The organism is Larkinella bovis, from assembly GCF_042655385.1.
GTDB lineage: Bacteria > Bacteroidota > Bacteroidia > Cytophagales > Spirosomataceae > Larkinella > Larkinella bovis.
Genome location: NZ_JBHSMA010000006.1, coordinates 230,687 through 288,357, shown reverse-complemented (window position 1 = coordinate 288,357; position 57,671 = coordinate 230,687). Strand labels below are relative to the sequence as shown.

49 protein-coding genes and 2 pseudogenes (2 of these 51 running past the window's edge) are annotated in these 57,671 nt (G+C 52.9%); 14 read left to right on the top strand and 37 right to left on the bottom strand.

Annotation, left to right across the window (positions count from 1 at the left end; all coding sequences use genetic code 11):
* The 3 genes and pseudogenes from ACFPMF_RS19390 to ACFPMF_RS19380 all read left to right on the top strand — a co-directional run.
* Positions 1-23 carry the end of a transposase gene (locus tag ACFPMF_RS19390; protein ID WP_379848389.1) on the top strand. Its footprint begins 292 nt before the window's first position, so 23 of the gene's 315 nt are visible here — the last part of the coding sequence; its start codon lies off the left edge, out of view; it ends in the stop codon at positions 21-23.
* Positions 11-727 (top strand): annotated as a pseudogene (locus ACFPMF_RS19385) (IS3 family transposase); the annotation flags it as partial. The gene ACFPMF_RS19390 and the pseudogene ACFPMF_RS19385, both read left to right, overlap by 13 nt.
* 12 nt (positions 728-739) lie before the next feature.
* Positions 740-997 (top strand): annotated as a pseudogene (locus ACFPMF_RS19380) (IS3 family transposase); the annotation flags it as partial.
* 103 nt (positions 998-1,100) lie between these two features.
* Here ACFPMF_RS19380 and ACFPMF_RS19375 read toward each other — a convergent pair.
* The gene (locus tag ACFPMF_RS19375) at positions 1,101-1,940 is read right to left on the bottom strand and encodes an AraC family transcriptional regulator (RefSeq protein ID WP_379848388.1); all 840 of its coding nucleotides are present in this window, start codon (positions 1,938-1,940) and stop codon (positions 1,101-1,103) included.
* Positions 1,941-2,070: 130 nt separating this feature from the next.
* On the opposite strand from ACFPMF_RS19375, the gene ACFPMF_RS19370 reads away from it, so the two are divergent.
* Positions 2,071-4,533 carry a TonB-dependent receptor gene (locus ACFPMF_RS19370; RefSeq protein WP_379848387.1) on the top strand — a complete coding sequence of 821 codons (2,463 nt, stop codon included), beginning with the start codon at positions 2,071-2,073 and terminating at the stop codon, positions 4,531-4,533.
* A gap of 104 nt (positions 4,534-4,637) precedes the next feature.
* On the opposite strand, the gene ACFPMF_RS19365 is transcribed toward ACFPMF_RS19370, so the two are convergent.
* The 17 genes from ACFPMF_RS19365 to ACFPMF_RS19285 form a co-directional block, all read right to left on the bottom strand.
* Complete coding sequence (locus ACFPMF_RS19365; RefSeq protein WP_379848386.1) at positions 4,638-5,903, bottom strand: MFS transporter; 1,266 nt, start codon at positions 5,901-5,903, stop codon at positions 4,638-4,640.
* 27 nt (positions 5,904-5,930) lie between these two features.
* Positions 5,931-6,716: an HpcH/HpaI aldolase family protein gene (locus ACFPMF_RS19360; protein ID WP_379848385.1), complete on the bottom strand. Its 786-nt coding sequence runs from the start codon at positions 6,714-6,716 to the stop codon at positions 5,931-5,933.
* Between the two features lie 134 nt (positions 6,717-6,850).
* A complete protein-coding gene (locus ACFPMF_RS19355) occupies positions 6,851-7,642 on the bottom strand; it encodes an SDR family NAD(P)-dependent oxidoreductase (protein WP_379848384.1) in 792 nt (263 codons plus the stop codon).
* Between the two features lie 39 nt (positions 7,643-7,681).
* Positions 7,682-8,620, bottom strand: a complete 939-nt coding sequence (locus ACFPMF_RS19350) for an aldo/keto reductase (protein WP_379848383.1) — start codon at positions 8,618-8,620, stop codon at positions 7,682-7,684.
* Between the two features lie 10 nt (positions 8,621-8,630).
* Positions 8,631-9,704 carry a hypothetical protein gene (locus ACFPMF_RS19345; protein WP_379848382.1) on the bottom strand — a complete coding sequence of 358 codons (1,074 nt, stop codon included), beginning with the start codon at positions 9,702-9,704 and terminating at the stop codon, positions 8,631-8,633.
* A 25-nt stretch (positions 9,705-9,729) separates the two neighbouring features.
* Entirely contained in the window at positions 9,730-10,560 is an 831-nt protein-coding gene (locus tag ACFPMF_RS19340) for an SMP-30/gluconolactonase/LRE family protein (RefSeq protein WP_379848381.1), read from the bottom strand.
* Positions 10,557-12,038, bottom strand: a complete 1,482-nt coding sequence (locus ACFPMF_RS19335; RefSeq protein ID WP_379848380.1) for a M81 family metallopeptidase — start codon at positions 12,036-12,038, stop codon at positions 10,557-10,559. Before ACFPMF_RS19335 ends, ACFPMF_RS19340 begins: the two co-directional genes overlap by 4 nt.
* 41 nt (positions 12,039-12,079) lie before the next feature.
* Complete coding sequence (locus ACFPMF_RS19330) at positions 12,080-12,463, bottom strand: RidA family protein (RefSeq protein ID WP_379848379.1); 384 nt, start codon at positions 12,461-12,463, stop codon at positions 12,080-12,082.
* On the bottom strand, positions 12,460-13,104 hold the full coding sequence (locus ACFPMF_RS19325) for an RraA family protein (protein WP_379848378.1): 645 nt from the start codon (positions 13,102-13,104) through the stop codon (positions 12,460-12,462). The genes ACFPMF_RS19330 and ACFPMF_RS19325 overlap by 4 nt, the downstream gene beginning before the upstream one ends.
* An 18-nt stretch (positions 13,105-13,122) precedes the next feature.
* Positions 13,123-14,025 (bottom strand): dihydrodipicolinate synthase family protein, encoded by a 903-nt coding sequence (locus ACFPMF_RS19320; protein WP_379848377.1) that lies wholly within the window; start codon positions 14,023-14,025, stop codon positions 13,123-13,125.
* A 32-nt stretch (positions 14,026-14,057) separates the two neighbouring features.
* A complete protein-coding gene (locus ACFPMF_RS19315; protein WP_379848376.1) occupies positions 14,058-15,134 on the bottom strand; it encodes a PLP-dependent lyase/thiolase in 1,077 nt (358 codons plus the stop codon).
* Positions 15,131-15,937 (bottom strand): SDR family NAD(P)-dependent oxidoreductase, encoded by an 807-nt coding sequence (locus tag ACFPMF_RS19310; RefSeq protein ID WP_379848375.1) that lies wholly within the window; start codon positions 15,935-15,937, stop codon positions 15,131-15,133. Before ACFPMF_RS19310 ends, ACFPMF_RS19315 begins: the two co-directional genes overlap by 4 nt.
* 13 nt (positions 15,938-15,950) lie before the next feature.
* Positions 15,951-16,940, bottom strand: coding sequence for a succinylglutamate desuccinylase/aspartoacylase family protein (locus ACFPMF_RS19305; RefSeq protein WP_379848374.1), 990 nt, complete (start codon positions 16,938-16,940; stop codon positions 15,951-15,953).
* Between the two features lie 23 nt (positions 16,941-16,963).
* The gene (locus ACFPMF_RS19300; RefSeq protein WP_379848373.1) at positions 16,964-18,550 is read right to left on the bottom strand and encodes a glycoside hydrolase family 32 protein; all 1,587 of its coding nucleotides are present in this window, start codon (positions 18,548-18,550) and stop codon (positions 16,964-16,966) included.
* 49 nt (positions 18,551-18,599) lie between these two features.
* On the bottom strand, positions 18,600-20,162 hold the full coding sequence (locus ACFPMF_RS19295; protein ID WP_379848372.1) for a hypothetical protein: 1,563 nt from the start codon (positions 20,160-20,162) through the stop codon (positions 18,600-18,602).
* Positions 20,163-20,222: 60 nt separating this feature from the next.
* A complete protein-coding gene (locus tag ACFPMF_RS19290) occupies positions 20,223-22,025 on the bottom strand; it encodes a RagB/SusD family nutrient uptake outer membrane protein (RefSeq protein ID WP_379848371.1) in 1,803 nt (600 codons plus the stop codon).
* A gap of 41 nt (positions 22,026-22,066) precedes the next feature.
* Complete coding sequence (locus ACFPMF_RS19285) at positions 22,067-25,279, bottom strand: SusC/RagA family TonB-linked outer membrane protein (RefSeq protein ID WP_379848370.1); 3,213 nt, start codon at positions 25,277-25,279, stop codon at positions 22,067-22,069.
* Positions 25,280-25,471: 192 nt separating this feature from the next.
* Here ACFPMF_RS19285 and ACFPMF_RS19280 point away from each other — a divergent pair, with 192 nt between their 5' ends.
* The 3 genes from ACFPMF_RS19280 (at position 25,472) to ACFPMF_RS19270 (ending at position 27,595) form a co-directional block, all read left to right on the top strand.
* Positions 25,472-26,197, top strand: coding sequence for a FadR/GntR family transcriptional regulator (locus ACFPMF_RS19280; protein WP_379848369.1), 726 nt, complete (start codon positions 25,472-25,474; stop codon positions 26,195-26,197).
* Positions 26,198-26,507: 310 nt separating this feature from the next.
* A complete protein-coding gene (locus ACFPMF_RS19275) occupies positions 26,508-27,077 on the top strand; it encodes a DJ-1/PfpI family protein (RefSeq protein WP_379848368.1) in 570 nt (189 codons plus the stop codon).
* A 131-nt stretch (positions 27,078-27,208) separates the two neighbouring features.
* Complete coding sequence (locus ACFPMF_RS19270; protein ID WP_379848367.1) at positions 27,209-27,595, top strand: hypothetical protein; 387 nt, start codon at positions 27,209-27,211, stop codon at positions 27,593-27,595.
* Between the two features lie 184 nt (positions 27,596-27,779).
* On the opposite strand, the gene ACFPMF_RS19265 is transcribed toward ACFPMF_RS19270, so the two are convergent.
* Together ACFPMF_RS19265 and ACFPMF_RS19260 are read right to left on the bottom strand one after the other, a co-directional pair.
* A complete protein-coding gene (locus ACFPMF_RS19265; protein WP_379848366.1) occupies positions 27,780-29,726 on the bottom strand; it encodes a hypothetical protein in 1,947 nt (648 codons plus the stop codon).
* A gap of 103 nt (positions 29,727-29,829) precedes the next feature.
* Entirely contained in the window at positions 29,830-31,143 is a 1,314-nt protein-coding gene (locus ACFPMF_RS19260; protein WP_379848365.1) for a WD40/YVTN/BNR-like repeat-containing protein, read from the bottom strand.
* A gap of 401 nt (positions 31,144-31,544) precedes the next feature.
* Here ACFPMF_RS19260 and ACFPMF_RS19255 point away from each other — a divergent pair, with 401 nt between their 5' ends.
* Positions 31,545-31,733: a hypothetical protein gene (locus tag ACFPMF_RS19255; RefSeq protein WP_379848364.1), complete on the top strand. Its 189-nt coding sequence runs from the start codon at positions 31,545-31,547 to the stop codon at positions 31,731-31,733.
* 148 nt (positions 31,734-31,881) lie between these two features.
* Positions 31,882-32,067, top strand: a complete 186-nt coding sequence (locus ACFPMF_RS19250; protein ID WP_379848363.1) for a LuxR C-terminal-related transcriptional regulator — start codon at positions 31,882-31,884, stop codon at positions 32,065-32,067.
* Positions 32,068-32,355: 288 nt separating this feature from the next.
* Here the strand turns inward: ACFPMF_RS19250 and ACFPMF_RS19245 are convergent, their stop codons facing one another.
* The 7 genes from ACFPMF_RS19245 to ACFPMF_RS19215 form a co-directional block, all read right to left on the bottom strand.
* Positions 32,356-32,601: a hypothetical protein gene (locus ACFPMF_RS19245; protein WP_379848362.1), complete on the bottom strand. Its 246-nt coding sequence runs from the start codon at positions 32,599-32,601 to the stop codon at positions 32,356-32,358.
* 38 nt (positions 32,602-32,639) lie between these two features.
* Positions 32,640-32,825, bottom strand: a complete 186-nt coding sequence (locus ACFPMF_RS19240) for a hypothetical protein (protein ID WP_379848361.1) — start codon at positions 32,823-32,825, stop codon at positions 32,640-32,642.
* 110 nt (positions 32,826-32,935) lie between these two features.
* On the bottom strand, positions 32,936-34,918 hold the full coding sequence (locus ACFPMF_RS19235; RefSeq protein WP_379848360.1) for a heavy metal translocating P-type ATPase: 1,983 nt from the start codon (positions 34,916-34,918) through the stop codon (positions 32,936-32,938).
* Positions 34,919-34,922: 4 nt separating this feature from the next.
* On the bottom strand, positions 34,923-35,543 hold the full coding sequence (locus ACFPMF_RS19230; protein WP_379848359.1) for a hypothetical protein: 621 nt from the start codon (positions 35,541-35,543) through the stop codon (positions 34,923-34,925).
* An 11-nt stretch (positions 35,544-35,554) separates the two neighbouring features.
* On the bottom strand, positions 35,555-36,793 hold the full coding sequence (locus ACFPMF_RS19225; RefSeq protein WP_379848358.1) for an efflux RND transporter periplasmic adaptor subunit: 1,239 nt from the start codon (positions 36,791-36,793) through the stop codon (positions 35,555-35,557).
* Positions 36,790-41,289 (bottom strand): CusA/CzcA family heavy metal efflux RND transporter, encoded by a 4,500-nt coding sequence (locus tag ACFPMF_RS19220; protein ID WP_379848357.1) that lies wholly within the window; start codon positions 41,287-41,289, stop codon positions 36,790-36,792. The genes ACFPMF_RS19225 and ACFPMF_RS19220 overlap by 4 nt, the downstream gene beginning before the upstream one ends.
* A gap of 96 nt (positions 41,290-41,385) precedes the next feature.
* Entirely contained in the window at positions 41,386-41,715 is a 330-nt protein-coding gene (locus tag ACFPMF_RS19215; RefSeq protein ID WP_379848356.1) for a DUF6660 family protein, read from the bottom strand.
* 250 nt (positions 41,716-41,965) lie between these two features.
* Here ACFPMF_RS19215 and ACFPMF_RS19210 point away from each other — a divergent pair, with 250 nt between their 5' ends.
* Positions 41,966-43,135 carry an MFS transporter gene (locus ACFPMF_RS19210; protein ID WP_379848355.1) on the top strand — a complete coding sequence of 390 codons (1,170 nt, stop codon included), beginning with the start codon at positions 41,966-41,968 and terminating at the stop codon, positions 43,133-43,135.
* Between the two features lie 75 nt (positions 43,136-43,210).
* Here ACFPMF_RS19210 and ACFPMF_RS19205 read toward each other — a convergent pair whose 3' ends face one another.
* Positions 43,211-43,981 (bottom strand): glycerophosphodiester phosphodiesterase, encoded by a 771-nt coding sequence (locus ACFPMF_RS19205; RefSeq protein ID WP_379848354.1) that lies wholly within the window; start codon positions 43,979-43,981, stop codon positions 43,211-43,213.
* A gap of 153 nt (positions 43,982-44,134) precedes the next feature.
* Here ACFPMF_RS19205 and ACFPMF_RS19200 point away from each other — a divergent pair, with 153 nt between their 5' ends.
* Positions 44,135-44,431 (top strand): antibiotic biosynthesis monooxygenase family protein, encoded by a 297-nt coding sequence (locus tag ACFPMF_RS19200; protein ID WP_379848353.1) that lies wholly within the window; start codon positions 44,135-44,137, stop codon positions 44,429-44,431.
* Between the two features lie 53 nt (positions 44,432-44,484).
* On the opposite strand, the gene ACFPMF_RS19195 is transcribed toward ACFPMF_RS19200, so the two are convergent.
* Positions 44,485-45,642, bottom strand: coding sequence for a glycoside hydrolase family 18 protein (locus ACFPMF_RS19195; protein WP_379848352.1), 1,158 nt, complete (start codon positions 45,640-45,642; stop codon positions 44,485-44,487).
* Positions 45,643-45,724: 82 nt separating this feature from the next.
* A complete protein-coding gene (locus ACFPMF_RS19190; RefSeq protein ID WP_379848351.1) occupies positions 45,725-46,240 on the bottom strand; it encodes a cupin domain-containing protein in 516 nt (171 codons plus the stop codon).
* A gap of 158 nt (positions 46,241-46,398) precedes the next feature.
* On the opposite strand from ACFPMF_RS19190, the gene ACFPMF_RS19185 reads away from it, so the two are divergent.
* Positions 46,399-46,809, top strand: a complete 411-nt coding sequence (locus ACFPMF_RS19185; RefSeq protein ID WP_379848350.1) for a hypothetical protein — start codon at positions 46,399-46,401, stop codon at positions 46,807-46,809.
* A gap of 356 nt (positions 46,810-47,165) precedes the next feature.
* On the opposite strand, the gene ACFPMF_RS19180 is transcribed toward ACFPMF_RS19185, so the two are convergent.
* From ACFPMF_RS19180 to ACFPMF_RS19160, 5 genes are all read right to left on the bottom strand, one after another.
* On the bottom strand, positions 47,166-48,488 hold the full coding sequence (locus tag ACFPMF_RS19180) for an MFS transporter (RefSeq protein WP_379848349.1): 1,323 nt from the start codon (positions 48,486-48,488) through the stop codon (positions 47,166-47,168).
* A gap of 90 nt (positions 48,489-48,578) precedes the next feature.
* Positions 48,579-48,998, bottom strand: coding sequence for a DoxX family protein (locus ACFPMF_RS19175; RefSeq protein ID WP_379848348.1), 420 nt, complete (start codon positions 48,996-48,998; stop codon positions 48,579-48,581).
* Positions 48,999-49,171: 173 nt separating this feature from the next.
* Positions 49,172-49,696, bottom strand: coding sequence for a class I SAM-dependent methyltransferase (locus tag ACFPMF_RS19170; RefSeq protein ID WP_379848347.1), 525 nt, complete (start codon positions 49,694-49,696; stop codon positions 49,172-49,174).
* A gap of 283 nt (positions 49,697-49,979) precedes the next feature.
* The gene (locus tag ACFPMF_RS19165; protein WP_379848346.1) at positions 49,980-51,104 is read right to left on the bottom strand and encodes a lactonase family protein; all 1,125 of its coding nucleotides are present in this window, start codon (positions 51,102-51,104) and stop codon (positions 49,980-49,982) included.
* An 88-nt stretch (positions 51,105-51,192) separates the two neighbouring features.
* Positions 51,193-51,762, bottom strand: a complete 570-nt coding sequence (locus tag ACFPMF_RS19160; RefSeq protein ID WP_379848345.1) for a YceI family protein — start codon at positions 51,760-51,762, stop codon at positions 51,193-51,195.
* Positions 51,763-52,019: 257 nt separating this feature from the next.
* On the opposite strand from ACFPMF_RS19160, the gene ACFPMF_RS19155 reads away from it, so the two are divergent.
* Positions 52,020-54,077 (top strand): S9 family peptidase, encoded by a 2,058-nt coding sequence (locus tag ACFPMF_RS19155; protein ID WP_379848344.1) that lies wholly within the window; start codon positions 52,020-52,022, stop codon positions 54,075-54,077.
* Positions 54,078-54,139: 62 nt separating this feature from the next.
* Here the strand turns inward: ACFPMF_RS19155 and ACFPMF_RS19150 are convergent, their stop codons facing one another.
* Positions 54,140-55,618 (bottom strand): xylulokinase, encoded by a 1,479-nt coding sequence (locus ACFPMF_RS19150; RefSeq protein ID WP_379848343.1) that lies wholly within the window; start codon positions 55,616-55,618, stop codon positions 54,140-54,142.
* Between the two features lie 471 nt (positions 55,619-56,089).
* On the opposite strand from ACFPMF_RS19150, the gene ACFPMF_RS19145 reads away from it, so the two are divergent.
* Positions 56,090-56,905 (top strand): class I SAM-dependent methyltransferase, encoded by an 816-nt coding sequence (locus tag ACFPMF_RS19145; RefSeq protein ID WP_379848342.1) that lies wholly within the window; start codon positions 56,090-56,092, stop codon positions 56,903-56,905.
* A gap of 97 nt (positions 56,906-57,002) precedes the next feature.
* Here the strand turns inward: ACFPMF_RS19145 and ACFPMF_RS19140 are convergent, their stop codons facing one another.
* Positions 57,003-57,671, bottom strand: partial view of an alpha/beta hydrolase family protein gene (locus ACFPMF_RS19140; RefSeq protein ID WP_379848341.1) — the 3' portion only. The gene runs 324 nt beyond the window's last position; only the last 669 of its 993 coding nucleotides appear in the window; its start codon lies off the right edge, out of view; the stop codon is at positions 57,003-57,005.

Below are 57,671 nucleotides of genomic sequence, written 5' to 3'. Positions count from 1 at the left end.
GTGGGAAACCTTTCAGTTTATAAAACTGCATGCTCACCAGTTTCCCGTTGAGAATCGGACCGCCGCGCGGATGTGTAAAGTGTTGAATGTTAGTACAAGTGGGTACTATTACTGGCTTAAACATCCGGTTAGTGTCAGACACAAAAAAGCAACCGAGCTCTTGAGTCATATTCGGCAAATTTACAAAACCAGTGAATGTCGGTATGGCAGCCCAAGAATTGCTGATAAATTGAAAGACCGGGGTGTTCAGGCTTCCCGTAATCGAGTCGCACGCCTAATGAATAAAGCCAAAATTAAGAGCATCATTTCCAAAAAGTATCGCGTTCAAACTACCGATTCAAAGCATAGTTATGCCGTGGCTGATAATTTATTGAACCGAGACTTTTCCGCTAAGCGGTTAGGCCAGAAATGGGTTTCGGACATCACTTACATCCGGACTGATGAAGGATGGCTGTACTTAACCGTTATCCTAGATTTGGCCGACCGAAAAGTAGTGGGATGGTCCCTGTCGGATACGCTAAAGGCCAGCCAAACAAGTGTACCCGCCTGGCAAATGGCGCTGAAAAATAGGCCGATACATGGGCAACTGCTTTTTCACTCAGACCGGGGTATCCAGTACGCCTGCCCTGAGTTTAAAAACCAATTGAAGGGCCTACCGGTAATGCAAAGTATGACGGGGCCGCCCGGCGGCCGCCAGGGGAATTGCTGGGATAATGCAGTGGCTTAGAGCTTTTTCAAGACGCTCAAAACGGAGTTAATTTATCACACTCGATTTGAAACTCGACAACAAGCCAAGGTGGCTGTATTTGAGTACATCGAGGGGTGGTATAACCGAAGAAGAAAGCATTCGGTTCTAGGTTATTTAACTCCTCGTCAATATGAAACCTATTTCAACGAAAGGCAATGGCTGCTTAATCTTCCTCCAGTAAACTATTGCAAGTCCAGTGTAGGGTTTCGAGCCATCACAGAAGTCAACGCAAAGCTTGTCACTGGGTAAGCCTGACGGAGCTGCCCGTGCCATCATTCACCTGCTTATCAGTAAAGAACGGCGTGATCCACACTACAGAAGCCGATGAACCGGGGTTATGCGTCATGACTTTTCAAAGCCTTATGAGCTTTCGGAAGGTGGCCGGTGTCTGTCCAACTCGTCTTTTGAAAAATTTTACAAAATGGGATGGGTCAGTGAAACCAAGCCGCTCGGCTACTTCCGTCACGTTCCGATCCGTATGCAAGAGAAATCGCTTGCCTTCCAGGATAAGGTGCTCGCTGATGAGGTCACTGGCGGATTTCCCGTGAACCCGCCGACAAATCGTGTTTAAATGCTGGGGCGTGACGCCCAGTAGGCTCGCATAGTGAAATACCCGGTGTTCCAGCGGACCTGGTTGTCGAAGGAGCTCCATAAACCGCCGAAAAATCAGGTCTCCGGTTTTGGGGACGCTTACCTCCTGATCATTAAACTCCAGTAGACGGGCCAACAGTAGCTGCAGCAAGGCCCGCAGAACGACCAGTTGATTCTGGGAACCATTTTGATACGCTTTTTCCAGCGCCAGTAGCTGATCGGAGACAGTGGCGGGATCGGGAATGAGAATCTCCCGTTTCTGTTCAAGTTGTTGCACGAGCAGATAGAGTTCCGTACTGTGTCTGGGATCAACAAAATCGGCCCGAAACATGATCACAAACCCTTTGGGAATGGCCGTGAGCTGCCAGCAGTGCACTTGCCCGGGCGACAGAAAAAAGGCCAGGGGCGGTGAAATTGGTAGCAACTTGGTATCGACCCAGTGAAATCCCGCGCCTTCCAGCAGGATAATCAATTCAAAATAACCATCGTGCTTGTGGGGCTGGGTTCGTTTGATGACTTCCTTGAAACGGGACAGTTTAAATACCTGCTCGCTTTCCAGCTTATTCTTTAATCCGAAGCCGGTGGTTTCTGCTTTGGTCATAACTGTATAAAAATGATTGTATAGCCTGTCTTGTTTCAAAAGTACCAAAATAGATAAAATCCGACCATAACGGTCTGAATCGGATAAAATACTTTTGCGGCCTACCCACTTGTGTGGCTAACCCTTTCTAATGACGCTTCGACTCGTTTTTTTGCTCTTACTCTCCTGGCTTTTTCAGACTGCTTTTGCCCAAACAGAACTCCGGGGATTTCTGGTCGACGAATCAACGACCCAACCCATTCCTTTTGCCAGTGTGGCGCTCTACCGCCCGGCGGATTCCCTCGCCGTCACGGGTAGTATGACGGATTCGCTGGGCGTCTTTCGCCTTACGCAGGTACCGGCGGGATCCTACCAGCTCAAAACATTTTTTATCGGCTATAAACCGTATACCGCAACGGTCACCCTGCGCCGGGGCCAGATGCTGGACCTGGGAACACTGCTGCTGGAGCCCACGAAGAACCTGTTAAACGAATTAAACGAAGTGATCGTCACGGGGCAACGAGCCGACATGGCGGTTAAAGCCGACCGGCAGACCTACCGGGCAGCCCAGTTCGGTTCGGCGGTCGGGGGAACCGCGAACGATCTGCTGCGTAACCTGCCCGGCATCAGCGTCAACGCCGAAGGAGAGGTAACCCAGCGCGGTGCGAACGGTTTTCTGGTGCTGTTGAACGGCAAGCCCGTTCAGGCTAATCTGGGTACTTTACTGAGCCAACTGCCCGCCAATACGGTCGAGTCGATTGACGTCATTACCACGCCCTCGGCCCGCTACGACCCCGACGGCAAGGCTGGCATCATCGCCATTACCACCAAATCCGGGGCCGATCTGGGTTGGTCGGTGCTGGTCAATGCCCAGGGGGGCCTGCCCAGTCTATATGATTTTGACAACGCCCGTTCTCCGATTCGCTACAGTGCGGACGCTTCGCTCGGATACCGCACCGCCCGCTGGGACTGGAACTTCAGCACGGCCTACCTGCGCAGCGACCTGGCCGGTCGGCGGGAAGGCGACGTCTATACGATCCGGGGGGACCGTATGACCCGTTTTCCCAGCGTCGGCGAACGCAGCTTCGACCGCTATACCTTGACCAACCGGCTGGCGGTAAGCTTTACGCCCGACAAAGCCAACATCTGGTCGGCTGGCCTGTACTACGGGCGTCGCACGGAATACCGGATTGCGGATCTGGTGTACAATAACCGGACGACCGACCGGCAAACCGGGTCCCTGATCGGTCAGATTGATTACTTCAACGCCAACCTGGTCCGCAAGCGGGGGCAGTTCTTTACGGCCAACCTGGATCATACGCATACCTTCGCCAACAAAGCGACCCTGAGCACGGGCGTGCTTTATGAGTACGATTATCTGGACGGTTTTACCCGTAACCTGAATGTGGGACTAACCGATAGCCGAGACACCCTGCAATACACCTTCACCACCACGGATCGACCGATTGCTAACCTGCGGGCGATGGTCGATGCTTCCTGGCCTCTGGCCGGTGGTCGACTTGAAGCCGGTTATCAATACCGCCTGCAAGACGATCAGGGCGACTATCGGTACATCAATCAGGATGGCCGGGGCGCTCCGCGACTGGTCGTTGCTGACTTTACCGGTCAGGCCCTGATTAATAATCAGATCCACAGTCTATATAGTCAGTTTAGCCGTAAGGCCAATACCTGGGAATACACGGCAGGCCTACGGTTCGAATCGGCCCGTCGAGAGGTTGATATCCTCCCCCAGGGACGACGCTATCCGTTGACGTTAAACAACTTGTTTCCCTCCCTGAACCTGGTTTACCGGCCTCAGGATGCCTGGCAATTTCGGTTGAGCTACAGTCGCCGTGTGCAACGGACGAGCAATCTGGCGCTCAATCCTCTGCCGGAACGCGAACACTCGGAAACGCTCGAACAAGGCGACCCGGCTTTGCGGCCCGAGTTTGTCGATCTGAGCGAGCTGAGTGCCACGCGAACACGTGGCGGTACTACCTGGCAGGCCACGCTCTATCACCAAAATGTTCAGAACATCGTCAACCGGGTCAATAACGTGTATGCCGATACGATCCTGAATCGGATCTATACCAATGCGGGCCGGGCTCAACGGCTGGGGCTGGAACTAAGCTCGAACCTGACCATCACAAAAAGCTGGAAACTGTACGTGGGAGGAACCGTGTATCGATCCACGATCAATGGGCAGTTGTTTCAGCAATCCGTGGTGTTCCGCAACCAGGCCTGGACGTATTCCATCAACGCCAATACCAGTCTGCAACCCTGGCCAAGCTGGGTCTTTCAGGCTAATTTAAATTACCTCTCCCAACGAATTACCGCACAGGGGGAGGACTCCCGCTTTTTTGTGCCTAATCTCTCCGTCAAGAAAAGTTTTGCTCAAAACCGGCTCTCGGTTATGGTGCAATGGCAGCAGATCGGTCTGGGCTGGTTGCCGAGCAATGAGCAACGGATTACCACCCGGGGCAGAGATTTTTACACGACTACCAACTATATCCAGGAGCGGGATGTGGTACTGCTGACGGTGAGTTATTCGCTCCGCCAACGTAGCAAGACCCCGAAACTGCCGGCGAGCGAATTCGGGGAGAAAGAATTTTAAACGGAACGCTCCACGGGAATAGGGGTTAAAAGATCAGTACGGCCGACAATTCAACAATACCGCCCAGCAACCGATCCCGCTTAAACAAAAGACCAGGCTTGGTTTCAGCCAAGCCTTTCTTCACGGCTTTCCGTTGTCGGTTTCAAGCGCCACAACAAAAACAGAGCCATAATCATAATTCCTGAAGAAATCTTGAAAAGAATGCTAATATCGATGTTCATGTCGCGAATGACACCCCCTGCGTAGAGACTAAGCCCCCCAATGAGACAGGAGATAAAATTCAGAATTCCATAACCGGTCGCCAGGTATTTCTTATCGATGATAAGCGTCAGAATGGGCATCATGTTCGCATCGAGAAACACCCTGAAAAAAGCAAACAGGATAAATCCGGCCAAAGCGGGATACAAGATCGAACTGCTGCTTGCAAAGAAAATCGCCGGGCTGGCAATCAGATAGCCGAGTATCGGGACGTAAATCCGCCTTTTGGAATCTCGTTTGCCCCATCGGTCGGCCAGAAAACCGCCGGTAATCACGCCAATGAGGGAAGCTGTGTAAAGGTATCCCGTGGAATAAAGCCCGGCCATACTTTGCGAAAGGCTAAACTGTTCTTTAAAGTAGGTAGGAAGCCAGCCCCCAACCAGCCAAACGACAATACCGGCGATCCCCCAGATCGTCAGTGCTTTGAAATATTCCTTATTTTTCAACAAGTAACGAACGGCTTCAGAAAAAGAGACGTTGGGTTCGGAAGGTTGGGCTTCCGTGGCGACACGGAGATCCTGTTTGGGCGCTTCCCTTAGAATTCCCCAAAGGACAAAGGCATATACCACCCCGATTACCCCAAAGGTGTTGAAAGCAAAATTCCAGCTATAGCTTTCGGCGAGCCACCCGCCTACAAAGCCCAAACTGCTTCCAATCATGATGCCGGCCAAATGGATACTATTCGCCAGGGAGCGACTTGCCCCCGGATGATAATCCATAATCATAGCCAGTCCAGCCGGAATATAACAGGCTTCACTAATGCCCATGAGTGCACGGGTTACCAATAATCCTTCGTAGGTCGTCACGTACGAAGTTGCCCAGGTCACGGCCGACCAGACCAGAAGGCTCCCGATAATCACCCAGGTTCTTTTGAATCGATCGGCCAGAAAACCGCCCAGCGGGCTTAAAAAACCGTAAATCCAGAGGAATAGCGAGGAGAGCAGGCCAAACTGGGCGTCTGTCATCGGAATAGATTCGACAATGGTAAAACGCATTGTCGTGATCATCATCCTGTCGAGGTAATTGAGACAGCCGACGATGCTGAGTAATCCTACCACAAGCCAGGCATAAGATTTGGAAGTTGTCCGTACCGCATTATTTAAAAAAATCATTTGGGGAGGTTAAGGGGTTAGCAATAATCAGGGAAGTTGATCGATACCGGTGCGGATTCGGGCCATATCGGCCTCTAATTTTTGTTTGAAAAACGTCAGATCATTGCTGTGGATCACCATATTAAGCCCCTCCTTCGCCCATTTGATTTGGACGGAAGGGTCTTGCCAGAACTGGGCACCGACATGCTTTCCAACCGCTCTCGTTTTACGGATAATGGTTCTGACAGCCGCTTCGAAGTCGGGATGATCGTATTGCTCGGGTAGTCCTAAACTGACGGAAAGGTCATGAGGTCCGATGAAGACGCCATCGAGTCCGGGCGTTGCCAGCAGCGCATCGAGATTCGCTATGGCGGGCGTACTTTCGATATTGGCGATCAGCATAGTGCCATGATTATACGACCGCAGGTAGGCATCCAGCTGGGCCGATAGCGGTTCGCTTCCCGATAGGATAGCCTCAAGCTTTTTTCCTTTCAGAGGGCGGTATTTGACCGCTCCGGCCAACATTCTCAGTTGTTCGGCGGTTTCGATGTAGGGGGCCACAATCGCTTTCGCACCTGCATCCAGGGCCTGGACGGCCAGAAATGGATCGGGGTGGGAAATGCGGACCACCGGTGTAATCCCCATCGCGTTGAGCTGCTGACAGGTGTGTGCCAGCGAAGACCGATCGGCGGGAATGTGTTCGGTATCCAGAAAGATAAAATCAAGCTTCGCTCCGGACAGGGCGTTTAGCCAGAGCGGTGAATTGGCAATGAGGCAAGTGCCGTAGACCACCTGTCCTTGCTCGAGTTTTTGGATAAGCGTATCAGCTGCCATGTCTACCCTGGTTTTTCGTTTTACACGTCGAAAAGCTAATTGGTACTGGTGTCCTCACCAAGCGGTTTTTTCAAGCTTGACAGCCTGAATCGGGCTATCTTTTTGGGTTAGCCAGCCGGTGAGGGATTGATAGATTACCAGGAAGTCCAGCCGCCATCGACGGGAAGATTGTGTCCGGTAATATAGGATGACGCGTTTGACGCCAGAAAAACGATCGGGCCCCAAATATCCTTGTCGTCCGCGAATCGGCCCAGGGGGGTCAGGCGTTTATAATTGACAATAAACTCCTCTTTTCCAGTCATTTGCTCCACCCCCGGCCCATACCCGCCGGGACTGATGCAGTTGGCCCGGATATTGTCTTTACCATAATAGTTGGCGAGCCATTTGGTAAACCCTACCATACCCCATTTGTCGTAGGTATAGTTGACAGGGCTGGTCATTCCGGTGTTCCCGTATACCGGAAAATTGGGGCCTACCGTGCCTTGAATGGAGCCGATATTGATGATATTACCCTGCTGACGGGCTTTCATGTGAGCCACTACTGCCTTCGTGATCAGCATGAGCCCGGTCGAGTTGATCTTCTGGGCGGCCTCCCAGCCCGCAACCTCCATTTGATCGAGATTTTTGAAACCCTCCCTCGAAACCGCATTGTTTACCAGGACATCAATTTTCCCAAAACGTTCGATTACGGCCGACACAAATTGGTGTATCTGATCTTCATTGGCGAGGTCCAATTCCCAGCCACTGGCGGCCAGGCCGTTACCGACCAGTTCCCCGGCGAATTCTTCACAGCGTTTTACATTTCGGGAGGCAATTACGACATGAGCGCCTGCTTCGGCCAATGCTCTGGAAATCGGAGCGCCGAAAAAACCGGTTCCCCCTGTGACGATGATTATGTTGCCTGATAAATCGAATAATTCGTTCATTTTTAACTTTTTAGATCTTGCCTGTCCATCGGGTTTACACTACCGATTCCATAGTCCAGGCGTAATTACTTCTTTCGGTACATCCTTGCAGAGCTCCCGGAGCTCGTTTTTCAGGGAGTCGGGCAGCGTCGGCCCGTGTAGGAGTTCAAGATTTGACAGGATCTGTTTTTGATTTTCCGCGCCTATCACCAGACTATGAACTTCCGGAAGATCCCGTATAAAACCGAAAGCGAGTTCGGAAACCGAAAACTCATAGCGCCGGGCAAGGCCCTCAAGCTGGGTTAGAAAAGGAATGGCCTGCGTTAACACACCCGAAAGCTCCGATGGGTTGCGAAAAAACAACCCCTGTAGAAATACACTTCTGACAAAAATGAGCTTTCCTTTGGTGCTCAAATCGGCCAGGGTGCCGTCCTGAATAATCCCCTGATCGAACACATTAAGCGGGAGTTGAACGGCTTCGAAAACCGGGTCGTCTATCAACGAATGAGCCTCCGCTGAATAATAAAGCGAAATTCCACCGTGTTGAATGTAGCCTTTCTCCTTTAGTCGGTTGATTAAAACGGGCACAATCCGGAAGACCTCTTCCATCGGTTCAGCAGCTCCCTTGTGGTAGAGCACAAGCCCGATCTGAGTACGCTTTAAATCCGTTAAAGACGCTTTGATACTTGCTTCGGTTAGCTCCCAGGCTTTTTCCAGCGATTGTCGGGGGCTCCAGTCGTACTTAAACTTTGAAATGATCAGGTCGTCGCAAGCGGGTAATTTATTGAAATAGGCCCCCAGAATTTGCTCTGCTTTTCCATAGGTACGGGCGCTGTCAAAGGTATTGATACCGGCCGTTCTGGCCAGGTCCAGTAACGAAAACGATTCCATTTCGCTTGGAGCGCCACCAGTATTGGCAATGCCATAGTTCATGCCCAACTGAATCGTGCCCAACGCTAATTTGGAAACCTGGTATTGGTGAAAAGGGGTGTACTGCATGAGAATCGGGTCAGGAATTTAGTTTAATGATGGAGGGCGTCCGAATACCCGGTTTAACTTCTCCGCTGACATAGAGCCAGCCATTTTGATAGGGGATCACCGGTAATGTGACCCGCGAAGGGTAGGTATGCTGTTCTCCCCAATATTCCCACGAATCGCTGTCCGGGTAATAAAACAGAACACTCCTGGTGAGGCCGGGATGGTTTTGGGGAGTTCGGAACTGGGCCGTAACGGCGTCTACTCCACCCCAAATCACGAATCGGCTGTTGCTTACTAAAGGCAGCGTACCCGCTGCGGAGACTCCGCGTGGTATCGGGACCAGCGTTTTCCAACTGGCGCTCCAACCCCGTCGGGTCTTCGTTAGGGTGAGTGAATAATTGTCCAACAGCGTGTGCTGGTATTTTTGGCCCGCCGAAGTGACGCAACTGGTAGTTCCGCCCATCAGAAACAGCTGGTCATTCCATACACCGCAGACGGGTAATGTACGCTCCGGACCTGGCCACGGTTTAAGGGGTTGCCACCCTTTTTCCGCAGCTTGCAGATCGAGTAAAAGTGCGGTTTTGGTGGGGGCTCCTGCCAAATTCCGGGCTCCCCCTAAAATGAGTAGCGCATTTCCCAGAACCGCCCCCGTCATATAAGCCAGGGGATGCGGTAAGCTGGGTAAGGGGTCTTTTTTCAGACGGCCATTACTCCATTCATAGCAGCCTACGGATGACAGCAACTCCTTCTCAGAGCAGCCGCCGACTGCGATAAGTTTATTCTGATAACTCACCGAAACGCCATAGCCGGAGGCATCCGCTAATTTTTCGTCCAGATGAATCCAGTTTCCATCCGGAGGAAGAACGTAAATGCTGTCATACCATTTTTTCTGCCCACCTTCCCAGGGGTATTTGTCGGGGAAATTTGCGCCACCCATGGCCACAACGGCTCCGTTTGATACGCCAGCATACATACCGGCAAAACCGAGTTGGTCGGGCAGCGGAGAAAGCGCAGACCAGTTGATGGGTTCAGCGTGGGTCATCGTTCGTGTTTTGATCAGAATGGGTAATAAAAGCGCCAACCCGGTTTTCCAGGGAGCGCACATGATGAGGTAGGTGAAAAATCGGCCATCACCCCTTCCATTGTACGGTAGCAAGGAGAACCGCCCCCGGGCCAGGTTCCCCGTAGCCGCCGGTGATCAGTAATTCCTTCCTGTCAGGGCCCTCGGTTACAAAAGTGAGGTTACTCGTTAGCGGCAGCCCGGTATCGAACGTATCGACCACAAGTCCCTCCGGTGACAGAATATGAATAGCCTGCATGCCGTAATGGGCCACCCAGATTCGTCCTTCAGAATCAACCGCAAGCCCGTCGGGCAGATTTTTGCCGGGATCGCCGGACTGGTGAGCAGGAAGCGGAATGGCTTTGATGAGTTCCGCCTGGCCCGGTTTTGCCAGATCGAAAACCAGAATCCGGTTGCCATAGCTTTCCGCTACGAACAACCTATCTTCCGCAGCATTCAGAGCCAGGCCGTTGGCATAGTCGATGCCATCCGCGATCAGCTTTTCTTCTCCCCCCGCACCGACGAAAAACACTTTCCCGTCATACCGGACAGAATCGGTAAAGAACAGATTCCCTTTCGAATCCAACAGTAAGTCGTTGGGGGTTGAAAAAGCGATTCCGTCGCATTTCTGACTGACAACCACCCCTTTGAAGCTTCCGTCAGCATGATAAGCGGTGATCTGCCCCCGGGTGCTTTCGCAAATCCAATGTTCTCCATTTTTTGCGATAACCTGTCCGTTCGGGCACGTGCAGTTGGCCCAGACCGTACTGCCCTGTCCGGACTGCCACCGAATCACTTGCCGGCCAGCCAGGGTCGTGAAAAAGAAATTGCCTGCTGCGTCGACGGCCGGGCCTTCGGAATAGAAGTCCAGATCGAGTAGTTTATGAATCGAAACGTTCATACGACCCGAAAGGCTTCGTTGGTGGGTTCTTCAAAAGGGAACAGGGGTGTCCTTCTGGCGTTGAACTTAAACCGGGTCATGTCAGCGCTCGTGTCACCCGGGGTATCGACTTTCACCAGCTGTTTGCAGGCGTCCCTGTAAGCCGCGATCGGGGCATTAACGCCTTTCGCCACAATGAAATCAAACGTCTCGGGTTGCAGGTCATAGGCTAGAAGTTGCTGCATGCTGAAAGGCACCGTCCGGAGACTGGTGAGCATGACGGTTTGTCCATTCACGGTTTTGACAATAGCCGATTCGCCCATGTCATAGTTTACAAAACCGCCATGCCGGGGTGATAACTCTTTAAATTTCCCCTCAATCATCCGGTAACTTTTGGGGCGGATAGGGTAGCTGTTTTCTCCGACCCGTAAACTCAAAGGAACTTCCGAAGACTTCTGTAACGTCTGTACGGCGGCAGGATCATAAAGGCAGATAAATGTTTTTGACAGACCGGCGGCATCTAACGCTTCCAGCAGGTACGTACTGCTTCCGGTACTGCCCCCGCCCACGTTGTCACCCATATCCAGCAGCAGGATCGGTTTTTCCATTTCAGCGAAGTCGGGGATCAGTTCCTGAATGTGTACCTTTTTGCCATTGAAATGCGACAGATGCTCGGACACATACGCCAGCAACTGACGTTCAGCCTGATGGACATCCGCATCGGATTCGGCGATCAGGATGAAAGCGGAGCCCATTTCCCTGACGTCGGCGTAGGGAAACCCCAGCAAAAGGCTGATGGAATAAAGCCGGGAAGCTGACCGGATCGAATCCGCTGCCTGAAGAAGATCCAGGCAGGGTGATTCCGACGTATGCTGTTGTTCGATGCTGATAGCCAGGGGCAGTTGCAGCAGTCGATGGCTGAACTTTTTATGGTTAGCCAGGATGTCGATCATCATCCGGCCGGCTGCGCGACCGGCCCGGGCCTGGTCAATGTGCGGGTTTGTCTGATAAGGAAACAGGCCATTCGTCACGCTTACCATCAGCGGGCTTACGTTGGCATGCGGGTCAAGCGTTCCGGTAATGGGAACATCGATCCCTACTTTTTGCCTCAGCAGGTGTAACCAGTGGCCATCCATATCCGGGTGGCTTTCGGCCACACCGGCTCCATGCGGAACAACCACGACCCCGTCAAATGGGCCGGTTTCATCCAAAAGTTCAAATAACCGGTCCAAAATAGCCTGGAATGCCCCGGCCGTGATCAGCCCACCCGGAATGGCCGCCGTGTAGAATACCGGCACAAGTTCGAAATCGCCAGTCCCTTCGAACACCTCAATAATTCCGCTGATTTCGTGGTGTGCCCCCCGGTATTCGCTGGTGATGGCGTCTTTTTCCAGCCAAAAGCTCGATTTAAAGTGTTCCAGTGTGGTTGGCTGCCTGGAGAAGGTATTGGTTTCATGGTAAATTCCCAGCAGCGCAATTCGCTTTTTCGTACGTGGCATGTCAGGCAAGCGTTTTCAGAATGAGTCCTGCGGTGGATCTTTTAGTTACCGATGTAAACAATGGCGTCTACTTCAAACTTCAACGCATCACCGAGGCATCCGATAATTGTCGTTCTGGCGGGATAGGGCTCGTTAAAATAGTCGCGATAGATGGCATTGAACTCTGTCAGATATTCCGGCTTACCCACATAATTTCGGACCTGAATGGCATCGTCAAGCGTAGCTCCGGCCGCTTCAACGATGCGTTTCAGGTTGTCGAAAGAACGTCGACATTCCCCCTCAAAGGAATCAACCACGATGGTTCCGTTGTCGTCTACAGACGCCTGACCGGAAACGTACAGATGACCCCCGGAAATAACACCGGGTGAGAAAGGTAAGTGACTGGTAGGAATACCATCTCCTTTAATAATTCGTTTCTTGCTCATAATACACCAAATGTTAGGTAGGCTTCTTCCGCTTTCATGCCATTTTTGATGGCATCTCTTGTGCGGTTTTCGGCGCTTACTTTCTGTTTTGCTAATTCAAGTACCTCGTTTTCGACGTGTTGGGGAATGACCACGATCCCGTCTTCATCGGCCATGACAATATCCCCGGGGTTGAATGTCACCCCATCGATCACCACCGGAACGTCCAGATCAATGACGCGTTGTCGATTTTGACTGTCATAGGGGTTTTTAGCGGTGGCAAACACGGGGAATTGCATTGCCGCCATTTTAGCGATGTCGCGGACGGCGCCATGTACGATGACCCCCGCACAGCCCCGGTTACGCGACGCAGTAGCCAGGAGTTCGCCAAATATTCCCGAGCGGTTGCTTCCCTGGGCGGCAGCGATCAGGACGTCCCCAGGTTGGCAGGAATCCACCGCTTTCAATTCCAGCTCATACGGATGAACGTCCTTGTGGAACATATCGGCCCAAAGCGTGGTTTTGCACCGCCCGACCAGTTTGCCAATGCCGGTACAAGGGGTAAATGGAATTCTTGTCGCCTGGTTGGGATAGCCCAGAGCATCAAGCACATCGGAAAGTACCGCCGTGTAGAGTTCATTTTTTATGAAATCAAGATCCATGTTCCTATTTCTATTGGGTTAGTCTATTTCAGCTACGACGTTGAACGTATCAATCTGTTCCATCATCCGGATAATTTCATCATCGCTCCACGGCATTTCAGGGGCCAGCAAAGGCGGTTTTGGGGGACCAATGTGAATGTCGTATTTCAAGGCCATGCCCCGGTCAAGAAAGGTCCATATATACGGCAGAATGGTTTCAATAAAGCCCTGGAAGGTGAGCATAAACTGATGCGCTTCGGCAACCTTTCCTTCCAGGAAGCCCGCGCGGATATTCCTACAGGTTGGCCCGAACATGTTATAGAAAGTACCGATTGCGCCCGCTGTACCGCAAAGGGCGGCCTGACAAAGCAATTCATCGGCACCGCTAAACAGTTGCCACCGGTCGCCAGCCTTGTTGGCAATGGAACCGATTTCCAGGAGTTTGTCAGTCGTGAGCTTCATGCCCTTTACCTGGGGGAGCTGGAGAAGCTTTTGGATGACGTCGTTACTGGCGGCACCGCCTATTTGGTACGGAAAAAAAGGAAGATCGGTGGCTTCGGCGATTCGGGTGTAGTGCGTAATGGCCATCGCGCTGTTGCCGCCACCATAATAGATCGGCCCGACGGAGGATATACCGTCGGCTCCCTGCTCGGCGGCATGTCTGGCCAGCCGGATGGATTCTTCGGTATTCATCGCCCCCACCTGGACCATCACAGGAATTCTTCCGTTTGAGCATTGAAGCGTCCGGGCGGTAACCTCCTTTCTTTCCTCTTCGCTGAACAGAAAGCCCTGTCCGGTAGAACCCAGCAGGTACAACCCATCCATTCCTTGATTTATCATTAGCTCGACGAGTTTTTCCAGTTCCGGAACGTTAAGCTTTCCCCTGGCGTCGACCGGCGTAAAGAGTGCGGGCCATACGCCTTTGAATTTTTGAATACTCATTTGATTTGCTTTACTCTAGGTTATAAATTAGTTTATGCAAGCATGAACCGAAGTTTTTCCATCGCTTCGTCAGTAGAAACCGGATTCACGTCGGGCAGCCCAAACCGGGCATCAACCGTGGAAAGGTCTTTAAAACCGCTGCCGGTAATCAAACAGACGTAATTGCGTTCCGGATTTATTTCCCCTTGGCGCATCGCCTGCGCCAGACCCGCGAGGGCCACGGCTCCGGCCGGTTCTGAAAAAATCCCTTCTTTCATAGCCAGTTCCCGATGCCACTTAAACACGGCTTCGTCTTCAACGACATAGCCCGTGCCACCGAGTTGTTGACAGGCGTCGATCACTTCGTTGCCGTCGAAAATATTGGCTACCTGAAGACCGCTAATGGCAGTCGTAGACCGCGAAACTGCGCGAGCGGCCGTGCCCGTTCGAAGCGAAGTGGCCATGGTATCGTTCCCCTGCGGCTGCACGCAGTGTACTTTGCCTTTTTTGCTCCGGGCCAGCATGCCCCTGGCGACAGCCAGCGTAAGGCCACCGCCACCAGCGGGAACGAATACGTCTATCTTCTCTTCCAGCGTGTTCACAATTTCGTGGGCGATCGACTCAACGCCAGCCATGCCGGTTGGGCAATATTTGTAGGCACTGATCGGGAGCGGAAGACCCCGCCGTTCGGTGAGGGTGCGCAGGGATTCGGCCACTTGCCTGGTGACCTGCTCGGATTTGCCAAAATCGTGGATCATGACCAGTTCAGCCCCGTATACCTGCATCTGCTTTAATTTGGCCCGTGGAGCTCCGTCGACCACCAGAATGATACACTGCAAACCGGCAGCCGCACTGTACGCGGCCAGTGCCGCACCCGTATTTCCGCTTGAGGTTGCGATGCAGGTTTTAAGCCCGTTCTCCTTCATGTCGTTAATGATCCGGGAAGCGAAACGGTCTTTATAAGAGCCACTGGGGTTCAGGTTTTCCAGCTTGAAAAACAGGTTAGGAATGCCTAACGACGGGCCGATGGACCTTGAGCGAACCAGTGGGGTATTGCCCTCGCCCAAACTCAGTTTCTGAGAAAAGGCTGACTCGACAGGCTCTTTCTGCGGGGACGAATGTATGCTCAAAACTCGTTGGGGTATTGTGATTTTTTGATCGAATACGAATTGAAATTGGGTTGAAAACCGCCATCAACCGTAATGGTGGTGCCCGTCAGGTAGGAGGCATCAGCGGAACAGAGCCAGACAATCGTCCGGGCAATTTCCCCGGCTTGTCCGCTTCTTCCTAAGGGTATGTTATCCGTCATTTGGTCGACGAGTTGCTGGCTGATGTTCTCGCCCCGGGAATCCACATAATCGCTGCTGAGGCTGGTGTCGATAGCGCCCGGCGCAACGCCGACCACGCGAATGCCGGTTCGTCCGTACGTGATGGCCAGTTCTTTGGTCAGACTATTCAAAGCTCCTTTTGCGGCAATATAGGCGGGGGCCAGACCCGAAGGGCGTTCGGCCATCACGCTCGAAATATTAACAATTACCCCTCCGCTTTTCTGTTCTTCCATGGCCGCTGCCACCGCCTTGGCCAGAAAAACGGGGGCGGTAAGACAGATTTTAAGCGTCTTTTCCCAAAGCTCCAGCGAGGTAGTTCGGAGCGAACCCGTCACGCGCCACGCGGCATTATTGATCAACGCGTCAACACGACCGTATTTTTGCAGAGCGAAACGCACGAGATTGTTCCAGGAACTTTCTATTTCCAAATCCACGGCCAGGCTACTGGCGTCCATCCCGTTCGCTAGTAATTCGGCTTCCAGTTCAGAAAGCTTTTCGTCAGCGATATCGGCCAGTACGACCGCATAGCCGTTCACTCCGAAGCAATGTGCTGTGGCTCGTCCAATTCCGCCGGTTGCTCCGGTGATAATGACAGTTTTTTTCAACGTACGTGTTCGTTTAGCGAAATACTGAGGTGAAATCTACCTCCGGTTCTTTGGTTGCGTTTCCCTCCTCGTCAATCGTAACCTTACCAGGCTGGGTGATGGGTAAAATGCCCCCAAGCGCGTCGCCTTCTCCGACTTTCACCGTATTGCGCATCAGAAATACCAGCCCGCTTTCATCGGCAAAAAGGTCCGTTGTTGTTCCGGTAACGGGATTCGCCAGACGGCCCCATTTAGCTCCCTTTTCGATCTGTTGCCCCACGCGGGCGTCGGCCAGATAAATTCCATCGGCAGGCGAAGGCATCTTGCCTTGTAAAAAACCGCTGTCCTGACGGGCATCTTCGATCCAGAAGACTTTTTCCGGCGCCGGTTTGATCCATTCTCCCGCGATCATGCCCAGCTGGCGAAGCAGGTTCAACGTGCCGGCTACATAAGCGTCGACCACATAGGAGCGAAAGCCCGTTCCTCCCCCATACTCCAGATAAATGGCTGGAATGCCGGCATCCCGGGCTACCGAAAGCGTACGGCCGTCCGGGCGGGGATCGGTTCCCCAGACCAGTGGCAGACCATACGATAAAGCCATTCGTCGCTGTTGGTTCAATACGTCCGGATTGGTGTGTAATCCATAGCCCGCCAGCGGAAAGATGTCATACAGGACACCCCCCGTATGCATATCGATCAGGTAATCGGCGGTTTTGATCAGTTCGCTGACCAGGTAAGCCGATTGCTCAGAACAGGTGCCGGTTCTATTGCCCGGGCAGATTCTGGCCAAGTCCAGCCCATCGGTTCCGTAGCGGCTCGCACTCTGATAAGCCGTTTCGTTTCCATTCGGAACGAACGTAATTCTTCCCCTTACTATCTGCCCTTTCAACTGTTGATACAGCCGATGATTGACGATCATCGGCTCATATTCGTCACCGTGTACGCCCGACAAAAGAAGGATATGGGGGCCGTCACGACCACTGTCGAGTACCATTTTTACGATTGTATCCGTATGCTGGCTCATTCTGTTTTCCTACTGATGGTCCGTTATCTCGAACCGGTTGGCGCATCGTCCGAAAATTGCAGGGAGTAGAGATCGGTATCCTTTAAGACGAACTTCAATCGGACAACCTTACCCCGCAGTCCGGCAAGGCTACTGCGGTTTTTCCAACGTACTTTTTTGGCGATCGAATCGCCGAAAAGACTTTCGGATTCGCTGAGGGAGAAACCGGGAATTGCTTTGCCGGTTTCATCCTGAATTTCCGCCAAGACGCTGCCAGCCGCAGAAGTGGAGAAATTCAGCCACAGATGGTCTCCGGAAAACGTGAAGGGTTTGGTTACGATTTCTCCCCCCTTATAACTGGCCTTCAGCGACACAAATCCATCCAGTCGTAAGGTGTACCGTCGTAGCGAACTGGCCCGGCCTTTCCAATAGTTTTCGACGGTGTAAAGGGATAATTCATTGGGAGCCCCGGGCAAGTCTGATTTGGTTTCGACCACATGCCAGGCCGTGCAATTATCCCCGTAGGTCCAGCTTCCGTTTCGCTCGATACCCGGTTTTAGAAATGCCTCGTTCCAGCGCTTGAACGTCACCCCATCGCGGCTCGACATCAGTAAGGTCTCGGTAAGTACGGTCCCGTACCTGGACGTCAAATCCGCGACTCCGCCCTTAACCGTTTTCCCGGCGCGTTTTTCCCTTTCTTCCAGTTCGGGCAGCGCTCTCATCGATTCCGACCAGCCCCGATCCACATAGCGCATCGGCAGACCAATGAAGATATGGGGAGCACGGTGGTAAGGCTTGATCTGGTTGGTGTACAGGTGCTCGTCGGGAGAGTCTTCATACGTAAGATCCTGACGTTCACTCCAGTCGAACAGGTTGGGCGACGTGGCCGTGCGGATTCCCCGCACTCCGCTTTTCGAATATTGCCGCCAGTAGGCCCTATACTGTTTCGCGTTGACATCCCAAAAAGCCGTGTTTTGCGAATCGAAATGGCCATTTTTGAGCATCAGCCCTTTCTCATGCAGCGTCCAGTGCACACCGTCGGGGGATTTAAAGACGGCTAAACCGTAATCAGGATTCTCCAGCGCGACGACCGCTTTGTATTTCGCATCCGGGCCAGCCTGCGGATTGTCATCTTTGAAAACCGCCGGATGGCCTGCGTCAATCTTTAATCCTCCCGTTAAACCGCTGACCAAAACAATATTGTTTTCTTTTGACCCTTTGAAATTGTGGATTCCCAGTTTGGGCTTGTGCCAGGTAATGCCGTCATTACTTTCCGCATAGGCACAATACAACGGGTGGGAAAGGGAAGTGTCGGCGCTGGCATTATGTTGCCAGGCTTTGTAGTACATCCGATACGTATCCCCGTCTTTGAACACCGAGTGATACCCGCTGCCACTGCCTTCCCAGGGCGCGTCATAGGTCATGACGCGCTCCCGGGGTATAGGATGGTGCATCCGCAGTTCGGCCTCTCCGCTGATCTTATCGATCAGATACGTATCAACAAACAGTTCCAGGCGCGAGCCCAACTCGATTGGTGCTTTTTTGGGAGGATTTTTTTGGCCGAATACGGGCAAAAATGAGCTGATCAGTAAAAAATAAAGGGTCGGAATAGTGCGGATTATTTTGTTCATCGCTAATGCCTAAAGGTGCCGGAGAGTCAAACAAGCTGAAACCGTTCTGTTATTGAAACTTGAAAGAGTACAGATCGGCATCCTTCATTACAAATCTCAGCTTCACTTTCTTTCCCTGCAGAGCCGATACGTCCGTACCATTTTTTTTCCAGTGAACAGCGCGGTTGACCGCATCGCCAAATGTTTCGGAACTTTCGTCCAGACTGTAACCCGGAATGGGTTTGCCCTTCTCATCGAGAATTTCGACTTTAATATCGCCCGCTGCCGCCGATGAAAAGTTAAGAATCAGCTCGTTCCCTTTGAACGTCAACGTTTTCGTAATCAACTCTCCTCCGGCTCTGGGCGCATTAACCGAGGCAAAACCGTCGAGTCGAAGCGTATACCTTCTGAGGTGGCTTGCCTGGCCTTTCCAATAGTTTTCCGTAGAGTAGAGCGACAACTCATTGGGGGCACCCGCGCGGTCCGATTTGGTTTCGACTACATGCCATGCCATGTATTGGTCGCCGTAGGTCCAGGTTCCGTTACTTTCCATTCCCGGTCGCATGAAGGCTTCATTCCAGCGGTTGAAGGTAACGCCGTCCCGGCTGGACATGATAAGGGTTTCCGTCAGAGCGGTACCGTAGCGGATGTGTTGGGCCGCCCGCTTTTCCCGCTCTTCCAGTTCCGGTAATTTCCGCATCGATTCCGACCAGCCGCGCTCCACATACCGCGCGGGAAAACCAATGAAGATATGCGGAGCCCGGTGATAGGCTTTGATCTGGTTGGTATACAGCTCTTCCTGAGGGGAATCTACATAGACCACATTATGCTCATCCTTCCAATCGATGAAGTTGGAAGAGGTTGCGGTTCTTATTTCCCGTGTTCCTTTATACCGGTCTTTATCACCCGTCGCTTGCGAGAAATAGCGCCAGTAGGCCCGGTACTCTTTTCGTACCGGATCCCAGAATGCTAAATTTTGCGAGTCAAAAGCGCCGTTTGTAATGATGGGCTGGTCTGAAATCAAGGTCCAGTTGATGCCATCCGGCGACTTGAAAGCGACCAGACCCCGCTTTGTTTTGCCTGAAATCAGTACCGCTTTGTAACGGGCGTCCGGGCTGACGTTTGGATTCTCGTCCTTGAAAACCGCCGGGTGCCCGGCATCCAGACTGAAGCCCTGCAGAGGACCCGATGTAAAAACGATATTATTGTTTTTTGACCCGTTAAACTCATGAAGCCCCAGATTGGGTTTGGTCCAGTGAATACCGTCCTTGCTTTCTGCATAGGCGCAATACAGCGGATGATACGTGCTTTTGTCCGAACTTGCCTCATGTTGCCAGGCCTTGTAGTACATCTTGTAGGTATCGCCATCCTTAAAGACACTATGGTAGCCGCTACCACTTCCCTCCCAGAGTTCGTCATGCACGATAGCAATTTCTTTGGGGATGGGCTGATGGAGTTTACGGGTGGCCTGTCCAGCCAGTTTTTCGATCAGGAAATCGTCGATAAAGAGTTCCAGTCTCGATCCAACATCAATGACATTGTTTTTTGGGGCTACTTTTTGAGCGCTGAGTGGTAAAAATGCGCTTAAAAACAAAAAGCAACAGATGGCAGTGGTGAACGGTATTTTTTTCATCAACGGATACATTTTAGAGGATTAAGGGTTGAGGAATTAAGAAGCCCTTTTAGGGGCAGCCTACGGATTAGGCCACCCCGGGTTTTGGGTTAGTTTAGGGTTGAGTTGAATTTGAACAGGTGGTATTGGCGCCAGATACTTATAGTCCGGAAATTCCTTTGCCAGTGTTGGCTTGACGATAATTCTTCCTTTTTCTCCTTCTGAAAGTTTAAGGGATTTGCCGTCAATTACCATATAGAACACACCGGGAAGAGGAGTGGCGGGCGCTGCTTTAACGAACGAGATGTCGGGCTTTTTATCATCATTCAGGTCGTACAGAACATTCATGGCGGGAACGTAAATCCCGTCGGTTTCTTTTTCCAGGTTACGAGCGGCTTTCCAACGCATCAGATCGTCCCATCTGAATCGTTCCAGGATCAGTTCGATTGCCCGGTCCCGTCGGATCTCCATAATGGGAATCGAGGTAACGTCCGGATAGAAATTTGCCTTCATGTACGGGTCGAGCGTGCTGGGCATACGCGTATTGCTGATCCCAGCCCTTTTTCTGAGCAAGGCAATGGTGGCATTCCAGTCGGCCTCCGTGAAGGTTCCGAGTTCTGCCCTGGCCTCGGCATAGTTCAGCAGGATCTCGCTGTACCGCATGAGCGGGATGTCGTTCGTGTTGCGGTCTACCCCGTCAAAGAATGGGTCCGGATTGGAGTATTTGATGGGATGATATAAGGTAGAGGATACGCTGCCGTAAGGGGGCGGATTGCTCCCGTTGGTGCGAACGTAGGAGGGGGTACGTATGGTTTGGGAAAGCCGTAAATCCCGGTTCTTCACCTCCCGGCTGAAAAAGATCGTATCATAGCCGGGAGTATCTGTAAACCGACTGCCGTCCAGCTTCAAATACGTGTTGACAAATCGTTTATTGAGCGAGGTCATGTATCGTCCGCCTATGTCCGAATAATGGTTGGTACTGCCGTTCCAGACCTGCAGGTTCTCATCGTGTGCATTGGCCAGCATGACTTCGGCACTGACGGCATTCTCGCTGATAAACAGTGCCTGGTAGTCTTTTGTCAATTGCGCCGTTGAATAAACATTGTATTGGCCGCTGGCCATGACTTCCTGTGCGGCATCCGCTGCGTGCTGAAGCCATTTATTGGCGTCGGGCAACTTCAACTCGTCGTGGTATTTTCGGAATGTCCCTTCGAACAGACATATCCTGGACTTTAATCCCAAAGCCACCCATTTGGTGACAATCGTTGCGCTATTGTCCTTTTTATCAGAGATATTTTTGATTGCAAAGTCCAGATCGGCCAAAACCGAGTCCATAACCATCGTACGCGGATCTCTCGCTTTGTAAAGGCCATTATCCAACGAACCTAAAGGCCCACTGTACCAGGGGACATCCCCGAAACGCTTGACTTTGTCGAAATAAAATTTGGCCCTGAACCAACGGGCAATGCCGGCATAATGGTTCTGAACGCTGGCCGGCGCGTCCGAATTTTTATAGTTCTCTAAAAAATAATTGATTCTCCGAAGTTCGTCCCAGTACCAGAATACTTCGTCAAACGGGGTAAAAGCGTTCGGTGAATAATATTTTTCGACGAACTGGCCGTTCGCTGTCAGGTCGCTCCGGGCATCGGTCACATATTGGAACTCGCCAATACCGGAAGGCGCGGGTATCCCAAAAATATGAGCTGCGGGAGGGAACGTTCCGGGTAACTCATACAGCGAGTTGATGTACATTTTAAGATTCTGCTCGGTCTTAAAGGCCTGTTCGGGGGTAAGGGCATCGAGCGGACTTACGTTCAGGAGGTCTTTGCAGGAGCTGGCCAGCAGTGCCAGAGCCGCTAAAATCGATAGGGTATACTTTCTCATTGTCTTCCGAATTTTGAAGAAATCAAACCGTCTTATGTCAGTTAAAAAGTTACATTGATCCCCAGGTTATACGATTTGAGCATCGGGTAATACGTCCCTATGCCACCGTCCATCTGTTCGGGGTCGATGTCTCTTGTGATTTTGAATACCGGAGAATAAGTCCAGAGGTTGAGACCGGTGAAGTTGACCCGCAGATCACTCAGCCCGATTTTCTTCGCAAACGCTCTGGGCGAGTAAGACAACGTGATCTCTTTAAGCCGAATGTAGGCCGTGTTTTGCAGGTACCGGGTCTGCGGCTGAAGCTGCCTGTTTCCGTAGGCCATATTGCCTTTCCATCTTGGCCAGTAGGCGTTCGGATCCGGATTGTCGATAGTATAGGAATTTTCTAAAAAGTGAGTCGGGATTTCGGCAGCCCAGTATCCGTAGGGGCCCCAAAACGGATTTTGGTGATGCGTAGGGTACCAATCCCGCTTGCCTACCCCCTGAAAGAAAGCCGAGAGTGAAAAGTTGCCATATTCGCCACTTAACCGGGTGCCGAACTTGTAGCGGCTCGCCATATTTCCGATGATTGAAAGGTCGCCGGGATTGCTGATGGTTCGATCACCCCAGTCAATTTTACCATCGCCATTCAGGTCTTTGAATTTAACGTCACCCGGTCTGGCGGGCATACCGCCAATATTAGGAAGGATAAAACTCTGGTTAGCATGGCTGTTGATATCTTCCTGACTCGCAAACAACCCAAGCGTCGTTAATCCCCAGATATCGCCGATTTTCATTCCCTGATAGTAGCCGGCGGTCCTCATGTCAGGGTCAATGACCAGCGTGCCTTTGGGATTATTAAATTTCGTGATTTGCGAAATATCATCCGCGAGCGTAAACTGAACACTGTAGTTAAAGGGTTTGGCGGCACCAATCTTATCGCGCCACGTTACGGATAGTTCAAACCCTTTTGTTTCGAGGTCGGCATAGTTTCCTTGCGGAATGGCTGCTCCGAATACATCGGGTAGCAAAGGACCGGCCGTAATCATGTTTGAGGTAGTTCTTTTGTACCAATCAAACACAACGCCCAGGCGGTTTTGCAGCAGATCCATATCCAGCCCAAGATCGAGCGTGGTGGAAGTTTCCCAGGTAAAATTATCCGCCATTACAGCCGGGTTTCTGGTTGCCACCGGTCGGGCTCCCTCCAATATTTTTGTCGTCCGGCTCCCCGTAATCTGGGGTAAAAACATGTAAGGGTTTATCTGGCTGTTCCCCAGAGAACCGTAGGAAACGCGTGGTTTAAGATTGTCCAGCCATTGTCTGGTGCCGGAAAGGAAGTTCTCCTCGGTCATTCTCCATCCTAAGGAGAAGGACGGGAAAAAGCCGAATTGCTGGTTGGTCGGAAATTTAGACGAGCCATCGTACCGGCTGTTGATTTCGACCAGGTATTTGTCCTTGTACGTATAATTGACGCGCGAAAAAATGCCCAGGTTGGCCCAGTCGCTGCCTCCTCCTGCAATTGCAAATGCGTCTCCGGTAGCCAGGTTGAAGGCATCAAGCTCGGGAATAATGAGGTTGGACCGGTTTACGTTCAGGTAGCGGGTTTTACTGATTTCTATGTTCGTTCCGCCCAGGATTTTCAGGTCATGATGGCCAAATTGCTGGGTGTAGTTTCCATAGAGGTTGTAGTTGAAATAGTTCAGGGTGTTTTTATTATTGCTCAATGTCGAATTACCGACGCTGACGATAACGCCCGGAACGTTGCTGTAGGGAACGGGAATCTGCTTTTGATTGGCATCGATGATGCGGTTTCTGAACGTGAAGTTACCCTGCAGCTTTAGTTTGTTTTTGATGATTGACGCATCGAAAGCCGCATTGGCCAGTATCTGCCCCTGCTGCGACTTGGCTTCGCTGTAGCCTTCCAGTAAACCCACCGTTTTGGAGCCAATCAAGGTGTAGCTACCGTCGGGGTTATACGGCACGCCCATGGGAGTTGCCCCACTTCTGATATACATATTACTGAAGACGCCATCTCCTCCGAAAGGATCGGTATACGTATTCCCGGAGTATTGAAAGTTGGTGCTTATATCGAGCCAGTTTAAGGGTTTAACCGACCCCTTCATGCGAAGATCGTAGGTTCTAAACTTGTCCGATCGGATGTTATAAAGGCCATCTTGGCTAAAATACCGGCCTGACACGTAATACGAGGCTTTTTCGTTCCCGCCCGAAGCCGTCAGGGAATGCTCCATCGATGGAATATTGTCTTTGTAGATCAGCTTCGCCCAGTCGGTGTTACCGTAATACATATACGAACCGGTAGCCGGGTCAATTCCCACATCAGGACGCCCGTGATTAGGGTTCTCCGAACGGTATTTTAATTCATTGAGGTATTCCTGGGTAAAATTGATTCCGACATCCCCGACTGTGGTCGGGTTGCGGGTTCCACCGTAGAGCTCCGTGAAGCTCTCCATATACATTTTAGACCATAAATAACTGTTTTGCAGTACGTCACGTTTCGCCGTTCTGGATTGGGCTGAAAAAGTGGCGGAGTATCGTAGCTGGGACTTGGTGCCCGGGTTTTTGGTGGTGATCAGGATGACCCCGAAGGCCCCCCGCGACCCATAGATAGCGGCAGAAGCAGCGTCTTTTAAAACGGAAACGCTTTGTATATCTTGTGGATTCAGCGTGCTGGGATCGCCCTCTGCGCCATCAATCAATATCAAAGCCGATCCCCCGGCCCCGATGGAAGTCACCCCCCTAATATTATAGGAAGGGTTTGAGTTGGGCCGACCGCTATTAAAGGTAATATTCAGACCCGGAATCTGGCCCTGTAGTGCTCTTGATACATTCGGAACCGACATGTTCTGGATTTGCTTTCCATCCAGTTGATCAACCGCGCCGGTTAGATTGACTTTTTTGATGGTTCCGTACCCCACCGCCACCACCTCATTGAGGATCGTCGCATCTTCGTTGAGTTCAATGTTAATTTCCGTTTGCGAGCCCACCGTGATTTCCTGGGTTTTGTACCCAACGAAGCTGAAAGTCAGGATCTGTTTGGGCGCGACGCTAATTTCATAGTTGCCTTGCGCATCCGTAACGGTTCCCCGTTGCGTGTTCTTCACCAGGACGGTAACGCCAGGAATGGCGGATTGGTCAAACGTGGAAATGACTTTTCCACGAACCTTTCGGTCCTGAGCGATGGCAGAAAGAATGCTGAAGGCCAATAAAACGGTGAATAGAAGCGGTTTGATTCGGAGCGTAAATCTATACTTCATTTTTAGGCGGTTATTGGGTGAAAGATTAGAGTGAGCATAAACAGCGCGGCATCTATAATTGTATTTGTTGGACAAATATAATTATAATATTTAATAACCAATAAATTAGTAATATTATTTAAATAAAGGGGCAGAAACCTGCTATTTCCTCCAAAACCTGTTAATTTTGAAGCAGATAGATATAGATCCACTATGAGTACCAACAACAGTTTAGCCCTTCTTCCCTTGGGGCAGGTGTCAATGACTGACCGAGTCGAAAATATTCTTAGGGAATACCTGGCAGAAAATAAATTTAAGCCGGGCGATCCACTTCCGAACGAAGTGGAAATGGCGAGTCAGCTGAATGTGAGTAGAAACGTGGTTCGTGAAGCACTGAGTAGACTTAGGATGCTGGGGATGATTGAAACAAGGCCTCGGCGCGGAATGATTATGGCGCAACCCGATTTGCTGGCAGGCCTGGAAAAGGTCTTAAACCCGTCCATATTAAGCGTAGATAACCTTAAGGATATCTTTGAAATGCGTCTGATTCTGGAAATGGGTATTGCAGAATTTCTCTTTGCCAGAAAAACCCAAAAGGACATGGATGAGCTTGAGATGATCGTTTCTAAACAAAAGGATAGATACATTGTGAGTCAGGAAGACGAAGTTGCCTTTCATAGTAAGCTGTACGAAATGACTGGTAATGAAACCTTTACCCGCTTTCAGACCTTATTGATGCCGGTATTCGACCACGTCTTTTCGGAGTATTACGATAAAGGCATAAAAATGGATATCGCCAAACCCATCACGCACCATGACCTTGTGGAAATATTGAAAAATGGGACTGCTGACGAGTTCCGGACAGCCATGTATACCCATTTGCTTCCTTATTACATGTCTGGTCAAATAAAGCCCCGCGTGACCGACTCTGCCCCATAGAATACGAGGCTCAAAATCCCCTAAAAAGGTGGCTTAGGACCGCCCAAGGCGCTATTTTGTTTTTAAGCGCCTTGGGCGGTTTCTGATTTATCAATAGATGAAACCATATTCGTTTAATTAGCCTGCTGCGACCAGCACCATTGGGCGACGGACCACTATTTTAACAGACCCCCCAACTTTATAGCGAGCGATACAGGTGTATTAAAAATCGAATCCGAATTGGCAGGTAGGAGAAGCCAGGTTGTTGACTTTTAGGTGTTGAGCCGGTTAAAAGGCTCTCTACTCCCCCATGTTCTAAAGCCTTGATGCCATGAATCGCAAAATTCTGATTGTCACCGGTGATGGTGGCGAAAGTTACGAAACCCTCTACGCTGTTCACCGCTTTCAGGAAGAAGGCGACATGGCGGTAATTGCCGCCCCCAGCAAACGCCGGCTGAACCTGGTGATGCACGATTTTGAACCCGGTTGGGACACCTATAAGGAGCAACCCGGCTATTGTCTGGCTTCAGACCTGACGATAGCGGAGGTAGTCGCAGACGATTATGATGCCATTCTGCTGCTGGGCGGCCGCGCTCCCGAATACCTGCGCAACCATGCCACGTTGTTGGACCTGGTGCGCGAGTTTGACCGGCAGGGCAAATGGCTCTTCGCCATCTGCCACGGAATCCAGATTCTGGTCACCGCCGGGTTGGCCAACAACCGGACGCTGACCGCTTATGAACACGTGCGTACCGAAATTGAGATGGGAGGTGGCACGTATTCGACGCAACAGGCCGTTCGCGACCGAAACATCGTAACCGCCCAGACCTGGCAATCCCACCCCGATTTCTATCGCGAAGTCTTTGCCTGTCTCAAAAAAGCGGAACTCGTGGAAGAATAACGGCAGAAGCTGTAGCCCGGTTGCCGGGGTATTCTTAGTTCCTGGTTTGTAATGTAAGGATCTTAAGCCTGCGTCGGTTGGTTAGGCCTTCGGCTTTTCCTTGTTTTGATCGGAGGTGCTATCTTTCGTCGATGAAACTTCGCATACGCCCTGACGACCTACAACGTTCCCCTTACCGTGACCTGGTACAAACGCTGACCCGGCGGTGGGTTCATGCCCAATTACCGGCTTTGGGGCTGACGGAAAGCGACTATACCGTCACAATCAGAACCCTGCTCCTGACGACCCAGGATGAAAACCGTACCCGGCTTATTGTGGATACGGTTCTCGCCCAGGCGATTGCGCTCCATAAAACGTCGGTTTGGGTGGAGCAGGAACTGAAGTTTGAGGGCATGATCGAGGGGGTTGACCGGGCTGATTTTCTGTTACTTGACCTTCAACAAGCCGCCGTTCTGGATGATGCCGTGCTCGATAGTTATAACGAACGGATCAACCGGTTTACCAACCAGGGGCTGTAGTGATCGCCTGTCGAACGGATACCTGGTACCAAAAAGTTGACTGATTTTGACTCAGCAAACCTTTTTTCTTTCCCAAACCTCTCAATCATTCAAGAGAGGTTTGGGAAAGAAAAATCATGATAAAGGCGGTTTTTGTACTTTTTAGCGAAGTCCAAAGTGGGCAACCTGAAGGGTAGTTTGTACGCTATAACCCCAGTTGAAAGGATTGAATAGTTATCTCCATGCCAGGGGTAAAACCGGGTATGGGCCGAAGCGACTGTTGAAAACACAGTTCGGTAAGCCGCTTATTGCTGACTCTCGTTGTGGCTATAAACTCAGACATCTCCTTTACATTATCGACACGGGAAGTAATCAACAATCCTTTCTTTAACAAGGCCGGTACCACCCGGTAGCTGACCGTGGTCTGATCTTCGGCCCCAAGCTGCATGGTCATTTGGGGTGGTTGAAAGAGCAGGTTCAGCAACATTCCGTACCCATTATAGTGCGGTTTTGCGTACAGAATATGCAAGAGCGAGTCTGAGTCCGTCAGCCGAAGCTTTTCCCCCAGTTGTAGCTGAATGGTGTGCTGCCGGATCAATCTTACGGTTTTTGGCTGCTCGTCTTTTTTCAGAAAAAGCCGCCCATCCGACTGGTAAAGAGGCCGGTATCGCTGGAGGATTGCCAGTAAGGTTTGGGTTTCATCTGCCAGTGGATATTTGCCATCAAGGGCCTCATAACGGTAAATTATCCAATCCGGGGCCGAAGGCGACAAGTATTTCTCCCGGTTTTTCCGATCCAGGTAGGCATTATAAGACTGATACGACTGAAGCGTTGGACGCGGGTTATAGTTCAATCCATTAAAGTAGACCTCCGCAATATCGTTCGGTATTACATCAATGGTTTGATTCTTTATTTCCTGCCGGATTGAAGCGGGGATCGTCGGCTTCGGAACCGGGTAGTGGGCGGTGCCCGCCGTTTTCAGATAATGAGAAAAGAAGTGCAGTTTCTGCGCAAAGACGGTCCCATAATTGACCGGTACTTTACCAAATATAGGTACATAAAAAAGGAGATAGAGGCCACAATTCAAGAGCAACAACAGGGCGAATGTTTTTTGTATCCACTCCTGTTGAACACAAACCACTACCAGGACAAGGAGGAGACTTGACTGCTTGACGTAAGCCGTAATATGACCATCATCCGCCCTTGTAAAGGCATATTTAAGGACAATAAAAGAGAGACCCAGGACCCAAAACAAGGTAAACAGGTTTCCCTTTAGATCCTTCCTTTTATACGGGAATACATAACATTGCCTCATATACCACCCTACCGCCAGCAGTTGTAAAAGAAAGGAGCCGTACGAGAGGGCAACGAGTCGTAGTCGGTTTTCGGGGAATATGGCCTGGGATTCATTATAACCATCGATTATATAAAAGCTGGAGACAACGTACTGGCGTAAATCCGTATGGAGCCAGTAGGCCCCCAGACCCAGCAACCCGCCTAAAAAACCAAGCATCGCTATCAATTCCGCCCAGGTTAGCTGGCGGTTTGCATACAGGAAGGCAAGCAGGGAAATCATAAAACCGATGGCCAGAACGCCAAAATTGACCTTCATGAAAAAATTGATCGCACACACAAACGAAACGTAACAAAGTAACAAGCGGTTAGGGGCAGGTTGACGAATTGATTTAAGGCCCCAGTAAATGACAATAAAAAACCAGGTAAAATGAATCCATTCTCCCCACATGCTATTTATTACCGCCCAGATCAAAAAGTAAACAGGCGTATGCCACACTTTGAGGGGATTCGGCAAAAAACTATAGAACAGACAGGCGACGTTGATCAGAAAAAAAATATCCACCAGAAGAAGCTCGGTCGGCGTCGTTACAATGCTATAGCGTTGTAACCACCGACCCAGCGGGCCGTACGTAAAAAGGATATCCTGGCCCCAAACAAGGTGTTTTTCCTGAAGGAGCTCCAGAGCTATTCGCCAGGAATTATCGATTCCTGGGGTTGGAATCTGGACAAATTCAAGGTACGGAAACGTCAACAGTAAAAGCAGGGCTACAAAGCTGTATTTAACCAGGGATCGCTCGATGGGATAAGTAATCAACCGGCTTGGGGAATTCTGCCGGGGACGATGATAAAAAACCATACTGAAAAGCATTAAGAATGGAGAAATGGACAGAGTTTTTCATTGAAAAAGTTGATTTAAAGGGTATAGGCAGGCACCAGAATTCCTGAACACAGGTAGTTCCTTACAAAGTACGTTCCAATTTGTACACCCGGTGGCAAGGAGTAGCCGAAGGGCCTCTGAACTCGGTAATGGATAGATAGAGATCCTCCGACCCGTCGGGCGATGAGCTAACGAAACGAACCTCATTTTTTGTGCCATCAAATTCCAGTACCCGCGTCCACGTTTTCCCGCTATCTCTGGTACACATAATCAGGCTTCTGGCGTCTGCCGAAAGACAACTGTAGGATGCCGCCCAAACTTCCACACCCGATGAAGATTGCCGGGTAACCATATTCATGACCGGACTTCGGCGATATGGGTCGGGCAAAACCTGCTTCTGAAACCGCTGGCCGTCGGTTGTTCTGACGATAAAATTTGTCCCGCCCAGGTAATCACTTCCAAAGAGAAGACTTTCCTTCGTTTCGGCCATCGACGTATACCCGCCAGTCTGGTGATGATACTGGGTCAATAGCCGCCAGCCGGTTTGGGAGTTACCTGGTTTTGCTTTAAAATCCGCCAGGCCCGAATTCATCCATAACTGCTTTTTGTTATCCCCGTCGGTTAACAGCAGGGATTGTAAAAACGGCGAGTATTTTACTAAATGAATATGCTTGTTGACGCCCTGCCGAATTAAAAAGTCGGACACTTCCCAGCTATTTCCCCCGTCGGACGAGTAGTATAAAAAAGCCAGATTCTGCCAGGTTTGCCCCAGCCAGATCGAGCCGTATTCGCCAATGACCAGGGTATCGTCGGGCAGTTGGGTCATGCCATTATTGAACAGGAAATAGCTGATCGACGAGGAGAAGTGCAGAACCGCCCGGAACGAAACGCCGTGGTCATCACTTTTATAAACGACCCCGTTAGCGCAGACAAAAATGGCCTGCTGTCTGCTGATAAAAAGGGAACAAATCGGGTCCTGAAATTCATAGATCAGCCGCGCCGACTGGCTATGATCGGTGCTGCCATAGAGCCCATTCGGGTGAGAAAACCGGCTTCCCAGCCAATGGCTGTCCGGGGTTTGAAGGCAAAACTTCCAGTCAATGGTCACTGCCCGAAAAACCAAACCGTTTTCCGCTAAAAATGAACTCGTAATCCGATCCCCGGTGGGACTTGCCTCCTCGCTTGTAATCGACAAACCGGCATGTCCGGTAAACTGAATATACCGCCTGCGGAATTGATAGATAAGAAGACGATGGTTGATTTCCCACCAGATAAACGATACCAGTTCTCTGGCCTTGCCCACCCGGCGGATATCCAGCCAAAACCGCCACATTTGCTTTATTACATCCGGTCCGGGCGTTCGGAAATGGGCGAAATATTTCGAAGAAATATCCATAAGACAGTTATTTTAAATAGCTATCAATCAACATTATATATTTTTATCGTATTCTTTTTCCGCCGGTTCTGTTGACTCCCATCTCGGCTCCTACTGAAGGTATAAATTGGCTAGACATGAATGGCCGCCGGGCTGATGTCTGGACTGAACGTCTTATTCCATACCAGAAAATTCTGCTAAATCCTTGAATGTCCACGCGTTCGGGCCTACGTATGAAGCGGCAAGCGCCCCGGTTTATAGGGGCAAAGTTGCTTTTTCGCCGGCTATTTCACCGTCAGATTTGAGACAAAAAACATCAGATTTGGGACAAGCCGGATGAATAAGGGAAAATAGCGGGGCAACTTCAGCCTTTTTTCCCGAGGCTTGCTATAAACTCCGACGGAGTCTGGTGATGGAGTTCTTTGACCAGCGAATCGGTGACTGGTGTGCTGGGTATTCAGCCGGAGGAATTTACCATCCCGTATGCCTTAAGCCGGCTGTATCCGGAAGACATTTCCTATTTTATCAATTTTGGGAATAAAGTTACCGAATTCTTCCGGCGATTACCGCCGGGGAAAGTGCTCAGCTACAAAGTGAGCTATGACTACTAGCTGCGAAGAACCGACCAGAAATACATTCGCATTCTGCATCAGGTCGTCACGATTCAAACCGACGAACAGGGTAGTGTGCTCCGGACGCTGGGTATTTGACATTACCCAATTCAAACCTTTCGGGGCGCCGGTCTTATCGTTCATTGGCATGGAGGGTGAACCCTCATATTTGAACGTGGATGTCAAAAAGGTATTTGCTCCCAGCCGGGAAGCGCTCACGTTGCGGGAAAAACAAGTATTAGCCGCCATGATGGCCGGTAATCAAAGCAAGGAAATCGCTTCCCTGCTGAACATCAGCAAACAAACCGTAGACAACACCGGAAAAATATGTTAGCCAAAATGAAGGTCCGTAGCACGACTGAATTGGTTACGCTTGCCGTGAAGGAAGGATGGCTGTAGGCAAGCCCCCTGACCGGCCAGGATCCTTACACTCCGTAAAGGGCAGGAGTTCTTCCCCCTGCCCTTTAACCGATGCGGTGGCCGGATTCTTTCTTTGGTGGTAAATCAACTGGAGATCCTTTTCCGGTGCCCCAGAAAGGGCTGCTCAAAATACGGTATCTACTCGATGAGCCCGACAAGCCGGTAGCGTTTTCACCATCCGAAACACACGGTTGCGGCCCTATTACTCCAAACCAGTGGGGGCGTAGGCCTGGCCAAGGGCCGCTTTTACCCGGTTTTGTAACTCCTGATCCAAAAGCCGGGCATATTCTGTCCACTCGTTTTCCAGCGTTTTGAACTTATTGCCTTTGTCCATTTCTTTCTGATCAAACTGGGCTTCGGCGTCCTTGTGGTAAGTGGTGGCTAAATCCAGGGCGTAGGAATACAGGTGTTGGATTTCTTCAAACGATAATTCATGTAACTTTTTCATCGTAATCAGCTTTGCGTTTACGATGAAACCCGTAGAACTTACAACGGTTTAATTTTTCTCAACAACCGGCCGATAACGACGCTAATCCGGCCGTTTTCAAATCGGACCAGCATCCCACCCGTCCGGCCACGGATGCATTTCCCATCCGGCCGCCGGATGGCCGCGCAACGGGCTCCTTTCAATGCCGGATCCGTCTGCCGGTCACCTAGATACACGTATTCCATTCTGGCAAGGTAGTGGCTCTTTACCAACAATCGCTCGGGTCGACGCTGATGTATGGGCTGGGTACCAACCGGGGGTTAGGACCTTTGCCAGGAAATCAGCCATCCCTATCCTAAAACTTCAGATTCTGGACCCGGACGGCATTCAGAATCGCCAGCAGCGCCACGCCCACATCGGCAAAAACCGCTTCCCACATCGTGGCCACCCCGCCCGCGCCCAGCAGCAGCACAATGGCTTTCACCACCAGCGACAAGGTGATGTTCTGCCAGACGATCTGCCGGGTGGCTTTCCCGATTTTGATGGCCGTGGCAATCTTCGACGGCTGATCGGTCTGAATCACCACATCGGCGGTTTCAATCGTCGCGTCGGAACCCAGCCCGCCCATCGCGATGCCCACATCGGCCAGCGCCACCACTGGTGCGTCGTTGACGCCGTCGCCCACAAACGCCAGTTTCTGTTGGGGGGTAAGCGCCCGTTTCAGCCGCTCCACTTCCCGGACTTTATCTTCCGGTAACAAATCCCCGTGGGCTTCGTCGACCCCGACCTGCTGCGCCACCGCCTGAACAACGGCCAATTTATCGCCTGACAGCATGACGGTTTTCAAACCCATCTGCCGGAGTCGCCGGACGGTTTCGGCAGCGTCCGGTTTTTCCTGATCGGCAATCGTGAACGAACCCGCAAACCGCCCGTCTACGGCCACCAGCACCACCGTAAACGGAATCGTGCTCAGACTTTCGTCGACCGTCACGTTGAATTTCTGCAGTAATTTCGCATTGCCGGCCAGCACGGTTTTGCCAGCAACCGTTCCTTTCAGGCCGTGGCCGGGGATTTCTTCCACGTTCTCAGCGGGTACCAAAGACTCACCGATACCGGCATACGCCAGAATGGCCGTCGCAACCGGGTGCGTGGATTTGCTTTCCAGCGCGGCCGTCAACCGGGTTAATTCCTCTACGGGCAACGTTTGAGCATTGACCTCCTGAACCTTAAAAACGCCCTGCGTCAACGTACCGGTTTTGTCCATGACCACGGTCTTCACCTGCGTAATCAGGTCCAGAAAAACCGATCCTTTGAACAGAATACCCTGCCGCGAACCGGCCCCGATGCCGCCAAAATAGCCCAGCGGAATCGAAATCACCAGGGCGCAGGGACAACCGATCACCAGAAACACCAGCCCGCGATAGAGCCAGTCCTGGAAGCGGTAATCGGCGACGAAAAAGTACGGCAAAACCGTAATCAGAACGGCCAGTGCGCAGATGATCGGCGTGTAGATTCTGGCAAACCGGGCAATGAATTCCTGCGTCTGGGCTTTTCGGCCCGTCGCTTCCTGCACCAGTTTCAGGATTCGCGACAGTTTGGAATCCTGGTAGCGCGTTGTCACGTCCATTTCCACCAGTGTTTGCCGGTTGATCATCCCTGCCAGCACCTCTTCCCCTTTCGAAATCGTGCGCGGAACGCTTTCGCCGGTCAGAGCCGCCGTATTGAACGAGCCGGTTTCGGAGCGCAGTTTGCCATCCAGGCCCACTTTTTCACCCGGTTTTATCTGAATGACGTCGCCAATCTGGACCAGAGCGGCCTTGGTGGAGACGGTTTTTCCGTCGCGCAGCACCGTGACGGTATCGGGCCGGACGTCGAGCAGGGCTTTGATGGAACGACGCGCCCGCAAAACGGCCGCATCCTGAAACAATTCTCCGACGGTGTAAAACAGCATGACGGCCACGCCTTCGGGGTATTCCCGGATCGCAAACGCGCCGATGGTAGCCACACCCATCAGGAAAAATTCGGTAAAAATGTTGCCTTTCAGGATGTTCCTAACCGCCCGGCGCAACACCGGCCAGCCCACGGGTAGGTACGCTGCCAGGTACCAGAGCACCCGCCAGGGATTGCGGAATCCTTCCGTTGCGACCGTGTCGAGCAAAATACCGCCCAATAAAAGTACAAGACTCAGAATGACAGGACCGTATTCCTTCAGCTTGTCTACAATCGAAACCGTAGCCTCAGTCCCGGCGGTCCCGGCGGTCGATCCCTCGTCGGCCAGATCCAGCGCATCGTGGTCGTGATCATGCCCGTCGTGGGAGTGATGGTGATGGGTTGCCATATCGTTACAGTTCGATGAAGAAGTTGAGAATCCCGAGGGCGATCAGAATGCCGCCGGTGATCTGTTTTTCGCGGTGTTCGAGCCAGTGCCAGTGGACCTGCGCCAGCCCCCGGAACGACAAGGCCGTCAGCCCGACCATGCAGCCAATCGTCACCACCGTGTAGGCAATGCTGAGCGTCGCAACCGCCGGCCAGCCCAGCGTTCCGGCGGTGAAGAAAAACGTTTCAATTTCCAGGCAGGGCGACAGCAGCATGGCCAGCGCCAGCGTGCCGATGATCGCGCTTTTCGACCGGCCCGCCAGCCCCTTCGGAACGTGTTCGTGGGCGCTATGTGGGTTATGCACCGCGAAATACACCAAGCCCATGAAAATCAGGATCAGCGAGGCAATCCAGCGGGTCTGATCCTCCAGTCGTTCGGACAATTCCACCCCAATGGCACCGATCAATACGCCCAGAATCACCGTACTGAGTGTATGGAAAAAACCGCTCAGCGCGGCAACGCCCAATGTTTCGCGCAACGACCAGCTTTCACTCCGCCCGATCAGGGCCACCGGAAGCCAGTGATTCGGAATAGCCGCGTGAACAGCCCCTAGTAAAACACTACCAATCAACAGATTAAACAACATAGTCTCTTTCGTTAATGAACATGACCACCCGATTCTTCCGAATTATTCAGGACCGAATGCAGGTCATACGCACCGGCCACCACCACCTGCGCATCTTTTTTGACCGATGCGGGCAAAGTTACGGCCTGGTACCCGTTTTCGGCTACCCCAGCCTGCACCAAAACCGGCCGGAACTGGTGGTGAACCGTGCCTTCGTGTTCTTCTTTTCCTTCGTACACAAACACCTGCGAACCCGTTCCCGAGCGAATAACGGCGGCTTCGGGCAGGGCCGGTTGCGGGGCCGAATGCGTTTCAATCAGGGCTTTCAGGAACGTACCGGGCCGCAGTCCGGGGTCCGGTTTTTCCAGCGCGGCAAAGACTTTCACCGTCCGATCCGGGCCGGTTTCGCGGTTAATATACCGAACCCGCGCCATCCGTTCCCGGCTGGCCGGACTACCGGTTTCGCCAATCACGGAAAGCCGTACCCGTTGTCCAACCTGCACCCTGGCAATATCGCCTTCAAAAACCGTCAGCTCGGCGTACAGGCCGGAGGTATTGACCAACTCAAACAACACATCGTTCGCGTTGACAAACCGGCCCCGATTTACGTTCACTTCCGTTACCGTGCCCGTAATCGGCGAACGGACGGCCACGGTCCGCGTTATTTTTCCGGAGGCCAGTTCCTTGAGCGATACGCCCAACAAGGCCAGTTGCTGCCGCAGACCCTCGGCCCGGGAGCGCAGAAGCTTCACCTGAGCCGTAGCCTGCTGAAACGTCTTGAGTGCGCCGACGTTCTCGCGACTCAGTTCGCGCTGGCGTTCGTACTCCTGCTCCTGAAACTCCAGCTGGCTGACGGTTTCGAGGTATTCCTGTTGTAACCGGATAAATTCCGGATTTTCGAGCACCGCCAGCAGTTGCCCCTGCCGAACGGCCTGCCCCGGTAACAAAGGCGTCGAGGTCAGAATACCGCCGTAGGGCGTGGCCACCGACACCTGTTGCTGGGGCGGCACACTGATAACACCATTCACGCGAACGAGGTTGCTCAGCGTCCGTTCTTCCAGCCCACCGAGCCGGATTCCGACGGTTTTAAACTGCTCGTCGGTTAGCTCAACTACGCCTTCTTCGTGTTCTTCATGCTCGTCAGCGTGATTCTCCCCTTTTTCCGGCTGCGCATGGGCAGGCGTTTCTGTATCTGTTTTTTGCGTACAGGCCGAAAAGCTGAAAATAGCTATCAGCAGGAGAAACCCATTAATTGTTAGCCTATTTTTCATGGTTCGGTGCTTCCCAGGATATATTCAAGATGGATAATGGATTGATTCAAGGCGTTCAGAGCGGCCAGATAACCGGTCTGAATGCCGCTCGCGGTCCGCAGATTCTGGAATAACTCGATGTAACCGATTTCTCCGGCGCGGTATGATCGATCGGCCTGTTGCCGAATGAGCGCGGCCTGCGGTAAGGCCGATTCTTCGTAATAGGTCAGCGTCTCCCGGTTTTTGCGGTAAGTTTGCAGCAGTTCGGCCAATGCGCCTTCCAGGCTGCGCTGGCGGGCGGTCAGTTCCGCTTCCGTCCGTTGCTGCCCCAGTTCGGCGGCCCGCACCCGCGCCCGAAGCGGTTTGGCCACAATCGGAATTGAAATCCCGACTTGTCCGTACGTAAACCGATCGACGCCGGTGTAAAACCGGTCGGTGCCGTTGATGGTCTGGATGCCGCGCAACGACTGATTGACCACATTGAACGAGTAATCGGGTTTCAGCCGCGAGCGTTCCACCTCGGTTTCGCGCCGGGCAATTTCGATCTGCTGCCGCAACAGCGCCAGTTCGGGATTCTGCGTCAGAGCCGCCGGATCGGGCAATCGAATTGCTCGGGCAATCAGAATAGAATCTGAAATCTGGGGCAATTGGCTGGCTCCGAGCAGCGTTTGCAGCCGCCGGAGCTGAATTTGCTGGTCGGCGCGGTTTTGAATGAGCGTCATTCGAATTTGACGTGCTTCCACTTCGGCGGCCGTTTGTTCGAGTAAGGAACCTTCGCCGGTGCGTCGCCGGATACCAGCCGCCCGCACCACGGCGTTGAGCAGGCTATCCTGCCGGATCAGTTCACGGTGGAGTGTTTGCAAATAAGTCAGGCTGTAATAGGCGGTTTTGACCTGAAGAGCCAGTTCCTGCCGCGTCACCCGGTTTTCGGCTTCGGCCCCGGCGATGCGGGCGTCGGCCAGCGATTTTTGACTGCGAATCAGGGCCGGAGCGGGCAGCCGTTGCCCGATTTGCAGCGACTGATCGACGTACCGGCTGTTGTATTGTCCGGCGGTTACCAGAATATCGGTTTTGTCAACCGCCGTCGCCGTGCCGCGCAGGGCCTGCTGATAATCCAGATTCAGGGCCGAAACCCGCACCTGCGGATTATTCAGAAACGTCTGTTTCAGCGCCTGTTCCAGCGAAAGCGGAGCGGTTTGCGCCTTGGTTTCCGGCGTCAGCATCCCAAAACCGAGTACCAATAAACCGATGATGGGCCAGCTGCCAGCCACTACGGTTTTCGGTCTAGGCATCAAGGAAGGGTCGCGTTGGCCAAAGCGTTTTTCGATCAGGAAATACAAAACCGGCAAAACCAGCAGTGTCAGCAAGGTGGCCGTGATCAAGCCGCCAATGACGACGGTGGCCAGTGGTTTCTGCACTTCGGCTCCAGCGGTGTTCGACAGCGCCATCGGTAAAAAACCAAGGGAGGCCACGGTGGCCGTCATCAGAACCGGCCGGAGTCGGATGCGCGTGCCCTCGAAAATGGCTTCTTTCAAATCCGTAATCCCGTTCCGGCGCTGGTCATTGAATTCGGCGAGCAGCACAATGCCGTTCAAAACCGCTACGCCAAACAGCGCAATGAAACCGACAGCCGCCGAAATACTGAACGGCATCCCGCGTACCCACAACGCCAGCACCCCGCCAATGGCCGCCAGCGGAATGGCCGAAAAGATGAGCAACGCCTGCCGCATCGACTGAAACGTCAGGAACAGCAGCAGAAAAATCAGCCCGAGCGCGACCGGAACCGTCACCTGCAACCGTTTTTGGGCGTCGATCAGGTTCTCAAACTGACCGCCGTAGGTCACGTAATAACCTGTCGGAAATTTCACCTGCGACCGGATTTTCTGCTGCAATTCCGTGACCACGCTCTCTACGTCGCGTCCCGGCATGGAGGTGCCGCGCACATTGAAGCCAATCGTCAGCCGGCGCTTTGCATCCTCGCGCTGGATCTGGTTGGGGCCGGGAATGAGTTCGACGGCGGCTACTTCGGAGAGCGGAACGGGTGGCCCGTCGGGGCTGGCAATGGTCAGCGCCTGTACATCGTTGATGCTGCGCCGGTTTTCGCCCGCCAGCCGGACCACCAGATCAAACCGCCGTTCGCCCTCGTACACCAGCCCCGCGCTTTCACCCGCAAAGGCCGCGCTGATTGTGCGGTTCACGTCTTCGACCGACAAACCGTAGCGGGCGAGCGCTTCCCGATCCAGCCGAACGACGATCTGGGGCAGGCCCTCGACCTGCTCTACGTACAAATCCGTCGCCCCGGGGGTACCGGTCACCAAACCGCTGACCTGCCGGGCGAGCCGGGTCAGTTCATCAAGATCTTCACCGAAAATCTTGACGGCGACGTCCTGTTTCGCGCCCGAAATCAACTCGTTAAAACGCATCTGAATGGGTTGTTGAAAACCAAAGACAACGCCCGGAATCACTTTCAGGGCTTCGGCCATTTTGTTGGCCAGTTCTTCCCGGCTCGAGGCCGAGGTCCATTCCGAACGTGGTTTCAGAATCACCATCATATCGGCGGCTTCGATCGGCATGGGATCGGTCGGAATCTCCCCCGCGCCAATTTTGCTGATGACTTCTTTCACCTCCGGAAATTTTTGCAGCAGCACCCGCTCGGCCTGCGTGGTTTTGGCCACCGTCTGACTCAGCGACGACCCGGTCAGCACCCGGGTTTCAACCGCAAAATCGCCTTCATCCAGTGTTGGGATGAATTCACCGCCGAGGGTCGAAAACAGCCAGCCCGCGCCTACCAGCAATACCAGCGACAGACTCAAAACCAGGGCTTTGTGGCGCATGACACCCTGGACAACAGGCTCGTAGAGCCGTAGGAAAAAGTCCATCATCCGATCCGAAATAGTGCGCCGGACGTCGGTTTGCTTCTTCAGCACCAGCGCCGACATCATCGGCACGTAAGTCAGCGACAGAATGAAAGCCCCGATAATGGCAAAACCGACCACCTGCGCCATCGGAACGAACATCTTGCCTTCGATGCCCGCCAGCGCCAGAATCGGCAGGTAGACGATCAGGATAATGATTTCACCGAAAGCCGCTGAGGTCCGGATCCGGCTGGCCGATTCGAACACTTCCCGGTCCATTTCGGATTGTGAAAGCGTGGAAGAGCGAAAGAGCGAAAGAGCGGGGGCCGCCGGGGGAGGAGAAATCGGTTCATGGATCTCCGTCCGATTCGCTCTTTCCCTCTTTCGCACTTTCACGCTTTGCAAATGATGCAGCGTGGCTTCGACAATAATCACGGCCCCGTCCACAATCAGACCGAAATCGATGGCACCCAGACTCATCAGGTTGCCCGATACGCCGAAAACCCGCATCAAACCAACGGCAAACAGCATGGACAGCGGAATCACCGACGCGACGATCAACCCGGCCCGCCAGTTGCCCAGAAACAGCACAAGCACGAAAATGACGATCAGCGCCCCTTCGATGAGGTTCCGGGTGACGGTATTAATCGCCCGCCCCACCAGTTCGCTGCGGTCCAGAAACGCGTGAATATCCACCCCTTCGGGCAGGGTTCGGCGGATCTGCTCCATGCGGTTTTTGACCCGCCCGATCACTTCATTGGCATTTTCGCCTTTCAGCATCAGCACCAGCGCACCTACGGCCTCGCCCTCGCCGTTGCGGGTCAGGGCGCCGTAGCGGGTGGCCGAGCCGAATTGCACCGTGGCCACGTCGCGAATCAGCACAGGGACGCCGGTTTTGGTCCTGCGAACCACAATCCGGGCAATATCCGCCAGACTACCCACCAGGCCCTCGGAACGGATGAAATAGGCATTCGGTTTTTTATCGATGTACGCTCCCCCGGTATTCTGATTGTTGCGGGCCAGGGCCGTAAACAGATCCTGGATACTGAGCCCGTAGGAGCGAAGCCGGTCGGGGTCGATGGCAATTTCGTACTGTTTCAGCAAACCGCCGAAGCTGCTGACGTCGGCCACGCCGGGCGTGCCGAGCAACTGCCGCCGAACCACCCAATCCTGGAGCGTGCGTAGCTCGGTGGTCGAGTACTTGTCGGTAAAACCGGGTTTGGCGTAAATCACGTATTGGTAGATTTCGCCCAAACCGGTCGTCACCGGCGCCATTTCGGGTTCCCCCGTACCCGCCGGAATCTGCGCCCGGGCCGCTGAAAGCCGTTCGCTGATTTGCTGGCGGGCCCAGTACAAATCGGTCGATTCCTGAAAAACGATGGTGACGACCGACAGCCCAAAGCGCGAAAACGAGCGAATTTCCTCGATCTCGGGGATGGTCGCCATCGTCTGTTCGATCGGAAATGTAATGAGCCGCTCGACCTCCGGCGCTGCCAGTGCGGGCGAGCGGGTGATGACCTGGACCTGATTGTTGGTAATATCCGGAACGGCGTCGATGGGCAGATGAATGAGCGAATAACCGCCCCAAATCACCAGTCCCAGCGTCATCAGGCCGATGATAAGTTTATGTTGAATGGAAAAACGGATGATGGAATCCAGCATACCGGTTCGGAAATTAAGATCAGAAAAGCGATTGAGGGCCGTGTGAGCGGGATGCAACCCGGTTGCAGAGAACCGATTGGGCGCACGTATCCTGTCTTAGCCGAGTTGGGGCGGTTGCCAGTAGGAAATGGAAGGAGAAGGCAGCGACGGTACGACGAGTTCGTACGCGGGGGAGGTAAACGAAAAAACCGCAAAAGCGAATTGAAACGCCTGACCGGGTTCCAGCACCGTCCCGCAGCAGGCGCAGCCGCAGAAGGGAGAACACAAATCCGTTCCGGCATGGGTGCCGTCGTGCTGGTGGTCGTCGCTGGCGAGCGAAGCCGTCGTCTGCGAGTCAAGGCGCAGCTGCAGGCAGCCGTCGGCGCAGGGCCAGGCAGACAACACCAGCAGGTGGAGGCTCATAATCAGGCAAACCAACGACTTCATACCACAAAACTATTGCAAAAAACCGTGCAACAGGTAGGCAAAAACCGGTTGCGAAGAAAATCTTTTTGTACTATCCATACAATCTATACGAACTCTCTGGGAATTGACTAAATCCAAGAACTTAATATAAGCGGTTTTGATTTAGCAGGTGAACAGTAATGCTCTTTGTACTGACTAATAGCATTATTTTTGCCCGATAAGGAACTGGGGCGCAACTTGAATACAACCTGAAAATTGTTTTTTTTTAAGAATGAATTCTATCATTTCACACCTCCCGCACCCCCGGCTTTCCACACGTAGCATTCGCCGGGGCGCCGTGGGAGTTTTGTTTTTTCTGCAAGGATTATCCTTTGCGAGCTGGGCGTCGCGAATTCCGAGTATCCAGCAAACCCTGCATCTGTCGGATGCCGAACTGGGGGGCGTGTTGCTGGCGCTCCCGGCTGGCCTGATGCTCTCGCTGCCCCTGGCGGGCTGGCTGACGGCCAAAATTGGAAGCCGCAAAGTAGCCACACTGGCCGTTGGGTTGTACGCGCTCACGCTCCTGAGCATTGGCCTGGCGCAGAGCATTCCGGCTTTGATGGGTTGTCTGTTTGTGTTCGGGCTGGTTGGTAACATGGCTAATATTTCCATCAACACCCAGGCCGTGGGGGTGGAGGCTCTCTACCAGCGGCCGGTGATGGCGTCGTTTCACGGTTTGTGGAGTTTGGCCGGTTTTGCCGGGGCCATGCTGGGTGCGTTCATGATTGGCGCGGGCATCGTGCCGTATCAGCATTTTGCCGCCGTGCTGTTCTTCGCCCTGGCGGCTCTGGCGGTGGCATCTCGGTACATTTTACCGGAAGACGCCAACACCAATGCGGATCAGCCTATTTTTGCGAAACCGGATAAATCGCTGCTGATTCTGGGAATAATCGCCTTCTGCGCCATGATTTGTGAAGGTGCCATGTTCGACTGGAGCGGGATTTACTTCAAGAAAGTGGTGCAGGCCGACAAAGCGATGGTCGGCGCGGGCTACACGGCGTTCATGAGCACCATGGCGCTGGGACGTTTCATTGCCGACTGGTTTACGACCCGGTACGGCCTGAAGCGGACGCTGCAACTGAGCGGTGTTCTGATCGCATCCGGTTTATTGACTTCCGTGGCGTTACCGTATCTCGGAACCGCCATCCTCGGCTTCTTTCTGGTCGGTTTCGGTGTTTCGTCGGTGGTGCCGCTGGTCTACAGCGCTGCCGGTAAATCAACGGTTTTGTCGCCGGGCGTGGCCCTGGCGGCCGTTTCAACCATCGGTTTCCTGGGCTTCCTGATCGGCCCTCCCCTGATCGGTTTCGTGGCCGGAGCCACCAGTCTCCGCATTTCCTTCACCATCATTGCCGGCATGGGCCTGTGCGTCGCTCTGATGGCGGGGAAAGTGAAAGGGGAGTAAAGAGAAAAGACAAGAGACAAAAGAGATTGTTTGGAAGCGCTCTTTGTCTCTTGTCTCTTGTCTCACCTCTTTTGTCTACTTCACGAGTTGCAGCAACTTCTCGGGTTCGTCGGTAGTGATGAAATCCACTTTGCGTTCCAGCATCCAGTTCATGGTCTCCGGATCGTTGACCGTCCAGACGTTGACGGTTAATTTCTTCTGGTGGGCCTCGGCAATCCAGTTTTCATTCTTTTTCATGACGCTGTGGTGATAGTCGAGCCCGTATAAACCGTCGGCAGCCAGTTGTTCGGGTGATTTATCCCCGTTCAGATATGCCACCCTGGCCGACGGATCCAGCTCTTTTACTTTCTTGCAGACGTCGTAGTCGAAACTGATGTAATCCACCCGTTTGCGGCCCTTCTGGGCTTTTACGGCCTGCACACACTTGGTGGCCAGCGCCAGCGAATGGGCCTTACTGACTTTCGATGCCTTGATTTCCAGAATCAGGCGGGTTTTCTTCTGCTTTACTCCGGCTTTCAGGTAGCTGTCCAGGGTCGGGAGTGACTCCCCATTGCTGAGTTTGAGGGCCTTGATATCGGCAGCCGGGGCGGTTTCGAGGTTAACGCCCTGGTAGGTATGATCATGGTTGACCAGCAGAGTCGAATCGGCAGTCATGTGAACATCGAACTCACTGCCGTAGCACCCGAGTTTGATAGCTTCCTGCAAGGATGCCAGTGAATTTTGCGGAGCGCCGGTATTTTTCCAGGCTCCCCGGTGGGCGATTACTTTGGTTTGAGCCATACTCGAAACGGCGGAACTGGTGAGCAACAAGGCGGCAAAGACGGCACTTAAAAAAACGGTTTTCATAGGGTTTATACAAATTGACTCCGCAAATGTACTAAGAACCCTTTAATGCACCGGGTATTCGCTAAAAATCGAAAGCGGTTACCAAACCGGCTTATCAGGATTCGAAATTAAGTCTTATCTTTAGTAACTATTTCATCCCTAGCCCCTTATCATATGTACGCACGTGTTATTCAGGTTCCGTTAAAACCCGATGCCATCGATCAGGCTACCCAGTATTTCCGGGAAAGCGTTGGGCCGGCACTGAAAGAACTGAACGGTTTTAAAAACAGCCGTTTTCTGACCGATCCGGCCACCAACAAGTGCCTGATGGTGACGCTCTGGGAATCGGAGCAGGCCCGGAAAGACGCCGAAAGCAATGGTTTTTTACAGGACGTGTTGAGCCAGATGAAGGGTTATTTTGCCGGACCGCCCACGATCGACTACTACGAAGTAGGTGTCCAGGTGATTTAAACTGAAAAGCTGTTCAGCGGAGTTTTATAATTTCTCCGCTGAACAGCTTTTACTCATTTTGCCAGTTCCTGCACCAGTACATCCAGCAATTTGTCCGACTTTAGATCGAGCGTGTACTCCCAGAACATGGCCCCCGCCAGCCCTTTGGATTTGACATAATCGATTTTATGCACCATCGACTCCTTGTCGGCGTAGGAAATGAAGGTGCGGCTTTCCGGATTCCACAGGTAGGGCGCTTTGGCCTTGTCGTCCCAATACCGGGTGTAGCCGTTTTTATTGATGTAATTCGCCACCAGATCATAGTAATTCGGACTGATGTGTTTCCCCGCCGATGGCTGGAATAAGCCGTTGTTAACCGGGTTGACCGCCGTCCAGCCCCGTCCGTAAAACGGCAGGCCCAACACGATTTTGCGGGCGGGTACTCCGGCTTTGATGTGGCCGTTGACGGCATCGTCGGAACTGTTGCGGGAACGGTCGCTGAGCGCCGACTGGTACAAGGGGCTGTGGTGACCGGTTTTCTTGTCATTACCGTGGTACAGATCGTACGTCATGATGTTGACGTAATCGAGGTATTTCTGGGCATTCCCCAGTTCGGTATGATTTACAAAGGCCGTATCGCCCCCGGTGGCAGCCGTTAGCAGGTAATGCCGGGCTGCGGGCCGCCGGTCTTTCTTACCCTGCGTGTCCAGTTGCTGGCGCAACTCCTTCAGCAAAAGCGTAAAATTCTGTTTGTCGACGGGCCGGAAGATGTTATTCTCACCAATCTGGTCCGGGTATTCCCAGTCAATATCAACCCCGTCGAGCCGGTGTTTTTTCATAAACGAAACCGCACTCCGGGCAAATTTTTTCCGGGAGGCATCCGTCAGCGCAGCGTCCGAAAAATACCGGCAACCGCCCCAGCCGCCGATGGAAATCAGGATTTGCAGGTCTTTGTTTACGGCTTTCAGCGTATTCAGGGTCGCCAGATTGACGGAGTCACGCGCCTTGATCGGGGCCAGTTCGCCATTTTCGGCGGGCACGGCAAAGGCGTAATTGATGTGCGTCAGTTTCTGGGCTTCAATATCGTTTTTGGTCCAGCCTCCCCCGCCAACGTACCCGATCAGCACGTATTTTTTCTTAGCCGACTGGCCGAAAACCGGCCCCGGCCAGAAAGCAAGCTGACAGAAAATAGTAAGGAAAAGTAACGCAAAAATACCGTACGGTTTTTTCATGGTTGGTTGTATTCGTTTGTTGAAAAGCCGTAAAATTAGCAGCCACGGGCATACGAACAACCCCCGTAAAACCAATTCGGACTTATTTCCAAAGCGCCACCACGCCACCGGTTGTGCCCCGCAACGGGTCCGTTTGGGGCAGCGGGACGGCGGCAATGTTTTTATCGGCCTGCGGACGATCCCCCGGTTTTCCGCGCAGTACATCACAATCACGCCCGTCCGGATAGGCCCCGACCACGCCGAAATCTGCCGTGGCTTCCAGCTTTTTATGCCCTACACCCGCCGGAATAACAATGATGTCACCGGCCTGGACCCGCACTTTTTCGCCGGTCTCTCCACCCAGGTGCAGCAGGGCCGAACCGCTATAGACGCCCAATACTTCGTGCGAAGTACTGTGGTAATGGTGGTAGGAATAAACGCCGTTGCGCCAGGAATTGGTCCAGTTGTTGGCCGAAAACCGCCGTTCCAGCCAGGATGCGCCCGCCGAACCGGTTTCGGAAAAAGCGTTGCGGTACAGTAGCAACGGGTAGGTACTGTTAGGAATGGCACCATCGTCCTTAAAATGAAAAGGTTCCGGCTGCGGTTCTGGCGTTGTCATAGCTAAAAATCAGTTCACTTCATGGCGGTTTTGAAACGGGCAACAAAATCCCGGCCCATTCCCGGGAAAACGGTTTTCGCCGGTTTCGGTCAATCATCACCCGGTTTTATAAACCAGGAGCCAATAAATGGGTTTACTAACAAATTACGCAACGGACTATGAAAAACATGCTCATTCTGCTGGGGCTCCTGTTGACGGGAGTGTCAGCCCCGGCGCAGAATAAAACAACCCCGGCCAAACCGTCGGCGGTTGTTTCGACGATTGAAGGCATTACCGGCAAACAGTTCCAGCCCGATACTGTCTACGCGGCTTTGTCGGAGGAGGATCAGACGATACTGGCCAAAGAACCCGTTGCCAACTGGGGCCTTCCCCAGACCGCCGACCAGATGACGTATTATAACCTGGTGGTCGGAACGCGGTCGTACCAGCTGGTTATTGTCAAACAGCCCAAAGCGGTTTTCCCGACGGCCACGTTACTGCGCTTTACCGATCCCAAGTCGAAACCGGAGCCCATTGCCCGTGGTGTTCTCAAACCCAAAGGCGAGGAAAAACCGGCCAAATCCGACTGATTTCAATCACCTAACAAAAATAAGAAGGGACAGCGCAACGCCTGTCCCTTCTTATTTTTACCCAAAAAGAAAGCCAGATGAATAGCTATCATCTGGCTTCTCAGTTCACTCGGTTCTAAGTATAGTTCACGTTTCCGTTCAATTTTCCCAGGTCGAGCGAATTACATCTATAAAACTCCGGACCGCGTAAATTGTTTTCCAGGTTGAAAAATTGTCGGTATAATTTTTCAGTTTTTTAACCTGTTCCATTTCCATTCACCAAGTAGATCATTGCCGAGAACTGCTACCATTGCGTTTCCAACCCCAACGTTCTTCATGGAATTAATTGTTGATTCCGCCAGGAGCGGCTGCGGTCGTTATTCCGCGACCGCCGGAGAAGCCATTAGTTTTTGGTAATTAACCGATAGCAGTTTGTACGACGCCGACCGCATGGCGATCACCGTGATGATCAGGCCGACCAGCCCGGTAACGGTAAACAGCAGCGCCAGCCCCCGGGCGCTGCCGGTTCCGAACCACGAACCAATCAGGTCGACGCCCGCGCCGGTTGTCATGAACGGAATGAAAACCAGTTCGGCAATCGGACCGATAAAAAAGGCGGTGATCGGTGAAGCGGCCTGTTCGACGCTCTGGGCAAAGCCGAAAACCCGGCCCTGCCGTTCGGGCGGAACCAGTTTCTGGATAATGGTCTGTTCGGCGGCTTCCACCACCGGAATCAGGCACAGGTAAATAAACATGCCTACCGAAAGCAGCACAATCGACGCCTGAATGGTAAAGAAAACCGAGACGACCCACATGATGATATTGGACAGAAAAAGAGTGCGTAGGGGTCTGACCCCCAGCCCTTTTCGGGCTACGACAATACCACCGACGATGAACCCGAGGCTCAAAAAACCCCACAGAACCCCCCACACCTGCACCGATACGAGCGACAACCCGTAGGCATCCATCAGCGACATGTAGACCCCGCCCAGAAAGTTATTGAAAGTGTTGAAAAAAATAAGTGCCAGCAAACCGGGCATCTGCCGCACGGCTTTCAAAGTGCCCCGAATATCGACCCGCCCGGTGGTTTCGGTCTGGGCATGAACGATTTCCGGTTCCGGAATGGGCACCATCCAGACGTGCAGGATTACCAGACCGGTGAGCGTCAGCGCCAGGGTGAGCATCCACGAAATGCCCAGAAAGCCGATGATAAAACCGCTGAACAGCGATGCGATCAGAAACGAAACCCCGTTGGCCGTTCCGACCATGCCGTTGGCTTTATCGCGTTCCGGTTCGGGAATAAGCATGGTCACCAGCGTAGAAATCGTGATGGTGCGGATGTTCCCCGCAATGGCGCCCAGCAACCCGAGCAGGAGAAAAATCCAGAGTTGAGGACTTGAAGGATCCGAAAAGACGGTTTCGGGCGTGCTGCTGTACAGAATCAGGGCGAAAAAGTACAGCCCGAACGACACCAGACTCGACAGCAGCATGGACGTTTTTTTTCGGTAATGATCGACAATCGATCCCAGAAAAAAACCGGAAAAGGCGACGGTGGCCAGGTAAATTCCGGCCATAACGGAGGTGACAACCACCGACTTGGTTTCCAGATACGCCCAGAACGTCAGGGCAAACCAGACGGCATTATTGGTCAGCGAAGCCGCCAGCGTATTGGCCAGAAGGGCATAAAAGCGATGGGTCATGCACGGGTGTATTTGTTGTTGGAGTAAACGCAACTGTGGCTGCTATGAAGGATACATTGCAGCCACAGAAATAGTTTGGTTAGTAGCGCTTTAGGACGCTGTATGGAATGCTTTGGTCGCCAGATTCTCGGGAAAATCCTGTCCGGCGATGCGCTGTTTTTTGATGTAGAGGCCATAGGCAACAGCAGCAAGGACGAGGAATGCCAGCATGGGCAGCCAATCCGTTGTGTTTTTACTGTTATGGTAGATGCAGTACGTAGCTCCCACCAGGTCCATTGACAGACCCGCATAGGCCCATTCCTTCAACCGTGGAAATCCAGGAATCAGAATGGCGATGACGCCGAGCGCCTTGGCCCATCCAATGAACGGAATCAGATACGCTGGTAAACCCAGCGTTTTAAAAAGATCCAGCGAACCTTGATCCACCAGAATATTAGGAATCGCCGAACCAAACATGGCAAAAGAAAACAGACCGGTAAAAACCCAGTAAAGAATTTTTGTTTTTTTCATGATCGCTTTGTTATTGAATAAACTGAACAGTACAAAGTTACCTTCCACCTCCGACTTCGAACGTGTCTAAAAACGGCAATGGTAGGGGGTGATTACGACAATTTTGGGCGGCTGTTTTCCGGCGCGAAAAAACCGCAAAAACCGCCGGTAAACGGAGTGCCTTTTGCGGGAAATTACCGGCTGATCAAAACCGCATACAGGTTTCCGGTTCGGTACCGGGAAGGCCGTTCCCCCAGTTTCTCAATGCTATTGTAGCCCGCCATCGTAAACAACCGCGTCAGCGCAGCCCAGCTAACGGGGTACGGGACCCAGGTCGGAACCGGTTGATCCGTATCATATTCGACGATCAAAAACCGGCTGTCCGGTTTCAGGGATTTGCCGAGTTGCCTGAGAAAACCGGGTTTGTCCGCTACGTAATGCAGGGCGTTGGCCAGCAATATACCGTCCAGCGCCGGGAGGGCCAGATCATCCCGGACAAAATCCTTTTGCAGTGGGTAAATTTCAACCCCGTTGGGCCGGGTTTCCGGTTGTAACGGATTGCGCTGGTCAACGGCGTAAATACGACTGCCCATCGGTAAATAATGAGCCAGTGCAAACGTAAACAAGCCGGAACCGCACCCCAAATCCGCCCAGACCGATGCGGTCGGTGTGACGATCCGATCGCTGTTGATTAACTGAATGGCTTCGGTAAGTTGCATAAACGGGTCAACACGTTGTCAGACGCCGGAACCGCTGGTCGGGATTGATAAATGAATGCCCACCAGCGGTTCCGGATTTGCAAGTCGTAAACTAATCGTTTGGCCAACAGCGTCCCGGCCTGCGGATCAATTTCCGGGAACCGGATATGCCCCTAGCGGACTAACTACCCTTTCGGGCAGCGGTTTATGATCCGGAAGAATCAGATCCATTTTAATGAATTGACCAATGATTTAAGAACGGCCCTGTTCAGCGAATCCAGAAGTTGGCGAAGATCGGCGCGGGTCATTTGACCGTAAACAGCTTCAGGCAAACCGGCGACGGAACGTTCAGCTGCGTGCCGGTCGGCGTCAGTTTACCGGTTTTGCCGTCGAGTTTATACACGACAATGTTATCGGTATCCTGGTTGGCCGCAAACACATACTCCCCTTTCGGGTCGACCAGGAAGTTGCGGGGCGTTTTGCCTTCGGTCGGTTGCTGGCCAATCAGCGACACCTTGCCATCGTTGGCAATCGACAGGATGGCCAGTGCATCATACCCCCGGTTGGAGTGGAACAGAAACTTCCCTTTCGGATCGGTGTGAATGTCGGCGCTGGTGTTCTTGCCGGTGAAATCGGCCGGCAGCGTTTTTACGTTGTCCTGCAGCAGCGTCAGCGCCCCGGTTTTGCTGTTCAGCGCGAAAGTCGCCACCGTTGAGGTCAGTTCTTCCACCAGGTACAGGTATTTGCCGTTCGGATGAATGGCAATGTGACGCGGCCCCGAACCCGGCGAAACGCTGGCGTAGGGCGTAGCGGCCGGTTTTACCTTGCCGGATGCCTTATCGAATTCGTAAATATACACCTTGTCAGTACCGAGGTCACAGACGTACACAAACCGGTTGTTGGGCGAAACCGTGGCCGAGTGAATATGCGCTTTTTCCTGCCGTTGCGGATGGGTGCCTTTTCCCTCGTACTTCAGCGTATCCGTGGCCAGTCCGAGCGTGCCGTCGTTCCGGATGGGCAAAACCGTGAACGTTCCTCCGCCGTAGTTCGAGACAAACGCCAGCTTGCCGGTTTGGTCGATGGCGATATGGCAGGGGCCGCGTCCGTGCGACGACTGCTGGTTCATCATCGTCAGCCTGCCGGTTTTGGGTTCGATGGTATAGGAACTAACCCCGCCCGAATTGGCCGCGCCTTCGTTGACCGAATAGAGGTAGTTGCCGGTCGGGTGAATGGCCAGAAACGAGGGGCTTTTGGCGTTGGAAACCGTCTGGATTTGTTTCAGCGAGCCGTTGGCGCGGTCGAATTCCAGGACGTAAACCCCTTCGCTGCCGCGGGTCGAGTAGGTGCCGACATACAGAATTTCTTTGGGCGATTGGGCGTGGACCATAAAACAAACGAGCAACGCGGTTAAGGTGAATAGTTTTTTCATAGTCAAGGGAGCTAAATCGGCACAAAGCTAACAAAAAGGACAAGCCGGAAACGGCCTGTCCTCCTTCTTCTTTCTTGCGGGCAAAACTCTACTGCTTGCCGAATTCGGCGTTCGCGCGAAGGGTCACTTCGTCGCTCACCACGGCGGTACTCATGCCGGGGCCAATGTTGAAGTCCGAACGCTTCAGTTCGCCGGTAATTTTAAAACCGGCAATGTCTTTTTTGTTCATCGGGTGCTGGACCGGACCGGTCAGGACGACATCCAGCGTCACGGGTTTGGTCACGCCGTGCATGGTCAGATCGCCCGTCACTTTGTACTTTTTCCCTTCCACTTTTTTGAACGAGGTACTTTTAAACGTCAGCGTCGGGTATTTGGCCGCGTCGAAGAATTTTTCACTTTTCAAATCGGCATCACGCCGTTCGTTGTCGGTATCGATGCTGTTGACATCGGCGGTCAGTTCCACGACGGCATCCGTGAAATCGGGTTTGGCAGATGTAATTTTGGCATCGAATGTCTTGAAATTACCATCAACTTCCGACACCATCAGGTGCGTCACCGTAAAACCGACTTTGGCGTGGGCTTTATCAACCGTCCAGGTTTGGGCAAAAGCCGCAGCCGAACTCAGCAGCAGGGCTGTAAAAAGGGTAATTTTTTTCATAGAATGTCAGGATTTGATCAAAAAATATAGCGATTTCAAGCGACTAGTATACGTAAAATTTCTTGTATAAACATCCAAACAGGTACTTTCTTCTTGATTTTAAGCCCCAAACCGCCCCCGCCGGGCAGGCTGCCCGGCTACGTTCAACAACCGACCCGGTTTTCGGACCGGTTGTTGGTTTTTTGCCCTAAAAGCATAACTTTTGCCTGCCCGAACAAAAACCGGCCTCTTTCATCAACCTAAACGAACGATTTCGAATGCGATTCAAGCTTTTGCTAGTATTTTTAGTCTCCACTGGGGCCTTATACGCCCAGCAACAACCCTTCAGCGCGGCCCAACTATTTAAAAACGAGAAAACCAACGTCTGGCACACCCTGCCGACCGTTTCGGGCTGGGCCGACGATTCTCACTATCTGCTGCTTAAAGACAAAAAAACGTATTCCATTGACGCCAAAACCGGGCAGGAGGGCGAGGATACGCGTAAAAGTGATTGGAAAGTCTCTCCGCCCCTGTCAGCCCTGGCGGGGGCTAATAGCCAGAACCCGACGGTTTCGCCGGATGGTAAATGGCTGGCGTTTACCCGCGACAGCAAGGATTTATACCTCAAAAACCTGGGCAATAATGAGGAAAAACGCCTGACCAGCGACGGTTCCGAGACGGTTTATAATGGGTATGCCGCCTGGGTATACTGGGAGGAAGTACTGGGCCGGAACACGCAGCACAAAGCTTTCTGGTGGTCGCCCGACAGCAAATACCTGGCCTTCATGCGCTTCGACGAAGCGAAGGTGCCGGTTTTTGCCATTGCGGGGGCAACCGGCCAGCACGGGTATCTGGAACGGCAGCGGTATCCGAAACCGGGTGACCCGAATCCGCTCGTACAAATGGGCCTCGTCGAGGTCGCCAGTGGCAAGATTGTCTGGGCGGATTTCGACGCCAACGCCGATCATTATTTCGGGACGCCCTTCTGGACACCCGATTCGAAAGCACTCTGGATGCAGCTGAAAAACCGGGCGCAGGACAACCTGAAACTGCTGGCGGTCGATCCGGCAACGGGCCGCAAAACCGAGTTGGTGAGTGAAAGTCAGAAAACCTGGGTCGACTGGCTGACGACGGTGCATTTTCTGCCGGACGGCAAGCATTTTATCCGCCAGAGCGACGAGTCGGGCTGGATGCATCTGTACCTCCACACGATGGACGGCAGACTGAAAAACCCGATCACCAGCGGGAATTACACCGTCACGGGCCTCTCGCTGATCGACGCCAAAAACGGTTGGGTGTATTTCACGGCCCGCAAGGAAAATTCGGCCCGGATCGATTTGTACAAGGTCAAGCTCGACGGCAAGGGGTTGCAACGGCTAACGTTCGGCGACTATACCCACCAGGTGCAGGTTTCACCCGGCGGCAGCTACTTTATTACGACCTATTCGAATCTCCAGACTCCGCCGAAAATGGCCTTGCTCGATAAAACTGGCAAGATGATTCGCGAACTGGGCGACGCCAAAGGTCCTGATTTTGACAAATTTACCGTTGCCCGTACCGAACTGGTGCGCGTGCCGACGCCCGACGGTTTTCAGCTGCCGGTGATGATCAAATACCCGACAAATTTCGATCCGAACAAAAAATATCCGGTTTTGATCAGCATCTACGGCGGCCCCAACGCCGGCCGGGTTTACGACCGCTGGAACTTCTCCCCGCAGGAGCAGTGGTATGCGCAGGATGGCCTGCTACAGGTGGGCATCGATCACCGTGCATCGGGACATTTCGGAAAAACCGGCCAGAACTTTATGCACCGCAATCTGGGCAAATGGGAAATGGAGGACTACAGCACGGCGGTCAACTGGCTGATCGAAAAAGGTCTGGTTGATCCCCGGAAAGTGGCGATTACGGGCGGAAGCTACGGCGGTTATGTGACGGCGCTGGCGTTGACGCGGGGCGCGGATGTGTTTACGCACGGTATTGCCAACTTCGGCGTTATGGACTGGCACCTCTACGACAGCGAATACACCGAACGCTTCATGGACACGCCCGCCGAAAACCCCGATGGCTACAGGGAAAGCTCCGTGCTGACCTACGCCGACCGGCTGAAAGGCACACTCCGGATCGTTCACGGCACGATGGACGATAATGTGCACATGCAGAATTCGATTCAACTCGTTGACAAGCTGGAAGACCTGAACAAGCACTTCGAATTCATGGTGTATCCGGGTGCCCGACACGGTTTTGGGACCAAAGGCAAACACGCGCAGGCCGAAACCGCCCGGTTTATTTACCGGTATTTACTGGAAAAACCGTTCCCGGCAGAAATCTGGCAGTAACTGAAACCGGCAATTGTAGAAAACCGCCCCCGGCTTGAGCCGGGGGCGGTTTTGTTTGGGAGTTAATCCGCCAGAACGCCCCGCCATTTTTCGTAGGCATCGCGGTAGGCTTCCTGGGCGCGCATGTCAGGTTCGATGGTTCGCGTCACTTTCAAACCGGTGAACGCTTCCTGGCGGTTTTTGTAAATACCGGCGCCCAAACCGGCCCCACGGGCGGCTCCCTGCGCGCCATCGGTATTAAAAAGCTGAATTTCAGCCCCCGTCAGATTGGCTAAGGTGTCGCGGAAAAGCGGACTGAGGAACATATTGGCTTCGCCGGCCCGGATGGTTTTCAGACCGACGCCGACCTGTTCCATCACCTGAATGCCGTAGTAAAACGCAAAAACGATGCCTTCCTGGGCCGCCCGAATCCAGTGGGGCAACCCGTGGCGGGTCAATTGCAACCCGTGGAACGAAGCGCCCGGGTCGCGGTTTTCGAGCACCCGCTCGGCCCCGTTGCCAAAGGGCAGACAAACCAGTCCGTCGGCCCCGACGGGCGCGTGACTCGCCAGTTCGTTCATATCGGCGTAACTCACCGTGCCGCGCAGCAGGTGATTCCGCAGCCAGCTGTTCAGAATACCGGTGCCGTTGATGCAGAGCAACACGCCGTACCGGGGCGCTTCGGGCGTATGGCTGACGTGTAAAAACGTGTTCACGCGGGATTGCGGATCGTATTTCGCCTGATCGCTAACGCCATAAACCACACCCGACGTACCGGCGGTGGCCGCAATTTCGTTGGGTTCCAGCACGTTCAGCGAAAAGGCATTGTTGGGCTGATCGCCCGCCCGGTAGGTAATCGGGGTTCCGGCAGCCAGCCCCAGTTCGCGGGCGGCCGGGGCGGTCAGTTCGCCCTGAACGGAAAAAGTCGGTTTTAGATCGGCGACCAGCGACGAGTCGAAACCGAAATAATCGAGCAGAAAATCGGCGGGTTGTTCCCGCTGGAAATCCCACAGAATGCCTTCTGACAAACCGGAGGGCGTGGTAATGATTTCGCCCGTCATGCGGGTCGCCAGGTAATCGCCCGGCAGCATGAATTTATGAATTTTGCCGTAAACTGCCGGTTCGTTTTCCTTCACCCAGGCCAGTTTGGCGGCCGTGAAGTTGCCCGGCGAGTTGAGCAGGTGCTGCAAACTTTTCGTGCGGCCCACGGCTTCGAAGGCTCTTTCTCCGTACGGCACCGCCCGGCTGTCGCACCAGATGATCGACGGACGCAGGACGTGCTGGTCTTTATCCACCACCACCAACCCGTGCATCTGGTACGAAATCCCGATGGCTTTCACGTCGCCCGGTTGTACCCCGGCTTTCGACAGCACGGTTTTGGACGCCAGACAGGCATTTTTCCACCAGGCATCGGGGTTCTGTTCCGCAAAGCCCGGATGGGGGGCATCAATCGGCATTTCCGATTCGGGAAAAAACGCCGACGCGACAACGGCCCCGGTTTCTACTTCCAGCAAACACGCTTTGACGGACGAACTACCGACATCAAATCCAAGAAGATACATGGCAACGGAGGAATCAGGTATAAAATGAACTGCAAAGTACGCAGTAGCGCGAAGTTAGCCAAACGGCTCAGGAGCAAGCTCGTCGGCAGGGGTCGAAATAAGGTCATGCCCGAAACGGGAGAAACAACCCAAAGCGGATTTCTCCAGAATACCGGCTACTTCTCCAGTGATCTGCTGAAACCGTTTGGGACCAGTCGCCAGGGGAAATAACCCCAGCTACCTCGCTGCCCGGTGCCAGCCAGCCCGACTGGATGTATCGAAAATAGGCTGAAATCATGTAACTTACCGATCAAAATCACGGAATTCCGTGACAGGAAAATCACCGAAATCGGTGATTTTTACGACAAAAGCAGCCTCTACCTTTGTGTCGGTTTTGACGATAAGCCCAGTCTTATCCCCAGGACCGACGGTGGCACCTCCTGGTTGCCCCGTGTGAACCTATATTTTCACCTTACTTCTTTTAAACAACAAATGATGAATCCCAACAAAGCCCTATGGGAAAAAGGCGACTTCACCCGCCTGGCCGAAACAATGCGCGAAAGCGGAGCCGCCCTGGTCGACAAACTGAAGGTCACGAAAGGACTGAAAGTCCTGGATCTGGGCTGTGGCGATGGCACCACGGCGATTCCTTCCGCCAAATTAGGCGCTCAGGTTCTAGGCGTCGATATCGCCCGCAATCTGGTGGCAGCCGGCAACAAACGCGCCCAGAGCGAAGGGCTGACCAACTGCACCTTTCAGGAGGGCGACGCCACCGATTTGAGCGAATTGGAGGATCAATCTTTTGACCTGGTTGTCAGCATATTCGGCGCCATGTTTGCCCCCAAACCGTTCGACGTGGCCCGGGAAATGGTGCGGGTCACCCGGCCGGGAGGCCGCATCGTGATGGGCAACTGGATTCCGGGCGATCCTACGCTGGTGGCCCAGATTCTGCGCATCAGCTCGGCCTACACGCCCCCACCGCCGGAAGGCTTCATCAGCCCCATGTTGTGGGGGGTGGAAAGTCAGGTCGTGGAACGCTTCGGGCAGGCCGGTATTCCGGAAGAGAAAATAGCGTTTAAAAAGGATACGTATACCTTCAAGGCTCCCTTTCCACCCGCCGAATTCCTGGAGCGATTCCGGAACTACTATGGCCCCACCATGAACGCCTTCGAAGCCGCCGAAAAGAACGGGAAGGCCGATGACCTGAAGCGTGAACTGGAAGCACTGTTTACCAGCCAGAATCAAAGCACGGATCCCCAGTCAACCTCCATCCCGGCGACTTTCTTGCGGGTCACGGTTCAGCGTTGAGGGAAATCGATCCCTTCGCCCTCCGTCCCGTGAAGTCACCGTACCGGCCAGGCCCAGCTAGTTAGCTGGGCTTTTGCTTTTCCGGTTTTCAGCGGACTTATTCGTTCAGGAGTTCATTCAATGCGTATTCGGTCAGCATCTCGTGGTTGCCTTCGAAAATGGTTAAGGTCAGGTTACCGGACCGCTTTTTCAAACAGATCGGCCGGTCGGCAATCGTTCCAAGCTTCCCCAGGGGCTGTCGCCATTCGAGCAGGTGCAGCTTTTCCTGATCCGACACATACCGGGATCGGTCCGAAACCGCCAGATCCTTCAGCAGCTTATTGTAAAAATTGATGGAATGCGTAATCGGCACACTGCCCTGTAGGCCGTCATAAATACCCGCATAAATCGAAAGCTGGGCGGTTTTTAAGCGTTTCACGGGCGTTTTCATGTACTGGGGCGACCTTCGACGGGCACTCTCCCGGTTCAAGCCCTCCCCGGAATCCGTGCAGGCGATGACGTCCGCAGCATATTTGTTCCTGAGAATGGTACTTTCCCGGTGCCAGGCTTCCAGGTCCGCAATAGACGCCCAAGCGGAAAATTTCCGAACCGGGTGCTTCGATTTCATGAACGTACTCAGGGTGGCATAACCGCCCCCGCTGACGCCAATTACGTAGATCTTGCTGGTATCAACCTGGGCGTGCTGGCGCGCAAACGCAATGGCATCGTCGATATCCGACAGGGCTAGTTCGCTGCAACAGGCACTCGGTGACTTATTGGCCCCGCG

Coding starts and splice junctions, on each gene's coding strand:
- ACFPMF_RS19375 (WP_379848388.1), bottom strand. CDS start 1,940: ATGACCAAAGCAGAAACCACCGGCTTCGGATTAAAGAATAAGCTGGAA.
- ACFPMF_RS19370 (WP_379848387.1), top strand. CDS start 2,071: ATGACGCTTCGACTCGTTTTTTTGCTCTTACTCTCCTGGCTTTTTCAG.
- ACFPMF_RS19365 (WP_379848386.1), bottom strand. CDS start 5,903: ATGATTTTTTTAAATAATGCGGTACGGACAACTTCCAAATCTTATGCC.
- ACFPMF_RS19360 (WP_379848385.1), bottom strand. CDS start 6,716: ATGGCAGCTGATACGCTTATCCAAAAACTCGAGCAAGGACAGGTGGTC.
- ACFPMF_RS19355 (WP_379848384.1), bottom strand. CDS start 7,642: ATGAACGAATTATTCGATTTATCAGGCAACATAATCATCGTCACAGGG.
- ACFPMF_RS19350 (WP_379848383.1), bottom strand. CDS start 8,620: ATGCAGTACACCCCTTTTCACCAATACCAGGTTTCCAAATTAGCGTTG.
- ACFPMF_RS19345 (WP_379848382.1), bottom strand. CDS start 9,704: ATGTGCGCTCCCTGGAAAACCGGGTTGGCGCTTTTATTACCCATTCTG.
- ACFPMF_RS19340 (WP_379848381.1), bottom strand. CDS start 10,560: ATGAACGTTTCGATTCATAAACTACTCGATCTGGACTTCTATTCCGAA.
- ACFPMF_RS19335 (WP_379848380.1), bottom strand. CDS start 12,038: ATGCCACGTACGAAAAAGCGAATTGCGCTGCTGGGAATTTACCATGAA.
- ACFPMF_RS19330 (WP_379848379.1), bottom strand. CDS start 12,463: ATGAGCAAGAAACGAATTATTAAAGGAGATGGTATTCCTACCAGTCAC.
- ACFPMF_RS19325 (WP_379848378.1), bottom strand. CDS start 13,104: ATGGATCTTGATTTCATAAAAAATGAACTCTACACGGCGGTACTTTCC.
- ACFPMF_RS19320 (WP_379848377.1), bottom strand. CDS start 14,025: ATGAGTATTCAAAAATTCAAAGGCGTATGGCCCGCACTCTTTACGCCG.
- ACFPMF_RS19305 (WP_379848374.1), bottom strand. CDS start 16,940: ATGAGCCAGCATACGGATACAATCGTAAAAATGGTACTCGACAGTGGT.
- ACFPMF_RS19300 (WP_379848373.1), bottom strand. CDS start 18,550: ATGAACAAAATAATCCGCACTATTCCGACCCTTTATTTTTTACTGATC.
- ACFPMF_RS19295 (WP_379848372.1), bottom strand. CDS start 20,162: ATGAAAAAAATACCGTTCACCACTGCCATCTGTTGCTTTTTGTTTTTA.
- ACFPMF_RS19290 (WP_379848371.1), bottom strand. CDS start 22,025: ATGAGAAAGTATACCCTATCGATTTTAGCGGCTCTGGCACTGCTGGCC.
- ACFPMF_RS19285 (WP_379848370.1), bottom strand. CDS start 25,279: ATGAAGTATAGATTTACGCTCCGAATCAAACCGCTTCTATTCACCGTT.
- ACFPMF_RS19280 (WP_379848369.1), top strand. CDS start 25,472: ATGAGTACCAACAACAGTTTAGCCCTTCTTCCCTTGGGGCAGGTGTCA.
- ACFPMF_RS19275 (WP_379848368.1), top strand. CDS start 26,508: ATGAATCGCAAAATTCTGATTGTCACCGGTGATGGTGGCGAAAGTTAC.
- ACFPMF_RS19270 (WP_379848367.1), top strand. CDS start 27,209: ATGAAACTTCGCATACGCCCTGACGACCTACAACGTTCCCCTTACCGT.
- ACFPMF_RS19265 (WP_379848366.1), bottom strand. CDS start 29,726: ATGGTTTTTTATCATCGTCCCCGGCAGAATTCCCCAAGCCGGTTGATT.
- ACFPMF_RS19260 (WP_379848365.1), bottom strand. CDS start 31,143: ATGGATATTTCTTCGAAATATTTCGCCCATTTCCGAACGCCCGGACCG.
- ACFPMF_RS19250 (WP_379848363.1), top strand. CDS start 31,882: ATGGAGGGTGAACCCTCATATTTGAACGTGGATGTCAAAAAGGTATTT.
- ACFPMF_RS19245 (WP_379848362.1), bottom strand. CDS start 32,601: ATGAAAAAGTTACATGAATTATCGTTTGAAGAAATCCAACACCTGTAT.
- ACFPMF_RS19240 (WP_379848361.1), bottom strand. CDS start 32,825: ATGGAATACGTGTATCTAGGTGACCGGCAGACGGATCCGGCATTGAAA.
- ACFPMF_RS19235 (WP_379848360.1), bottom strand. CDS start 34,918: ATGGCAACCCATCACCATCACTCCCACGACGGGCATGATCACGACCAC.
- ACFPMF_RS19230 (WP_379848359.1), bottom strand. CDS start 35,543: ATGTTGTTTAATCTGTTGATTGGTAGTGTTTTACTAGGGGCTGTTCAC.
- ACFPMF_RS19225 (WP_379848358.1), bottom strand. CDS start 36,793: ATGAAAAATAGGCTAACAATTAATGGGTTTCTCCTGCTGATAGCTATT.
- ACFPMF_RS19220 (WP_379848357.1), bottom strand. CDS start 41,289: ATGCTGGATTCCATCATCCGTTTTTCCATTCAACATAAACTTATCATC.
- ACFPMF_RS19215 (WP_379848356.1), bottom strand. CDS start 41,715: ATGAAGTCGTTGGTTTGCCTGATTATGAGCCTCCACCTGCTGGTGTTG.
- ACFPMF_RS19210 (WP_379848355.1), top strand. CDS start 41,966: ATGAATTCTATCATTTCACACCTCCCGCACCCCCGGCTTTCCACACGT.
- ACFPMF_RS19205 (WP_379848354.1), bottom strand. CDS start 43,981: ATGAAAACCGTTTTTTTAAGTGCCGTCTTTGCCGCCTTGTTGCTCACC.
- ACFPMF_RS19200 (WP_379848353.1), top strand. CDS start 44,135: ATGTACGCACGTGTTATTCAGGTTCCGTTAAAACCCGATGCCATCGAT.
- ACFPMF_RS19195 (WP_379848352.1), bottom strand. CDS start 45,642: ATGAAAAAACCGTACGGTATTTTTGCGTTACTTTTCCTTACTATTTTC.
- ACFPMF_RS19190 (WP_379848351.1), bottom strand. CDS start 46,240: ATGACAACGCCAGAACCGCAGCCGGAACCTTTTCATTTTAAGGACGAT.
- ACFPMF_RS19185 (WP_379848350.1), top strand. CDS start 46,399: ATGAAAAACATGCTCATTCTGCTGGGGCTCCTGTTGACGGGAGTGTCA.
- ACFPMF_RS19180 (WP_379848349.1), bottom strand. CDS start 48,488: ATGACCCATCGCTTTTATGCCCTTCTGGCCAATACGCTGGCGGCTTCG.
- ACFPMF_RS19175 (WP_379848348.1), bottom strand. CDS start 48,998: ATGAAAAAAACAAAAATTCTTTACTGGGTTTTTACCGGTCTGTTTTCT.
- ACFPMF_RS19170 (WP_379848347.1), bottom strand. CDS start 49,696: ATGCAACTTACCGAAGCCATTCAGTTAATCAACAGCGATCGGATCGTC.
- ACFPMF_RS19165 (WP_379848346.1), bottom strand. CDS start 51,104: ATGAAAAAACTATTCACCTTAACCGCGTTGCTCGTTTGTTTTATGGTC.
- ACFPMF_RS19160 (WP_379848345.1), bottom strand. CDS start 51,762: ATGAAAAAAATTACCCTTTTTACAGCCCTGCTGCTGAGTTCGGCTGCG.
- ACFPMF_RS19155 (WP_379848344.1), top strand. CDS start 52,020: ATGCGATTCAAGCTTTTGCTAGTATTTTTAGTCTCCACTGGGGCCTTA.
- ACFPMF_RS19150 (WP_379848343.1), bottom strand. CDS start 55,618: ATGTATCTTCTTGGATTTGATGTCGGTAGTTCGTCCGTCAAAGCGTGT.
- ACFPMF_RS19145 (WP_379848342.1), top strand. CDS start 56,090: ATGATGAATCCCAACAAAGCCCTATGGGAAAAAGGCGACTTCACCCGC.